The 57,671-nt window shown below is 57.8% G+C and carries 34 protein-coding genes (2 of these 34 running past the window's edge); 29 read left to right on the forward strand and 5 right to left on the reverse strand.

The genetic code is table 11. The features are described from left to right. The 10 genes from MWU51_RS15920 to MWU51_RS15965 form a co-directional block, all read left to right on the forward strand. Positions 1–534 carry the end of a MupA/Atu3671 family FMN-dependent luciferase-like monooxygenase gene (locus MWU51_RS15920; protein ID WP_247039175.1) on the forward strand. Its footprint begins 3,912 nt before the window's first position, so the window shows 534 of its 4,446 coding nt (coding positions 3,913–4,446); its start codon lies off the left edge, out of view; it ends in the stop codon at positions 532–534. Between the two features lie 45 nt (positions 535–579). Continuing rightward, positions 580–6,651, forward strand: a complete 6,072-nt coding sequence (locus MWU51_RS15925) for a type I polyketide synthase (RefSeq protein ID WP_247039196.1) — start codon at positions 580–582, stop codon at positions 6,649–6,651. Positions 6,652–6,771: 120 nt separating this feature from the next. Continuing rightward, positions 6,772–7,242, forward strand: coding sequence for a DUF2946 family protein (locus MWU51_RS15930; RefSeq protein ID WP_247039198.1), 471 nt, complete (start codon positions 6,772–6,774; stop codon positions 7,240–7,242). Positions 7,243–7,301: 59 nt separating this feature from the next. After that, complete coding sequence (locus tag MWU51_RS15935; RefSeq protein ID WP_247039305.1) at positions 7,302–9,419, forward strand: NosR/NirI family protein; 2,118 nt, start codon at positions 7,302–7,304, stop codon at positions 9,417–9,419. Between the two features lie 23 nt (positions 9,420–9,442). After that, positions 9,443–11,350: a TAT-dependent nitrous-oxide reductase gene (gene nosZ / locus MWU51_RS15940; protein ID WP_247039200.1), complete on the forward strand. Its 1,908-nt coding sequence runs from the start codon at positions 9,443–9,445 to the stop codon at positions 11,348–11,350. Between the two features lie 12 nt (positions 11,351–11,362). Continuing rightward, a complete protein-coding gene (locus MWU51_RS15945) occupies positions 11,363–12,625 on the forward strand; it encodes a nitrous oxide reductase family maturation protein NosD (protein ID WP_247039307.1) in 1,263 nt (420 codons plus the stop codon). After that, complete coding sequence (locus tag MWU51_RS15950) at positions 12,615–13,511, forward strand: ABC transporter ATP-binding protein (RefSeq protein ID WP_247039202.1); 897 nt, start codon at positions 12,615–12,617, stop codon at positions 13,509–13,511. The genes MWU51_RS15945 and MWU51_RS15950 overlap by 11 nt, the downstream gene beginning before the upstream one ends. Next, the gene (locus MWU51_RS15955; RefSeq protein WP_247039204.1) at positions 13,508–14,329 is read left to right on the forward strand and encodes an ABC transporter permease subunit; all 822 of its coding nucleotides are present in this window, start codon (positions 13,508–13,510) and stop codon (positions 14,327–14,329) included. Before MWU51_RS15950 ends, MWU51_RS15955 begins: the two co-directional genes overlap by 4 nt. Then, positions 14,326–14,844, forward strand: coding sequence for a nitrous oxide reductase accessory protein NosL (locus tag MWU51_RS15960; protein ID WP_247039207.1), 519 nt, complete (start codon positions 14,326–14,328; stop codon positions 14,842–14,844). Before MWU51_RS15955 ends, MWU51_RS15960 begins: the two co-directional genes overlap by 4 nt. After that, the gene (locus tag MWU51_RS15965; protein ID WP_247039222.1) at positions 14,841–15,743 is read left to right on the forward strand and encodes an FAD:protein FMN transferase; all 903 of its coding nucleotides are present in this window, start codon (positions 14,841–14,843) and stop codon (positions 15,741–15,743) included. Before MWU51_RS15960 ends, MWU51_RS15965 begins: the two co-directional genes overlap by 4 nt. Before the next feature lie 6 nt (positions 15,744–15,749). Here the strand turns inward: MWU51_RS15965 and MWU51_RS15970 are convergent, their stop codons facing one another. Together MWU51_RS15970 and MWU51_RS15975 are read right to left on the reverse strand one after the other, a co-directional pair. Then, entirely contained in the window at positions 15,750–19,547 is a 3,798-nt protein-coding gene (locus MWU51_RS15970; protein ID WP_247039224.1) for a translocation/assembly module TamB domain-containing protein, read from the reverse strand. Continuing rightward, on the reverse strand, positions 19,544–21,343 hold the full coding sequence (locus MWU51_RS15975) for an autotransporter assembly complex family protein (RefSeq protein WP_247039226.1): 1,800 nt from the start codon (positions 21,341–21,343) through the stop codon (positions 19,544–19,546). Before MWU51_RS15975 ends, MWU51_RS15970 begins: the two co-directional genes overlap by 4 nt. A 242-nt stretch (positions 21,344–21,585) precedes the next feature. Between MWU51_RS15975 and MWU51_RS15980 the strand changes: the two genes are divergently transcribed. Both MWU51_RS15980 and MWU51_RS15985 read left to right on the forward strand, forming a co-directional pair. Continuing rightward, positions 21,586–22,392: a hypothetical protein gene (locus tag MWU51_RS15980; protein WP_247039228.1), complete on the forward strand. Its 807-nt coding sequence runs from the start codon at positions 21,586–21,588 to the stop codon at positions 22,390–22,392. Between the two features lie 75 nt (positions 22,393–22,467). After that, the gene (locus MWU51_RS15985) at positions 22,468–24,210 is read left to right on the forward strand and encodes a glycosyltransferase family 2 protein (protein ID WP_247039230.1); all 1,743 of its coding nucleotides are present in this window, start codon (positions 22,468–22,470) and stop codon (positions 24,208–24,210) included. On the opposite strand, the gene MWU51_RS15990 is transcribed toward MWU51_RS15985, so the two are convergent. Continuing rightward, entirely contained in the window at positions 24,207–25,214 is a 1,008-nt protein-coding gene (locus tag MWU51_RS15990; RefSeq protein WP_247039232.1) for a glycosyltransferase family 2 protein, read from the reverse strand. The two genes, MWU51_RS15985 and MWU51_RS15990, sit on opposite strands and share 4 nt — an antisense overlap. 195 nt (positions 25,215–25,409) lie before the next feature. Here MWU51_RS15990 and MWU51_RS15995 point away from each other — a divergent pair, with 195 nt between their 5' ends. From MWU51_RS15995 to MWU51_RS16035, 9 genes are all read left to right on the forward strand, one after another. Beyond that, positions 25,410–26,507, forward strand: coding sequence for a glycosyl transferase family 90 (locus tag MWU51_RS15995; RefSeq protein ID WP_247039234.1), 1,098 nt, complete (start codon positions 25,410–25,412; stop codon positions 26,505–26,507). Between the two features lie 99 nt (positions 26,508–26,606). Beyond that, positions 26,607–27,335, forward strand: a complete 729-nt coding sequence (locus tag MWU51_RS16000) for a class I SAM-dependent methyltransferase (protein ID WP_247039236.1) — start codon at positions 26,607–26,609, stop codon at positions 27,333–27,335. 24 nt (positions 27,336–27,359) lie between these two features. Continuing rightward, the gene (locus MWU51_RS16005) at positions 27,360–28,247 is read left to right on the forward strand and encodes a hypothetical protein (protein ID WP_247039238.1); all 888 of its coding nucleotides are present in this window, start codon (positions 27,360–27,362) and stop codon (positions 28,245–28,247) included. Further along, positions 28,234–29,100, forward strand: a complete 867-nt coding sequence (locus tag MWU51_RS16010) for a hypothetical protein (protein WP_247039240.1) — start codon at positions 28,234–28,236, stop codon at positions 29,098–29,100. Before MWU51_RS16005 ends, MWU51_RS16010 begins: the two co-directional genes overlap by 14 nt. A 96-nt stretch (positions 29,101–29,196) precedes the next feature. Further along, positions 29,197–30,636 carry a hypothetical protein gene (locus MWU51_RS16015; RefSeq protein ID WP_247039242.1) on the forward strand — a complete coding sequence of 480 codons (1,440 nt, stop codon included), beginning with the start codon at positions 29,197–29,199 and terminating at the stop codon, positions 30,634–30,636. Further along, positions 30,564–31,409 (forward strand): hypothetical protein, encoded by an 846-nt coding sequence (locus MWU51_RS16020; RefSeq protein WP_247039244.1) that lies wholly within the window; start codon positions 30,564–30,566, stop codon positions 31,407–31,409. Before MWU51_RS16015 ends, MWU51_RS16020 begins: the two co-directional genes overlap by 73 nt. After that, positions 31,406–33,712, forward strand: a complete 2,307-nt coding sequence (locus tag MWU51_RS16025; RefSeq protein ID WP_247039246.1) for a sulfatase-like hydrolase/transferase — start codon at positions 31,406–31,408, stop codon at positions 33,710–33,712. Before MWU51_RS16020 ends, MWU51_RS16025 begins: the two co-directional genes overlap by 4 nt. An 11-nt stretch (positions 33,713–33,723) precedes the next feature. Then, entirely contained in the window at positions 33,724–33,930 is a 207-nt protein-coding gene (locus tag MWU51_RS16030; protein ID WP_247039248.1) for a hypothetical protein, read from the forward strand. 488 nt (positions 33,931–34,418) lie between these two features. After that, positions 34,419–35,234, forward strand: coding sequence for an alpha/beta hydrolase (locus tag MWU51_RS16035; protein WP_247039252.1), 816 nt, complete (start codon positions 34,419–34,421; stop codon positions 35,232–35,234). Here the strand turns inward: MWU51_RS16035 and MWU51_RS16040 are convergent. Further along, entirely contained in the window at positions 35,231–35,944 is a 714-nt protein-coding gene (locus MWU51_RS16040; RefSeq protein WP_247039262.1) for a 4'-phosphopantetheinyl transferase superfamily protein, read from the reverse strand. The genes MWU51_RS16035 and MWU51_RS16040 overlap by 4 nt on opposite strands. Continuing rightward, the gene (locus MWU51_RS16045) at positions 35,925–46,268 is read right to left on the reverse strand and encodes a non-ribosomal peptide synthetase/type I polyketide synthase (protein ID WP_247039270.1); all 10,344 of its coding nucleotides are present in this window, start codon (positions 46,266–46,268) and stop codon (positions 35,925–35,927) included. Before MWU51_RS16045 ends, MWU51_RS16040 begins: the two co-directional genes overlap by 20 nt. A 291-nt stretch (positions 46,269–46,559) precedes the next feature. Here MWU51_RS16045 and MWU51_RS16050 point away from each other — a divergent pair, with 291 nt between their 5' ends. The 8 genes from MWU51_RS16050 to MWU51_RS16085 all read left to right on the forward strand — a co-directional run. After that, positions 46,560–47,138, forward strand: a complete 579-nt coding sequence (locus tag MWU51_RS16050; RefSeq protein ID WP_247039273.1) for a hypothetical protein — start codon at positions 46,560–46,562, stop codon at positions 47,136–47,138. A gap of 98 nt (positions 47,139–47,236) precedes the next feature. Then, positions 47,237–48,850: a hypothetical protein gene (locus tag MWU51_RS16055; protein WP_247039275.1), complete on the forward strand. Its 1,614-nt coding sequence runs from the start codon at positions 47,237–47,239 to the stop codon at positions 48,848–48,850. Between the two features lie 218 nt (positions 48,851–49,068). Beyond that, positions 49,069–49,638: a VPLPA-CTERM sorting domain-containing protein gene (locus MWU51_RS16060; RefSeq protein WP_247039277.1), complete on the forward strand. Its 570-nt coding sequence runs from the start codon at positions 49,069–49,071 to the stop codon at positions 49,636–49,638. Positions 49,639–49,800: 162 nt separating this feature from the next. Next, positions 49,801–52,248, forward strand: coding sequence for a tetratricopeptide repeat protein (locus MWU51_RS16065; protein ID WP_247039280.1), 2,448 nt, complete (start codon positions 49,801–49,803; stop codon positions 52,246–52,248). 234 nt (positions 52,249–52,482) lie between these two features. After that, a complete protein-coding gene (gene xrtD / locus MWU51_RS16070; RefSeq protein ID WP_247039282.1) occupies positions 52,483–54,084 on the forward strand; it encodes a VPLPA-CTERM-specific exosortase XrtD in 1,602 nt (533 codons plus the stop codon). Between the two features lie 87 nt (positions 54,085–54,171). Then, a complete protein-coding gene (locus MWU51_RS16075; RefSeq protein ID WP_247039284.1) occupies positions 54,172–55,578 on the forward strand; it encodes an oligosaccharide flippase family protein in 1,407 nt (468 codons plus the stop codon). Between the two features lie 87 nt (positions 55,579–55,665). Continuing rightward, positions 55,666–56,109 carry an acyltransferase gene (locus MWU51_RS17115; protein ID WP_281502784.1) on the forward strand — a complete coding sequence of 148 codons (444 nt, stop codon included), beginning with the start codon at positions 55,666–55,668 and terminating at the stop codon, positions 56,107–56,109. A 397-nt stretch (positions 56,110–56,506) separates the two neighbouring features. Beyond that, positions 56,507–57,671: the beginning of a right-handed parallel beta-helix repeat-containing protein gene (locus tag MWU51_RS16085; protein WP_247039286.1), read on the forward strand. The gene runs 1,625 nt beyond the window's last position; the window shows 1,165 of its 2,790 coding nt (coding positions 1–1,165); it begins with the start codon at positions 56,507–56,509; the stop codon falls past the right edge of the window.

Genomic DNA, 57,671 nt, shown 5'->3' on the forward strand with positions numbered 1-57,671 from the left:
GCTATCAATTTTGGCCCATCAGACCAACGACTCGTGGGCTATGTTACTGCCGATGGGACAGGACTTGTGTCTGACGATCTGCGGACAGCATTGGCCGATGATCTGCCGGACTTCATGGTGCCCTCGATCATAGTGGCGATGGACCGGATGCCATTGACGCCAAATGGCAAGATCGACCGCAAGGCGCTGCCGGTGCCGTCGGTCGGCAATGTCTCTGGCAAGATCGAAAAGGCAGGGACCGAGGTTGAAGAAACCGTGGCTGACATCTGGAAAACAGCGCTTGATCTGCCCGAAGTGTCGGTGACCGAGAACTTCTTTGATCTGGGCGGGCATTCGTTGCTGGTCGTGCAGGTGCAGCGTCTGTTGAGAGAACGACTGCACCGGGATGTTGCGATCACCGACCTGTTTCGCTTCCCGACAATCCGTGGATTGGCCGCGCATTTGTCAGACGGCGGCGATGAAAAGAAAGAAACGGCGGCCAGTCGTGGCGCAGCGCGTGCAGCCGCACGGCTGGCGCGGCTGGGTCGGCGCTGATACGCTTTCAGGTAGAGGCGTGATCGGGGGGATGAGAATCAGCGCATGACGGCAGGCAATACCCACAACAGGATCGCCATTATCGGGCGGGCTGGGCGGTTTTCGTCAGCCCCGACAGTGCGCGACTACTGGCGGCTGTTGGCTGACGGCCGGTCGGGCGAAACGCGCCTGTCTGATGCCGACCTTCTGGCCGCTGGTGTGCCGCGCACGACACTTGCCGATCCCGGCTATGTGAAAGTGGCGCATGTTTTCCCGGACATGGAGTGTTTTGACGCAGGCTTTTTCGGGTTTTCGCCCAAGGAAGCATCGATCATGGACCCGCAACACCGCCACTTTTTGGAAACCTCATGGGAGGCGCTTGAAGACGCGGGCCACATGCCCGAAAATTTTGATGGGCGCATCGGTGTCTACGCCGGGTCGGGGATGCAGACCTATATGCCCTATAACCTGCTGTCCAACCCAGAGCTGTTGGACGAGATAGGGTATTTCCTGCTGCGACACACCGGCAATGACAAAGATTTCCTGACCACACGCCTGTCTTATCTGTTGAATCTGACCGGGCCGTCGGTGGCTGTGCAGACGGCTTGTTCGACATCGCTTGTCGCGGTCCACATGGCCGCGAACTCGCTTCTGAATATGGAATGCGACATGGCGCTTGCGGGTGGCGTGACGATCGAGCTGCCGCACCGGGTCGGGTACGGGTTCTCGCCAGGTGAAATCCTGTCGCCGGACGGATTGTGCCGCACGTTTGATGACGACAGTCAGGGCACTGTGTTCGGGTCGGGTGCTGCTATGGTTGTATTGCGCCGATATGACGACGCAGTTGAAGATGGCGACGACATCAAGGCGGTTATTCTGGCCAGCGCGATTAACAATGACGGGTCGGGCAAGGCCAGCTATCTTGCGCCCTCGGTCGATGGACAGGCGGAAGCCGCTGCCGAAGCGGTGGCGCTGGCCGGGGTCGACCCATCGTCGATCAGCTACATCGAAACGCACGGAACCGGCACGCCGATTGGTGACCCGATCGAGTTATCTGCGCTCGATCAGGTCTATGGTGACGCGCTCAAGGGTAGTATTGGCATCGGCTCGGTCAAAACCAATATCGGCCACACGGATACCGCGGCGGGCACGGCCAGTCTTATCAAGGTGGTCGAAGCACTGCGCCACAAATATCTGCCCGCCAGCCTGAACTTCACAACTCCGAACAAGCGCTTTGATTTTGACAGCAGCCCGTTTCAAGTGGTCGCTAAAGGGCGTGATTGGAATAGGGGCGAAGCCCCACTGCGCGCCGCTGTAAACTCGCTTGGCGTCGGTGGCACCAATGCGCATGTGGTGGTGGAAGAAGCACCGCCGCGTGCGGCTACCGCCGGTGATGGAAATTGGCAGCTGTTCCCGTTCTCGGCGCGCACTGATGCGTCGTTGGAGGCTGGGCGCACGGTGTGGGCTGACTTTTTATCAGATGCACCCTCAGCCAACGACATCGCTTATACTTTGCGAGAGGGGCGGCGGGCCTTCGGTGAACGTAGTGTCGTTGCAGCGCGTTCGGCCGACGAGCTAGCCGCGGTGCTTGATCAGGCAAACTCTGTCCTGGCGCGGCGCGCCAAAGCCACGGATGAACCGACACAGATTGTCTTTCTGTTCCCCGGCGGTGGGGCGCAATATCCCGGCGCTGGGGCAGGGATGTTAACGCAGTCAAAGGTATTTGCGGATGCGGTGAACGCCTGCTTCGCCGATTTGCCAGATACCGCGCCAAACGATCTTTATCGTGTGATGTTTGAATGCACGCTGGATGATACTGAAGCGCGCCGCAAACTGGGGCAATCCGGCTATGCGATCCCGGCGCTGTTCATTTTGGAATACGCGTATGCTGCGGTTTGGAAAGGCTGGGGGATCACGCCTGACGCGATCCTTGCGCACAGTGTGGGCGAATACGCAGGCGCAGTGGTTGCGGGTGCGATGACGCTGCGCGATGCGCTTGCCGTCGTGACCCTGAGGGGTCAGGTCATGGACGCCGCCCCAACCGGCGCCATGACGACCGTGCCGTTCCCCGAGGACGAAACCCGCGCGATACTGCCTGATAGTTTGGACATTGCGGCGATCAACACCGCAGAAACCACCGTCGTCTCTGGCACATTGTCCGAAATCGAGGCGTTTGAAAAGAAACTGGCTCGTGACGGGATCGAAGCGCGTCGCATTCATATCGACGTGGCGGCCCATTCGCGCCAGCTTGACGGACAGTTGGACCAATTCCGCTCAGGGTTTGAAGGCGTTCACTTTACCGCGTTGAACGTCCCGATGGTGTCGTCGATGCGCGGCGACTGGGCGCAGGGGGAAGATCTGATCAGTGCCGATTACTGGGTCCGTCATTTGCGCAACACAGTGCGCTTTACCGATGCGGTATCTGCCGCTCTTGATACCCCTAATCGAATTGTGATCGAGGTTGGGCCCGGCCAAACCCTTGGCCCGCTTGTTGAAGCGGCGGTCAGCGATCATCCGGCGGCTGCGATCCTGCCCAGTGCACCTGCGGTGACGGATACCACAGATGAATATGGTGCGGCGCTGGCGGCGTTTGGAGGACTATGGGCGGCGGGGCACGAGATTGATTGGTCGAAAGCCGTTGCGACGGCGGGTCAGCGGGTATCCCTGCCGACATACGCATTCGAAAAGCAAAGACATTGGATCGAACCCGGTAAAGGAGTCGGGGATCGTGCAGAGGACGATGTCCTGACAATTCCACGGATCGAAGACATTGATATGTGGTTCGAGAAGCTTGAATGGCAGACGGCGCCGCGAACGGGGCTTGCGCCGGATCTGTCGGGTCCATGGCTTGTCTTTGCCAATGATGATGTTCTGTCTGAAATGGTGCTGCGCGAATTGGGCACCGCCGGGGCGCAAGTGATCCGGGTGATGCAAGGGGATGCCTTTGCGACAATTGACGGTGGTTATACCCTACGCCCGGACTGCGCCGAGGATTATGACCAGTTGGGGCAGGCTATGGGAGAGGTACCGCCGCGCATCCTGTCGCTGTGGTCGCTGGCAGGCGGCAAATCATTTGAAAACGCCTATGACCTTGCGCGCATGTTGCAACAGACAGAAGTGCCGCCGGGCGCGCGGCTGGGCATTGCGACCTGCAATATAACCGCGCTTGCTGATCCTTCAGCGACTGCGCCCGAAAACGCCGCGTTACTGGGCGTGACCAGATCCGCCCCGCGCGAGGTGCCGGGGCTGGCTGCGGTGCTTGTTGATCTGCTACAGGACGGCGTGAATTGCGCCGCGCAACTGTTGGCCGAGGTGGCTGGAAGTGGCGCCGATGATCTGGTTGCGCTGCGCGATGGTGGCAAAAGGTTGGTGCGTCGTCGTGTACTTGCCCCGGCCCCCTCTCCGAACACGACAGAACTGCCAAAGCGCTTACGTCGAGGCGGCACGTATCTGATCACCGGTGGGACCGGGGGCATTGGTCGCCAGATGGCACTGTGGTTGGCGCAGACTGTCGGGGCAAATGTCGCGCTTTTGTCGCGTTCAGCCCAACCCGATCCAATGTTTGAGGCCAAGATCACTGCCGCCGGTGGCGCGCTTTTAATGGTGGCTGCCGATGTTACGGATGAAGCTGCTCTGAGCGATGCGATCAACAAAATTCGTGCCCGATTTGGCGATCTGAACGGGGTTATTCATGCGGCGGGTCTGCTGGATGACGCACCTTTGGCCGCGCGTTCTGCCGCGGATGCTGCATCTGTCATGGCCCCGAAATTGTTGGGCGGAGAGTTGTTGAACCGCCTGTTGCCTTCAGGCACGCTGGATGTGTTCGCAACGATTTCATCCACCTCGGTCGAGGTTGGGCCACCGGGACAGGTGGCCTATGTCGGGGGCAATGCTGCGGTGGATGCATTGGCCGCCTCACGTCCGGACGGACTATCAATCGCTTGGGGCACTTGGCGTGATAGCGGTATGGCCGCTCGGGCATATGGGCACGAGATGATCGGCGATGATAAAGGAATTCTGGGCCAACGCCACGAGGGTGAAGGGAAGTCTGTCGTTTTCCAGCGCGTGCTGGATCCTGAACAGAATTGGGAGCTGTCCGAACATGTCGTGGCCGGTCATCCCGTTCTGCCCGGCACTGCCTATATCGAACTGGCCCATGAGGCGGCGCGTCAGGTTCTGAACGGAAAGCCTTACGAAATCAACGCATTGTCGCTGGCCCAGCCGATGGTATTCAGTGAGGGATTGCCGCGTGTGATGCAAATCTCGCTGCGCCCCGTGCTGGATGGGTATGACCTGACGGTTGAAAGCCGTTTGGGCAGCGATGCGCAGATGACGGATCATGCGCAGATGCGGATCAGGATCGTGCGTGCGCAGGACCAATCTTTGCCGGAAGATTTGGTGCGCACCGCCGAGCTGTTGCCAATTGCGCGCGACACACGCAGCACCCAAGAGGATCTGATCGGGTTTGGACCGCGCTGGGACAGCGTGACCGATACCCGTCGCAATGCAGATGTGATCGAGGGGCATTTTCAGCTGCCCGATACGTTTGCCGATGATCTTGTGATTCACCCTTTGCATCCCGCCCTCTTGGATATGGCGGCGACATTCGGGCTTGGTCTGTTGGAGTTATCTGCGGACCACTCGATCTATGCCCCTATGTCAGCAGATCGTGTGCGCGTTTTCGCACCCCTGCCGGATCGGGTGATCAGTCGGGCGCGCAAAGTGGCCGAGACGCCGGGTTCATTTGTTGCTTTCGATGTGCTGATCACTTCTGAGGATGGCGCGCCATTGATGGTGATTGAACATTTGGCGTTGCGCGCGATTGATCGGGCGCAACTGTCCGTCGCCCCCAAGGCGGCGCGTCTGACCGATCAGCTTTTGGCGACCGGTATTCGGGATCACGAAGCACCAGCGGTCTTTGCCCGTGCCTTTACCCATCCGGCAAAGCATCTGGTTGTTTCGCCCACATCGCTGGACCTTGTGGCGCTGGCAATGGCTGAGGCGAACAAACCAGCCAAAGCGGGCGAAAAACGCAGTGGATCAGGTGGTAGGATTGCCGATCCGGTAGCGGCAAAGCTGGCAGGGATCTGGGCTGAGATTCTTGGGGTCGATGGGATCGGGTTGGATGATGATTTCTTTGACCTTGGCGGTCATTCGCTAAGCGCCGTGCGCATGTTCGGACGCATACGAAAGGAATACGAGGTTTCGTTGCCGCTGGCGACCTTGTTCGAAGCGCCGTCGGTTGCGACACTTGCAGCATTGGTGCGCGACAAGGCAGGGATCGAGGCGGTCGAGGGCACTGCTCCGGACACATCCGATGCGCAACGCAAGCCAAGTACCAAATCGTGGAGCCCGCTTGTCGTGATCACCAAAGGGTCCGAATACGTGCGGCCTTTCTATTGTATTCATGGGGCAGGGGGGAACATCCTGAATTTCCGGCCTCTGGCAGGCTTTTTGGACCCAAGCATCCCATTTGTGGGCTTGCGCGCGCTTGGATCCGACGGTGGATCCGAGGTCGACGAGACGATTGAGGCAATGGCCGAGCGCTATATTCGCGCGATGAGGGATTATCAACCGATCGGCCCCTACCGACTGTCTGGATATTCCGGAGGCGGCGTTGTGGCGTATGAGATGATGCGGCAATTGCGTGCAGCGGGCGACGAGGTTGAGACGCTGGTCTATTTCGACACTATCGCACCGCATATGTCGCACAAGCCCTTGTCGTTGGTGCAGAAACTGTGGGCAGCGCGCAAATGGGATATAGAGTTTGCTTTGGGTTGGCGCGAGCGCAGGCAGGGCCGCGACCAAGATCGCCGCAACGCCGAGCTGATCCGGCAACATTTAGCCGCTGGCGACCGTTTGCCCGACGAACTGATCGGACAGCGCATGACCGACGCCTTCGTGGACGCACAGACCCGATATGAAACACCAAGTCAGGATGCGACAGTCACATTGTTCAAGGCCCGAAAGGCGGGAACGTTGTTTATCGCCGCAGGACCAAATCTTGGCTGGGATCGCTATATTGATGGCCCAATCGACATACGCGAATTTGACTGCGACCATTTCACGATGATGACAGAGCCGGCAATTATTCAGATCGGTGATGTCTTAAATAAGTTATTGCTTCGGAAAGAGTAATTTCCTAAATCTGACCAAACGGTAAAAAGTTTCCTGTCACGACGATGTATGACTTAGATCAAGGAAGCGCGGCGTTCTATCCCGCACAACCTAGGCTGAAACGCGTAGAGGGATTCGGCAATGCGCCGTATGTGGCAGATGTTAAAGATTATTGTGGGGGCCGTTCGTCGGACCGTCAGCAATGCTGCTTTGACCGTGTCACTGCTGGCTTTGGTGTTGCAGCTTTTTACGTCGTCGATGGGTACTGCATCCAATGGGACATGGATCGAAATCTGTTCTGATTTTGGCACGGAATATGTGCAGGTGGATTTGTCGGATCCGACACTGCCTTCACCGGACGATTGCCACGATTGTTTTGATTGTGTGATGTGCGCCGCGTCGATGGCCGCATTGACGGGCACCAATCAGCCGCAGTTTGCGCCGATGCGCGATGTCGCAGGGATCGTATTTCTTAAACCGCAAATCATTGGTGTTGCGCTTAGACGCGCCTGGCCTGAAACCCGTGGCCCTCCAGCCGCGAACATAGATATAGCAGACTGCGCCACGTGCGCGATCATGGCGTCAATCCAAGAAAACGGAGGTGCGCTGTGACTGTAAAGCGCGCGATCTTTAACTGGCTCAGTGCCATTGTTGTGATCCTTTCCGGGGTCATGGCGGGCGAGGCAAACGCCGAAAGCCTTGCAAATTTCCTTCCCGACATTACGCCGTCTGAATTGGCCGAAGGCGCCGACGCGTTCGGCCCGATCCGCGAGGATGTGCCCGTTGCCCCGGTCCTTAAGGGTGGCGAGACGATCGCCTATGCCTTCCTGACCTCGGATTTCGTTGGCACGACAGGATATTCGGGCAAACCTATCCATGTGGTCGCCGCAATTGACGCGGATGCGATTTTGACCGGTGTGAAGCTCGTCAAGCACTCGGAACCGATCGTACTGATCGGCATCCCCAACTCGAAAATGATCAAGGTGACCGAAGGCTACAAGGGTCTTGACCTGAAAGCCGAGGTTGCCGCCGGCGGCACCGCGCATGATCTGGACATCATTTCAGGCGCGACCGTAACGATCATGGTGATTGACGATAGCCTTGTGCGCGCGGGCATCAAAGTCGCGCGCGGTCTGGGGCTTGGCGACTTGTCCCCGGCACAGGCCGAAGGGCCGAAACGCGAAGTGGACATGTCACAAGAGACCATATCTGACTGGACCACTTTGGCGGGCGACGGATCGGTGCGCCGCATGACGCTGGACGTGGGCCAAATCAACGCTGCGTTCGAAGAAACCGGCGATGCCCGCGCCATCAAGCGCCCGGCGAAAGGCGCGCCGGATGACACGTTCATCGACATGCATTTGGCATTGGTTTCGGTGCCGTCCATCGGCAAATCGTTGCTGGGCGAAGCGGAGTATGAGAACCTGACCGGTTGGTTGGAAGAAGGCGAACACGCAATCCTTGTGATGGGGCGCGGGACCTACAGCTTCAAAGGGTCGGGCTATGTCCGGGGCGGTATCTTTGACCGTATTCACATGATCCAGGGTGACAAGTCGGTTCGCTTCTTTGACAAGCAACACCTTCGGGTTGGTGCTCTGGCAACTTCCGACAGTCCCAGCTTTACCGAATTGGATCTGTTCAAAATCCCGGCCGAGGTTGACTTCAACCCAGCCGAACCCTTTCGTCTGCAATTGTTGGTGCAACGCGCAGTCGGGGCAATTGACAAGGCGTTCCTGACCTTCGATCTGGACTACAAGCTACCACAGGATTATTTGCTGCCAGTGGCCGCACCGGCACCCGTTCTGAACGATGCCGATGACGAAGCCGCCGCCAAGTCGCAACTGTGGAAGCGAATCTGGAAAGACAAATCGGTCGAGATCGGTATCCTTGGCGCGATGCTTCTGGTGCTGACAGGCACATTCTTCTTCCAGTTTCAGGCCACCGCGAACGCACGCGTCTTTTTCTGGTTCCGTATGAGTTTCCTGACCTTCACGCTGTTTTTCCTTGGCTGGTATGCCAATGCACAGCTGTCGGTGGTGAACCTGTTGGCGCTGGTGAATAGTCTGCGAAGTGGCTTCACATGGGACGCATTCCTGATGGACCCGCTGGTGTTTATCCAGTGGTTTGCGGTCGCCGCCGCACTGGTGTTCTGGGGTCGAGGAGCTTACTGCGGCTGGCTGTGCCCGTTCGGCGCATTGCAAGAGCTGACGAACCGCATCGCGCGGGCGTTCAAAGTGCCGCAATGGACCTTGCCTTGGGGTCTGCATGAGCGCCTGTGGCCGATCAAATACATGATCTTCTTCGGTTTGTTCGGGCTGAGCATGGTGTCGCTTTCCATGGCTGAACACTATGCCGAGGTTGAACCGTTCAAGACCGCGATCATCCTGAAATTCGTGCGCGACTGGCCGTTTGTGGTCTTCGCTGTCGCGATTATCGTCGCGAACCTGTTCGTTGAACGGTTCTATTGCCGCTATGTCTGCCCGCTGGGCGGTGCACTGGCAATCCCGGCGCGTATCCGCATGTTTGACTGGCTGAGACGCTACAAGGAATGCGGTAATCCTTGTCAAACCTGTGCAAATGAATGCCCCGTCCAGGCCATTCACCCGACAGGTGAGATTAATCCCAACGAGTGTGTCGACTGCCTGCATTGCCAGGTTCTGTATCAGTCGGCCGACAAATGTCCGGTCGTGATCCGCAAGCTGAAGCGACGCGAGAAGATCGGGGCGGCGGATCTGAATATTCCGCCCAGAAATCCACCGGCTAATCACCCTAATGCCAAGACGTCATAAGATCCTTGAAGGAGGTAAATACGATGACTGAAGAAACCAAAGACCTATCCATGACCCGTCGGGGCATGTTGGGGGCTGCCGCTACCACTGCGGTTGTCGCTGGCACCGGCGGTATCGGTGGCTCAATGATGACGGCGACCCCTGCACGTGCGGCGTCGGCCCTGAATCTTGAGCCCGGCGAGTTGGACGAATATTACGGCTTCTGGTCGTCGGGTCAGACCGGCGAGCTGCGTATCCTGGGCTTCCCGTCGATGCGCGAGCTGATGCGCGTTCCCGTGTTCAACCGTTGTTCGGCGACCGGCTGGGGCCAGACCAACGAAAGCATCAAGATCTTTGAAGACGGCATGTTGCCCGAAACCAAGGCGTTTCTGGCGGCCAACGGCAAACGCGTGCATGACAATGGTGACCTTCACCACCCGCACATGTCGTTCACCGACGGCACCTATGACGGTCGTTACCTGTTCATGAACGACAAGGCGAACACCCGCGTGGCGCGTGTTCGTTGCGACGTGATGAAAACCGACAAGATCGTGGAAATTCCGAACGCAAAAGCCATTCACGGCCTGCGTCCGCAGAAATTCCCGCGCACCGGTTACGTGTTTGCCAATGGCGAAGATGAAACGCCGATCGTGAACGATGGTTCGATCCTGGATGATCCCAGCCAATACGTGAACTTCTTCACCGCTCTTGACGGCGACACGATGGAGATTTCGTGGCAGGTGATGGTGTCGGGCAACCTTGATAACACCGACTGTGACTATCAGGGTAAATTTGCCTTCTCGACCTCTTACAACTCGGAAATGGGGATGAACCTTGCCGAGATGACAGAGAACGAATTGGATCACGTTGTTATCTTCAACCTTGCAGAAATCGAAGCCGGTATCGCTGCTGGTGATTTCACCGAAATGAACGGTGTGAAGGTGATCGACGGCCGGAAGGGTCAGAACAAGAAATACACACGCTACGTTCCGATCCCGAACAGCCCACACGGCATCAACACCGCACCAGATCAGCAGCACGTCGTTGTAAACGGCAAGCTGTCGCCGACATGCTCGGTTCTGGACGTGACCAAGATGCCCGCATTGTTTGACGAAGACGCTGACCCGCGCTCCTGCGTGGTGGCCGAGCCTGAACTGGGCCTTGGGCCGCTACACACAGCGTTTGACGGCAAAGGCATGGCCTATACCACGCTGTTCCTAGACAGCCAGATGGTTAAATGGGACATCGCGAAAGCCATCGAAGCCTATGCGGGTGCCGATGTTGATCCGATCATCTCCAAGGTTGATGTGCATTATCAACCGGGTCATAACCACACATCCATGGGTGAAACCAAGGAAGCCGATGGCAAGTGGCTGGTGTCGCTCAACAAGTTCTCGAAAGACCGGTTTATCAATGTCGGTCCTTTGAAGCCCGAGAACGAGCAGATCATCGACATCTCGACTGATGATATGAAAGTGGTTCATGACGGCCCGACCTTCGCCGAACCGCATGACGTGATCATCGTGCGTCGTGACATCGTGAATCCGGTTGATGTCTGGGATCGTAACGACCCGATGTGGGCCGAAACCCGTGCGCAGGCCGAAGCCGATGGCGTCGATATCGACGACTATATGGACACTGTTATTCGCGACGGCAACAAAGTGCGCGTTTATATGTCCAGCCAAGCTCCGACTTTCGCGCTTGAGACCTTCGAAGTGAACGAGGGTGACGAAGTCACAGTGATCATCACCAACTTGGATGACATTGACGACCTGACGCACGGCTTTACGCTGAACAACCACGGCGTCGCGATGGAGATCGGCCCGATGGCGACAGCCTCGGTCACGTTCACAGCCGCGAAACCCGGCGTTTACTGGTATTACTGCCAGTGGTTCTGCCACGCACTCCACATGGAGATGCGCGGTCGGATGTTCGTGAAACCGAAAGCCTAAACCATGCAAACTCTGCGCCTTCTTCTCACGGTTCTTTTCACGGTCTTGGCGGCACCTTTGGTGTCGGCAGCCGAACGGATTGTGCCAGCCGAAGATGGCGCACTTGCAAACGCCATCGCCGGGGCTGCCCCCGGCGATGTGCTGATCCTGGCACCGGGCCGCCATGCTGGCCCCGTGGTGCTCGACAAAACCATTACGCTGGACGGGCGCGGCAAGGCCGTGATCGACGCGGGTGGAACGGGGTCTGTCATCACGGTGACGGGTCCGGATATCGTCGTGCGCGGGCTTGAGCTGATTGGCTCGGGCAGCAGTCACGAAACCATCGACAGCGGTGTGCAGCTGACCAAGACAGCACGACGCGCGATTGTCGAAGACAATAGAATTCTGGGCAACCTTTACGGCGTGGACATTCACGGCGCGCGCGACAGCATCGTGCAGCGCAATGTCATTGAAGGCCGTCAAGATCGCCATATGAATGCACGCGGCAACGGCGTTTACGTTTGGAATGCCGCAGGTGCGCAGGTGTTGAACAATGACGTCCGGTATGGCCGTGACGGCATCTTCGTCAACACCTCGAAAAAGAACCTGTTCAAGGGCAACCTGTTTCGCGATCTTCGCTTTGCGGTACATTATATGTATGCCGACCGAAGCGAAGTGTCGGACAATGTCTCAATCGGTAACCACCTTGGTTATGCGATCATGTTCACGACCCATGTGAAGGTACTAAACAACGTCTCGATCAACGACCGCGACCACGGCGTCATGCTGAACTATGCCAATGACAGCGAATTTGTCGGCAACTATGTCAAGAACGCCTCTGACCGCTGCACGTTCCTCTACAACGCTAACAAGAATGTGTTTACCGACAACTGGTTCGAGGGGTGCGATATTGGTATCCACTTCACGGCAGGGTCCGAGCGCAACCGCATCGTCGGCAACAGCTTTATCGGCAACCGCACGCAGGTGAAATACGTGTCGACCAAGTGGGTCGAGTGGTCCGAGGACGGGCGCGGCAATTACTGGAGCGACTTTGCCGCCTTTGACGTGGATGGCGATGGCATCGCGGATGCGCCATATCGTCCCAACGACAGTATGGACCATGTGCTTTGGACCCAGCCTGCCGCAAAACTTCTTCTCGGGTCTCCGGCCGTGCAACTTGTGCGCTGGTCGCAATCCGCCTTTCCGGCACTTCTGCCCGGCGGCGTGATCGACTCGAACCCTCTTATGCAGGCCGTGAAACCGGCTGCGAGCGCAAAGGTGCCTTATGACGGATAATGCCCTGACCATTGAACATGTCCGCAAGGACCGCGGCAAGACGACCGTTCTGAATGATGTATCACTCAGCGTGTCCGCCGGCGAACGGGTGGCCTTGCTGGGTCACAACGGGGCGGGAAAATCGACCCTGATCAAAACCATTCTTGGCCTTACACCACTCACGGATGGCCAAATTCGCGTCGGTGACGCGAAGCCCGGAAGTGCGGTTGCCCGCCGCACGACCGCGTATTTGCCGGAAGCTGTCAGCTTTCATCCGGCACTGACGGGGCGCGAGCAGTTGCAACTGTTCGCCCGTCTCGATGGGCAGAAGGCCGATGTGGCCGGATTGCTGGATCGCGTTGGTCTGGGCGATGCGATGGACCGACGGATTGGCGCGTATTCCAAAGGGATGCGGCAGCGGCTGGGGCTGGCGCAGGTGCTGCTGGGCAATCCAAAAGTGGCGCTGCTTGATGAACCCACCAGTGGGCTGGATCCCATTTCGCGCCAAGATCTTTATGCAATCATTGACGAACTGGCCGCCAATGGCACCGCCGTTCTGATTGCCAGCCACGCTTTGACCGAGGTTGAGGCCCAAACCGACCGTATCGCCATTCTGCGCAAAGGTGTGAAGGTGGCAGATGACACGCTGCAGAGCCTTTCGGCGCAGGCTGGTTTGCCGACCAAGCTGCGCATTCGTGCTAGCGGTGATCATGCCGATCAGGTTGCCCAAGCCACGGGCGGAACGCGGATCAACGGCGTCGCCGTTGAAATCCTGTGCACCCCAGATCGTAAGATGGAGGCGCTGCGCCGTGTCGCCGCCATGGGCGAGGTGATCACCGATATCGAGATGACGCCGCCGCGTCTTGAAGACCTGTATCGCCATTTCGCCAAGGAGGGTGCGCAATGACCCGCTTCCTGTCCATCGCTTCGACCGAAATGCTGATCCTGCGCCGCAACCGATGGCTGTTGATGGCGACCGTGATCATGCTTCTATTCGCACTGGCGCTGACCTTTGCGGGCAGCGCGCCGACCGGGTCGGTCGGCGTTGATATGCTGACCGTGTCCGTGACCTCGATGACCACGCTGTCGGTCTATCTGGCCCCACTTCTGGCGCTGATGATTAGCTTTGACGCCATCGCGGGTGAAGCCGAGCGCGGCAGTCTGTCGTTGCTTCTATCTTATCCTGCGGGGCGTGGGGAAATCCTTCTGGGCAAGTTCGCCGCCCATCTGGCTGCACTGGCCTTTGCCATGACCATCGGGTTTGGTGCGGCGGGTGCAATTGCCGCGTGGTTCGGCGGGGCAGGGGCAGATAGCCTGATGGCTTTGGCACGTCTGATCGGCACCTCGATCCTGCTGGGTGCGGTTTTTCTGGCTCTTGGCTATCTGGTCTCGGCCCTGTCACGCAGCGCGACCGCAGCGGCGGGCCTGTCGGCGGGGCTGTGGCTTGTGTTTGTCGTCCTATACGACCTTGGCCTGTTGGGGGCGGTGGTGATGGATGGCAGCGGCACCTTCACGCGATCCATCTTTCCGTGGCTGATGGTCGCCAACCCGGCGGATGCGTTCCGGGTGTGGAACATCTCGGCCTCGGACGGCGTGGCGATGGCATCGGGCATGGTGGGGGCGGCACAGGCATTGCCTGCATGGGCGGCACCCTTGTCGCTGATCCTGTGGCCGCTTCTCGCCTTCGCTTTGGCGCGGGCTGCCTTTAAAAGGGTTGAGCCATGAAGCGCCTGATCTTTCTAAGCCTTCTGGCGTTGATTGCCTGCAACGAGGAAGAGGCAAAGGCCCCGCCGCCTCCCACAGACATATCCGAACAGGCGCTGAGCTATTTCTGCCAGATGAACGTTGCCGAGCATGGCGGCCCCAAAGGGCAGATCCATCTGGACGGCCACCCGGCGCCACTGTTTTTCGCGCAGGTGCGTGACCTTGTCGCCTATCTGAAAAGCCCCGAGCGTGAGGCGGACATCACCGCAATCTATGTCAGCGACATGGGCGTTGCGCAAAGTTGGGCCGATCCCGGCAAAGGCAACTGGATTGCCGCCGAAGATGCGATATATGTTGTTGGCGCGGATGTGGCTGGCGGTATGGGCGCACCCGAGATTGTGCCATTCGCCAACACCGACGACGCGGCTGTGTTCATTGCGCAATATGGCGGTGACACACATAGGCTGGACACCATTCCTGACGACGCAGCCCTTGGCGCCGTTGATTTGAACAAGACGTTGGAGACACCTTCATGAGCATCCTGAACCGCCGTCGTTTTCTGGCCATCTCGGCCGCCGCGTTGGCGGTTCCGACAGGTGCAGCCGCTTCCACACCCGTCGCCCGCTGGACGGGCTATGCGCTGGGTGGCCCAGTGTCGATGCAACTTGTCGGCGTGGCCCAACCAGATGCGGACGCGATTTTCACCAAGGTCGAAGCTGAACTGAACCGGCTTGAGGATATTTTCAGCCTGTATCGCAACAATTCCGAACTGTCACGCCTGAACCGTTTTGGCACGCTGGGCGATCCTTCCGCCGAGTTTTTGCATGTGCTTAGCGCCTGTGCCAGCTTGCACGCGACCAGCGAAGGACAGTTTGACCCAACCGTCCAACCGCTTTGGCTGGCAATCGCGAATGATGCAGGTGATGATGCAATCGCGGCGGCAAAATCGGTTGTGGGTTGGTCGAATGTAAGTTTTGACGCCAATCAGATCAGCTTGCCGAAAGGCGGAGCGCTGACCCTGAACGGGATTGCACAAGGGGCCGTGACTGACCGCATCGCCGCCCTTCTGCGTGGCCAGGGTTTGCATGATGTGTTGGTCGATATGGGCGAGATCGCCGCGTTGGGGCAGGGGCCGAACGGGCCGTGGTCCATTGGTGTTGCCAAGACGGACGGAACGTTGGTTCATCGTCTGACTGCAACGGATCGTGCGATAGCAACTTCGGTGCCGACAGCGATGGAAATTGGCGGCGCGCAGGGGCACATTCTGTCGCCGACCGGCAGCGCGGCAGTGCAGGCACTTGTGTCTGTTTCGGCCCCGACTGCGATGATTGCGGATGGGCTATCAACTGCGTTGTGTCTGGTTGATGAAGCCACGGGTGAAAACATTATTGCGGCTTTCCCCGATGCCAAGATCGAGGTCATCACCAGCGCCTGATTTTGGTCAGTAATCCCGTTCGTAGTAGATCCCGATGGTGCTTTCGCCATCGGATCCGACCGTGCCACGCGCCGTCACCGACGGACTGATGGTCAGGTTCAGGTTCACCTCGGTATCGCCATCAGCGCCGATGTTCACATCGGTATAGATGTTTTCCGAGATATATTTGCCAACACTCAACGATGCTTCACCATCTTCATTTGTGGTCAGATCAAGATCATCCAGTCCGAAGTTCTTGCGCAGGTTGCCAACGATTCCGTCACCACCCTTGCCGGCCAGTGTCCTGACCGCTGCGGCCAGCTGCAAGGCTTGCAAAGCAGAAATTTCCGAGATGCTGCGTCCGAACAGAAGCCGTGCCAGAACCTCGTCTTCGGGCAATGCAGGACTTGAAGTGAACGTGACTTCGGGGGCCGAGACCGGGCCGATCACATTGATCGTTACAGTGATGTCGTCGGATTGGGAAACGGCCGCAAATCTTAGATAGGGGTCGAACGCACCACGCAAACTGACGTGACCCTCGGTCAGGGTCAGGCGTTTGCCAAGGATATCCAACCGTCCGCGGATCAGATCAAACTCGCCAACTGGGCGCACATCTGCACTGGTGCCGGTCAGACGTAGCTCTCCGCCCAACTCGGCGTCTAACCCGCGACCACGCACAAAAATCTGACTGGGCGCGCGCAAAGTGATGTCGATGGGATAGGGGCGGGCAGTGCCGGTCGCGGCAGGGTCCGTTTCGACAATCAAGCCCGCAAAGGCACGCGTTTGGCGTGACGCGGCAGTTTCGTTGATATGATCCAGTTCCGCTATGATCGGCACCGTGCTTGCGGGCACATCCGAGATGCGGATTTCCGTGCGTCCCAGTTCCATGTCTGCCCGCAATGTGGCCCCGCCGATTAGTGGCCCACGCAGGGTGGCCGATCCATTTACGGTGGTGTCAAACAGATTTCCATCGGTCAGCGTCACTTGATTGACGTCGACTTCTAGATCGGCCTGATAGGGCGTTTCCAGCCCAACGGTGCCACGCGCCGTGACCTGCCCCCCGTTAACAACCGATGTGGTGATGTTCAGATCGGCACGGCCATTAGACAGAACAGCGGTCGCGCTGGTGATGTCCAGCGCTTGGCGGAACGTGGGCAGCGTCAAACGCGCACCGGTGGACTGCACCCGACCGGACACCGAGGACAACGCAAGCGGGCCGTTTAGCGTCAAATCATATGCAGCTTGTCCGGTCAGCAAGCGAGGCTGAATAAATCGGTTGGCCAATTCAAGCGGGGCAGTGCCGTTGATAGCCAGATTGGCGCTGCTGACGTCCGAACGCACAGAGCCGTTTAAGTTGCCAGTCGCGCCGCCCGGCCCGGTTGCAGAGGCTGAAAGCTGCCAGGTATCGTCCACAAGTGTCGCAGTGCCGTTGGCCGAACCGGGCCCGGATATCCCGTTTGCCACAACTCCGACATCACGCAAATTAACCTGAAATGTTAAAGTGTTGCGCCCATCAATGTCTTGCCCCGTCGCTTGTGCGGTCAGCTCTGGGGTGTTGATCGACAGGGTATCCACGAACACAACCTTGCCGGGGTTACCATGAGCGCGGGCCATGAAAGTGCTGGCCCCACGGGTCAGGCCATCCAGCACCTCAACGCCCAGCCCAAGATTGGCGGTGGACCCTTCCACTTCGCCCTCAAAATAGCCTGTCGCCAGGTTGTAACTGCCCGAGGTCGTCGCCGAGATCGCGCCTGAGATCGGGTGGCCTGCCAGTTGTGCATAAGGGGCGAGTGACGCGGCTTTGGCGATCAGTGAGCCCTTGACCAGCCCTGGCCCGTCCTTGGTCACATTAATTGTTCCATCGACCGAAGCAGCAACGCCACCCGGCGCTGTTACATCAGCCTGCACCGCCCAGACATCCTTGGTCTGAATGGCAGAGCCTTTTGCAGTCGCAGGGCCGGACAGACCGGGGTCGATAGCGGCTGCGTCCTTGATCCTCAGATCAAACTGAACGGCCGAGGCATCGGTTTTCAAGTCAGCCGTCACCGCAGCGACAGTTTGGTCGGTGGTGATGTTCAGCCGCTCCAGGCGCGTACCGGTTTCGTCACGTACGGCTTTCACGTCCAACCGGCTGGCCCCGGCAATCAGCGGATCAAACCGGGGCTGACCGATGCCAAGATCCGTGCCGTTGCCGGAAATTGTCAGGTCGAACGAACCGCCCAGCAGGTTGGCCTTGCCCTTGACCGTGACGGTTGCCGCACCCGTCAGCGGAGTGCCAGCCATCCCGGTAAATTGCGACAGGTCGCGTGCAGCCAGAACAAAATCCTTGTTGGTTGTGACCGTGATTCCGTTTTCCAGATCGTCGGCAGACAGGCTACCGGTGAGTTGATAATCCGTTCCTTCAAGGTCGATGTCTGTAACTTGAAAAGGTGCATCTTCACGCCAGTCAAACGACAGTTTCCCGGCTAACGCTGGACCGATGGCACGGGCAAGATCGACAGAGGAGGGCGCGATACCCAACACATCCAACGTTACATCTCCGTCCATCCGACCCACCGTCGTGCCTTCACCGCGCACCAGCGCGCCGTTGGCGGTGATCTTTGCGTTCTCAAGCGCCAGATCGTCGCGGATCATGTTGTTCAGCGCGAAGACCGCCTGCCAAGCTTCACCATTTTCGGCGTCATAGCCGATGGCAATGTCAGCCGTCTGAACTTGCGTCTTGGTCCCTCCGACCGGCAACACGACCGGCGCGCCGTCTTCATGGGCCACCTTGCCTTGCAGCTTGAACCGCTCGGGCCAGCCACCTGCGGAAAGAGCAAGATCACCCTGAAGGGTCAGGGCTTCAGTCGTCAACTCAAGGGTTTCCAAATCCAGCGCACCGTCGGCAAATCGCCGTCCAGAGGCGGTTAGCGAAACATTTTCACCGAAGAAATCGCGATAGTCGGGCAGGAATACCGGCGCGATGTCGCCTGACAACTGCGCGGCGAACCGTGTCAGCGTGACCGGATTGTCCGGGGTTGAGGCAGCGGCGTCGAGCTCGTCCTGCACAGTGATCTGTCCGGTCAAACGTTGCGCTCCGTCGGTGGACAGATCTATTTCGGCGATGAAATCGGACAGCGGGCCAGTGCCCGCGACAGTCAGGCCGATGGAGGGACGTCCCGGCAGGTCAAGTATGTTTGCCGCGATGCCATCGTCGCCTTCTTCAACAGCAAGGACCAGATCAAGCACTTCCGTGGCGTTGCTGAAGCTTCCGTCGAATTGCAACGCACCGCTTGGTCCGTCGGTGCGGGTGATGCTCAGCTGGGCTGTGCCTTCGCCACCTGACAAGCTGGCCGAGCCTTCCAAACGCACCACGGCAGCTTCGCCAATCACGGGTTGTGCAATCTCGACCCGGTCAGCCTTGATCACGCCGATCTCGACCGATACAGGAAGTTCTGGCAATGAAAACCCTGAAGCCTCGGGCGTGGCTGTGCCGCCAACCGGAACAGGTCTGCGAGCAATGATGATTTCTTTTGCCTGTATCTGGTCGATATTGATCGCGCCGCGCAACAGGCTGGACCGGGTCCAGGACAGAACAAGGTCATTCAGCGTCAACCAGATCCCGTCGTCATCCGCGATGGTGATTTGTTCCACTGTGGCTTTTGAACTGAATGCGCCCTGAAATCCGATGATGCGAATATCGCGACCCACATCCGACAGATTGTCTTCCAGAAGGGCCTGCAAATAGCCGCGGTCGTCTTTTTCATCCAATTCGGTCTGCGCCAGCGCTGGACCAATCCAGCACAAAGCCGCCAAGGAAACGAGTATTCGAAAAAGATGACTCAAAACGCTTGCCCGATACCAATGTAAATCTGCACGCCGTTGCCAGTACCACCCGAAATGGGGCCAGCCACGTCCAGCCGCAAGGGACCGATGGGGGTTTTGTATCGGACACCGATGCCGCCGCCTGTGTGCCAGTTGCCTTCACCGTCAAACAGGCTACCACCAGCGACATGGCCTGCATCAACAAAGCCGACAACGCCGATCTTGTCGGTGATCTGGGCGCGCAATTCGGCGGACAAAACGGCGAAAGACTGCCCGCCTGTGATCTCACCCCCGCCTGCATCAAGACCGAGCGACTGATAGGGTTGGCCGCGCACCGTGCCGCCACCGCCCGAGTAAAACAGATAGTCAGGGGGAATGTCGCCGCTGTCACCCGCGAGTACTGATCCAACCTGAACCCGTCCGGCAACGACGAACCGATCTTCAGCCCCAAAGCCGCGATAGGCGCGCCCGTCGCCATAAAGCCATGCACCCGTGCCGCCCGTGTCGACCGAGATGAACGGGATCGCCTCGGCCTTCAGATAGGTGCCGCGGGTGGCATCAAGTTTGTCGTTGCGCCGGTCCCATGTCAGCGACGACGGCAGCGCGAACAGGAAGAAGCGGCGGTCGCCCAGCACATCCGTTGTTTCGGAATACATCAATGCCGCGCCCAGCTCTCCCTCAAGCGTGTCCGAGAAGATGCGCTTGATCCCGCCGCCAAGGCTGGCACTGCGCGAGATATAGCCCGGCTCGTCTTCATAGGCGAGGCTGCCAAACACAAAAGCGTTCGTGTCGGGCCCAAATGTGGCGGGCTGATCCAGCCGCGCATCCAGATAATAATCGACGCCGCCATGCTGGCTGCCGATGCCCGAAACTTCGCCGTCAACGCGCAACCGCTCGGCCCCGCCGAACATGTTGCGGTGCATCCAGAAAGCGGTCAGCTGCAACCCTTCAAGCGACCCAAGTTCGGCCCCGAAGCCAAAGCGGCGAGGCTCTTCATCGACCAATGCCAGCCCGATATCCATCGTGTTGTCCGGCCCCAGCGTTTCCGCTTCGGTCAGGGTGACGGATGAAAACGCACCCGTTCGACGCAAACGTTTCGCGACCGTTTCAAGATCGTCGGGGGAGAACACGCGACCCTCGGGGAAGCCCGCGATGCGCGCGATCCGATCAGAGCGCACAGCACTTTCGGTGGTTTGGCGCAGGGTGCCGAAGCGCACTTTCGGACCCGGTGCAAACCTCAGCGATGCGGACAATTGTGCGCTGGCATGATTGGCGGTGATTGACTGGCCTGCCAGATCGACCTTCGCATGCCCGGCCTCGCGCCAACCCAACACGGCAGCATCCACCGCCTGTTGCACAGTGACACTTTTTGCAACCTCGCCCGCGCGAAATTTGGCGGGCATATCGGTGTTTGGGGCCAGCGGCGCGGCTTTCGCGGTGCCAAACCGGAACTGGCGACCGGGATCGACCGAAACGTCAATCCGACGGATAGATTGTGGCACGTCGAAGGGTGGGATCTGGGCTGCCTCGCGTCCATCCACGCGCACACGCACAACGCCGCCATAGTATCCGTTGGCGTAAAGGGTCTGTACCAACTGGCCATATTCGGCCAGCGCGGCGGCAAAGACATCACGCGTGTCCTTGTCGGCATCATTTTCAGCAGACAGCACCAGCGAGGCAGATTTCAGCTCATCTTCCAGCGTATTATCGCTACCGGTGACCGAGAAATTGACAACGTCCAGCGCCAATGCGGGCTGTAACGACCCACAAAACGTAAAAGCTAGGAATAACAGAGCCTTATCAAAGGTGAACCGCAATTCCCAACTCCCATCTTGTGCAAATCACGTTGTCGTTCTGTTCCAGCCTAACGTGAAGCGATGGAAGCCTCCACCGGTTTTGCGACATCGGCGGGAAATTGCTGGATAGAAGCGGCTTGAGGTTTACACATCGACGACGGATCCAACGATGACGGCGTCTTTTGTTTACAAGGCCTTCGCGTCTAAGCTAACTAGCGGGGAAACGCGCCATGAATGGCGGAGCAGTTGGAAAGGGCACGAGTATGAGTGAACGACGAGCGGTTGCGTCCCTCTGGATTGGCGAAAAACTTCATTATCTGAACCAGCTGTGCCTGCTATCCCATGTCCGCGCCGGGCACCGGACAATCCTGTATTGTGCCGACAAGGTCGACAACGTGCCCGACGGGATCGAGGTGCGCCCTGCCTCCGAAATCATGGAACTGGATCGCGCGCTGATCGAGGCGACGAGTGCGTCGTTCCTGTCCAACGTGTTTCGCTACAAAATGATCCAGAAGATCGGCGCGATCTGGATTGACTGCGACGCTTTCTGCCACCGCCCCTTTCCCGAAGATCAGGACTATATCTTTGGCCGCCACGGCATGTCGGGCGCGCTGAACTGTGGCGTGGTCGGCTTGCCGCAGCAATGCGAGTTGATGGATCAACTGCTGGATTACTATGACAACTTGCCCGATTATCCGGCGTGGTGGAACAAGAACCAGCGCAAGAAATATGACCGGCAAGACCCGAAACTGTCCCACGCCGCGCGGATATACAACGCCGAGCGGACCGCGTTCGGCCCGCAAGCCTTCACCTATTTCGCCAAGCAAACCGGGCAGTATGATCAGGCCAGCGACCGCGATGTTCTTTATCCGGTGCCGTTCCAGCTGAACGACATTTTCTATGATCCCTATGGCCGGGTCGAAGGGCATTTCACAGAAAACACTATGTCAGTGCATCTATACACCAACGGCACGAAACCGTGGTGGCAAAAGCACGCGCCATTGCCGGGGTCTTATGCCGCGCGGATGTGCGAACAGGTGGGCATTGATCCGAACAAGGCACTGCGCTGAGCCACGCGCGACCAAGGGTGACACATCAGACTGAAGCCACATAAAAGCCCCCACGGCGAGTTGCTGGCCGTGTCGATGATGAAGGACGAAGCGCCGTTCCTGCTGGAATGGTACGCGCATCATCTGGCGGTCGGTTTCACCAAGATCTTGGTCTATACCAACGACTGCACCGACGGCACCGACGACATGCTGATCCGGCTGGAGGAGCTGGGGCTGGGCTATCACCGCCGCAACGACATTCCCGACGGGGTGAAGCCACAGCCATCCGCCATCAACTATGCGCAGGCCGAGCCGATCGTGCGCGCGGCCGATTGGGTATTGCTGTTCGATGCAGACGAGTTTCTGTGTATCAACTATGGCGATGGCACGCTGGATGCGATGCTGGACGCGGCGGGCGATGCCAACGGGATTGTCATCACATGGCGCATTTTCGGGTCAGGCAACATCGTGGACTGGAGCCGCGCTCCAGTGACCGAGCAATACCTCTATGCCGCGCCGCCCACCTGGAACAAGGGGTGGGGGGTCAAGACCCTGTTCAAGTTCGACCATGACAAGTGGAAACTTGGCATCCACCGCCCCTCGATCAAGAACAAGCATCTGGAAACCGATTTCCCCGACAGCATCAAATGGCTGAACGGCTCCGGTCTGCCGATGGAGGATTACTTCAAGTTTCGCGGCTGGCGGTCGATCCGGCGCACTGTTGGGTATCAGTGGGCGCAGATGAACCATTACGCGGTGAAGTCCGTCGACAGCTATGCGGTGCGCAAGTTCCGCGGCAACGTGAACAACAAGAAAGACAAATACAACGCCGACTACTGGGCGCTTCAGGATCGCAACGAAGTGCGGGACGACAAAATCCTGCGCTATTCGGAAAAGCGGCAGGCGATCATGGACGAGCTGCTGACCGACCCCGTGCTGAACAAGCTGCATTATCAGGCGTTGGAGCGGATCGAGGCGCGGCTGGACGATTATCGCAAGACGGATGCCTATGAAGCGTTGAAGCAATCGCTGATCGAGGCGTCGAAGGTGCCGATCACGCAGGTGTCCGCCAAGCCGCCCAAGGCGCGCGACCCTGCCGAAATTGCCGCCTTAATGTCGAAGGTCGAAAAACAAAACGCCGAGCGCCCGGTGGAAGAGCGACGCACCAAACCCTCGGCCGAGTTCATCGACACCCACGAAGGTGGTGACGGTTTCGTGGTGGGTGACATTGACGTGTCCGCCGACGCGGCGGTGGACTGGATCGCCAATCACGGGATCGAGATGCCGGCGGATGTGCGCATCTTCTCGCCCAGCCAGCTTGATATGGTGCTGCGCGGCAAATACCAGCGCAAGCTGGCGCGGCTGTCCGGGCGGATGGTCGAAAACGGAAACAGGGTGCTGGACCTTGGCGCGGGGGTCGGCTTTCTGTCGATCTATACCTGCACGATCTTTGACCGCGCGACGGTAATCGCGCAGGAAGACAACGCCTCGCGCCTTGTGATCGCGCGTAATATTTTGGACCGAAATGGGCTGGATTTCGGTGCACGGCTGTCCTTTGACAACACGCAGGTAAACTGGCCCGACGATCCGGGCCGGACGGCGGATGCCGTCAACACGCTGATTTCAAGATATAAACCCGACGTCCTGCGCATCAGCTACGCCGATATTGGTGCCGGTGTGCTGGGCAAGCTGGATCTGGGCAGCATCGAACAGGTGGTACTGATCGGCGGAGCGGCACAGGGGTTTCACCACGCAGCGCACAAGGCCAAGGTCGCGGGCTTGACCCCGAACGAGGACGCCTCGGTGCCCGAGATTGTGCTGTTGGAGCAGAAAGCCTAGTCGTAAAAGCCGATTGCGCGGGCCAGGTTTTCACCGGATTCCGTTTTCAGGATCGCATCCAGTTGCGCCTCGCGCAGGGCAAAGGATTCCTCGTGCAGTTCGCGCAACTCGTTGTCAGACATCAGAAATTCGTACATTTCCTGCGCGCAAGGGGACAGTTTGGCGCCTGACAGGTCCGTGTCACCGGGCCGGTTGGCGTGGTTCCAATACTGTTCCGACGCCCCAAGGCGCACAGAATCGACAGCAGCGCCGCGATCCACTTTCAACAGAAACTCGGCCGCGCTTTTGATCGAGTAATGGTTCAATTGCCCGTACTGGCGGCTGCCAATCGCGTCGATGGCTTTGTTCTGACCGTCGGTAAACTCGGGCGGCATTTGTGTGCCCGAACCGTCGATCCATTTGAATCCTTGCATCGAGAAGTTCTTTGTCACCGGCCGATGCGGGCGACGCGGACCTTCGACCGCATTGCGGAACAGGGTTTTGACGGCGGTGATCACGGGCGTACCAGCGTCCTCGGCGGCCTGAAACTGCGACGCGGTCTGGGTGAAGCGTTCCACGACGTTCTCCCGCCCCGCCGTCTTGTGCCCGTTGCTGTTGAACCCGACCGACGTGAATGACACCGCATCCGCCGGACCGGTCGCCTGAAAGAACTGATCCAGCGTGTCCACGTCGCCCTTCAGGTTCAGAAACTCATCCGCGTCGGTCACATACAGCCAGTCTGCTGCCTTGTAGCGCCCAAAATACCCGGCGTAGCGCAGCGCCATGATGTGCCACTTGCCGCGGTCGGGAAACATCACCTTCGGGTTCGGCTGGTGCTTGACGCGGTGGGGCATCATGACCTCAAGCCGATCCAGGATCTTGTCGGTATTGTCGTTGCATCCGTTGGTGAAAATCAGCAGATCATCCACGCCCAGCGTGAAGTGATGCGCCAGCCATTCAAGGATGTACGGCCCTTCATTGCGCATGACGCTCAGTAGAAGCACTTTTTCCTTGCCGATGGTCATCGCGGGGTCCTGGTTCTCTTGCAACTTAGCGCTGATCGTGCGGCGGAATGTTCCATGATCGCTCTGTAAGATCAATGGCATATCTGGCGCACCTTGGCTGTTGTTGCGACAGCGACCTCATTGTATCGTTTCGCCACGAATGGCCACAAGCAACGATCACAAGAGCTACCAATTCAAGTAGAGGGTCCGCGGTAAATGGTGACAAAGGATGATTTCGTTGCTGCGTCGGTTCACCATCAGGTGGGCGATTTGCGCGATGTGCAGCTTGCCATGAACCATGACACGGTTGCGCACGCGCGCGCGGTGTCGTCGGGGATGCTGTTGCAATGGGATCATAAGGCAGCAGCACCCGACCCCTTCAATGGCTGGCAGGATCAAGGCGGATCGCTGCGGAAATCTGGCACCAAGGTCAACCGGTCAAAGGTGTCCGGGGCTTTATACTCGATCCTTGAAAAGCAGCCGGGTTACTCATTTTTTATCGACATGGCGGATCACCGGGCGCGCTCATTGGTAACACCTGGCGGGCAAGCCGCGCCCGTCTTTTGCTTCAACCGCAAAAAGACGAACGGGCAGGGCCGTATCCTGTGGCCTTTGGCGGGGTATCAGGATCACGGGTCAGACGAGTTTCTGGGCGGCCCCAACCTGCGTGGCGTCCCGTGGTCAGAAAAGCAACCCGTGGTGGCCTGGCGCGGGTCTGCCGGGGGCTGGGCTCGGCTTGGCAAGCACGGGCAGGGACGGATGATCCGCATGCATGCGCTTCTGAAAAGATATCAACGCCAAGAACTGTCAAAGGTTGAAGCTGAACGCGCACTGTTGACAGTGGACCGCCACAAACTTCTGGTGGCGTGTCAGGACGATAACAGGTTTGATCTGGGCTACACGCATTTTGGGCCGTTCGACATGGATCAGATGCCCCTTATTGGTGATTTCAAGCGGGATCGAATTGCCCGTCACGATTTCGGCCGGTTCAAGTATCTGGCTGTGCTGCCCGGCGCTGATGTCGGCTCGAACTTCTACTGGGTCATGAACAGCAATTCGCTGGGGCTGGTCATGACACCCGAATTTGACAGCTTTGCGTCGGTCCATTTCAAGCCTTGGGAACATTATGTGCCCTTCCGTCGTGATCTGCGCGATCTGGAGCAAAATTTAGCCTGGTGCGAGGACCATCCCGACGAGTGTCAAGCTATGGTCCAACGCGCAAACGAGATGTGCGCGTTCCTAGCTGACGGCGACTTGCGTGAAGAGATTCTCGGACGGGTCGTTCATGGGGTGGGTGCGCAACTTGCAATGTAACGGCATCATCAAGTTAGGACCGTCCCGTCATTCGTTGTGTATCGCAACCGATGCGGCATATGGTGCGCCAAACGGCCACAAGGATCACAGGAGCGGTGCGTGATTGAATCTTATGATGCGTTGATCGCCAGCAAAGACTGGCAAGACAAGCTGGACGGCTTGAATCATACTTTGCGCGATTGCCTTGTTGCGGCAGGTGAACAGCCAGTTTTGCAAGGCAATGTGTTCTATCACAGCTTTCAGGAAGAATTCTGGAAAGCCGATCCTGATCCCGAGATGGAGGTCAAGCGCCGCAACCTGTTTATCGTCGCCCAGAACAGCTCGCACGTTTTCGAAATTGGCGTGAACGGTGGGCACAGCCTGCTATTGATGCTGATGGCGAACCCCGATTTGAAAGTCGTCGGCGTGGATCTGTGCGAACGCGTGCAGAAACAATGGGCACCGGTCGAAGTATATGTCGACGTGGCCGGCAAGTGGCTTGAGGTCAACTTTCCCGGCCGCGTCAAGTTCATCAAGGGCCATTCCTTGATCGAAACCCCACGCTATGCGATCGAAAACCCCAAACGCCATATTGATGCGGTGCATCTGGACGGCGCGAAAGTCACCCATTTCCGCGAACTGTGCGGTATCCGACCTGTGCTGACGCCAGATGCCTTCGTGATCCATGACGACACGGGCATCACCTCGGTAAAGAAGGCGATCCGCCATGAAACGCAGCTGCGGATGATCCGCCCGGTCGAGCCGGAACTGGGTCTGGTCGAGAATGAATTTCACCAGATCTATCGCAACTGGGACAAGAAGCGCGGGATCAGCGACCCGGCAAACTGACGGAATGAAAAGGAATACCCTTGTATGAGTGACGCCAAGCTGACGATCTTTTTTGTGGTCGAGCCGCCGAAATATCAGGATATGGCGTGTTTTCTGGCGGCCTCGATCCGGTGTCAGTTTGACGAGCCCATTGATCTGGTGGGCTATTGCCCGGCCGACACCATCGGCGATATGGACCCAAAATCGGTCGGCATCTTAAAGGAATTGGGGGTCGATATACGTCCCATCGACACCGCTGGACGATTTGATCCGCCTTATCCGCATGGCAACAAGATGCTGTCGGCGTTAGAGCCGCGCGACACGCCCTATTCCGCCTTCATGGACTCCGACATGCTGTTCATCGGAAAGAACACGGTCGATGCGATGCTGCAGCCCGGTCATGTCTCGGTCGCGGCGGCAACGTCGATGTATTGGTCGGGGCAGAAGATCTGGAAGGACATTTACGCCGCCTGTGACATGCCGATGCCCGAGGACCGAATTTGGTTGCAACGTCAGCGTCGGCGCAAGTTGATGCCCTATTTCAACGCAGGGCTGATCGTGTTCCCCGAAGGGCCGCTGACCAATGACGGAGAGAGCTTTGCGCAAGTCTGGATGCGGCTCGCGCAGCAGATCGACCAGATCGACATCGTGAAAAAGCGCCCCTATCTGGATCAGATGAGCCTACCACTGGCGATCCGTGCCGCGGGCCTTGATTGGAACCTTCTGCCGCCAGAACAGCACTATATTCTGGGTGGCAAACTGCGGGGCGAGCCGCTGCCGACAGATATGGACATCAAGATGATCCACTATCGCAATTTCGACATCCTGCGCGAAGTAAAGTGCCGCGGGATGGCAAAGGATATGCTTGAAAAAACGACCGGCGTGCGTCGCCTGTCCAGCTTCGACGTGGATGCTGCCGATGGCGGAAGCTGAAGGGCCGGACTGGCCAGACCCCATTGTAATCCATGCTTGCCCAGCACTGCGGCTGGAATATGTCGGCCCGGACCTGAACGACCCGGCCTGTCGCCCAGCCAATGTGGTCGTGGCCTTCGCACCGGTGGACTTTCCGTTTAACCCGGAGAATGGCGGTTGGGGGTCACGATCTTTCCGCAAACGCGGGATCGCGCATGTCTGCGTTTATCACAGCGCGCCTGACTGGTATCAGAACGACGCTTTTTTCAAGGGCATGTCACGCCTCCGCGACGTCTTAGGTGACGATATCGCGATGACCACCTATGGTTTCAGCATGGGCGGCTACGGTGCCATTCTGGCGGCCGACCACCTGAACGCACGGCGCGCGGTGGCCGTGTCGCCCCAGTTCTCTGTTGATCCGGCAGTTGTGCCATTTGAACGACGATACAAGGCGGAATGGGCTGATATGGGGCCTTGGCTTCACAATCTTTCGGCACATCGCAAGGATAATGGTCGCGAGGTGATCGTGCTGCTCGACCCGCTACACCGACAGGACCGACGGCAAGAGGCGTTGTTCCCAAAACCCGTTGGTCATACGCGGTGTTTGATGCATGGTGCGGGCCATGCGGGCATTCAGACCTTGGTCGAAATGGGGGTCATCGAGGCGCTGTTCGATATGCTGCGTGGTGACGCCTCGGCCAACCAACTGCGCAACGCGTATCGGCAAAACCGGCGAAATGGCTTTCGCTATTTGCGTAAAGTCGGCACACGTCTACATCAGCGTGAGCATCCAATCGCACCGCAATTTCTTGCCTGGGCCGAAGCGCGCAGGTTTCGGCGTCTGATCAAGAAATGGCAACCCTACTATGAATGATCCCCAACCACCTGCGTCAATCTGCTGTGCGAAAGGCGCTTGCGGTGTGGCGACGACCCCGACACAATCACTGCCGAAACGGGGATGCTTATTTGCATGAGTGACACGGAAAAACCAACGCGCGGGGTATTGTTGAAAGCCCGCAACGGCGACGTGATCGGCTTTGATGAAACGGGCCTGAGGATGCGCCTGTCTGATGAGGTGATGGCTGATATCAGCCGCCGTGTGTCCGTGGCCGATAGCGCAGCACCCGTGGATCCTTCCGTCTTGGGCGACATCCACGCTTGGGACGTGCGTCGGGCAGGCGACTGGTATCTGTTCTCAGCCCATCTGCCGGGCGAGCAGGGTATTTGCCAGTTCCGCAAACGGGTCGAGCCTTTGGGCGACACAGCCCCGGATATTCTAGCCAACCCATCGGGCAGTTTGTTCGCGATCCTGTCCATTGGCGGCACGCGGCGGGCAACCACTTCGGACGAGGTGTTGCGTTATCCCTATCACATCGTCACGACGGGCGACGATCTGGGACCGGCAGGGGCATCGGGCACCGAAATCGTTGTCGCCACGCCCGATCTGCAATGCCTGTCGGAGCAATCCCGCGACAGTCTAATCGCGGATGAGGTCATCGCGCGCCGTCACAGTGATTTTCGCGCCTTACCAGTGATCTATGCCCGCAGCGAGACGGACAATTCCGCCTCGATCAGTGATTTCGGGGTAGGGCGCGCGCTTGAGAATTTCACCCTGACCGTTGCCAACCTGTGCGCGGCGGCCAACAGTCTTGGAGTGTCGCCCAAAGTGCTGGGTGTCGGGCTGGATTTCACGCTGGAGGCTTTGGATCAAGACGGTGCCGTATGGCGTAGCGGGATCTATGACATCATGGCGCGCGTTACAGATATCTTTGCCGATAACGGCCTGCGCAAGCCGCTGTTCGTCTCGACCTTCGATGCAGGGACGCGCGGAGTCTCGGACAATCCAATCTTGCGGGCCCAATGGGAAATGGCGTGGAACAAGGCGGGGCATGATCACGTGTTCTCGGCCCCCGGATACATGTTTGCCCAGGATGAGTTTGGCCGTCCCACCGCCGAAGCCCGCCAGCAGATTGCCGAGATGGATGCTTTCGCAATCGAAGCCCTGAACGCCGATCAGGACTGGTCCTGCCCCGTCCTGCTGCTGGCCGAACGCGAAGATGATCCGAAACTGATCCGGTGTCGTGGGCAGGCGCTTGGCGCTTTCGTGCTGGACCCGGATGATTTGCTGAATGCCGGACCAGAATGCGGGTTCAGGATTGAGGGTTGCGAAAACGGTGCGAAAATTACTGGCGTGATGGTCGACCGGGGCGATCCAAACGACCTGTTGATCAGCTTCGACATCGCACCCGAGGGCGACGGCCTGACGTTGTGCTATGCGTTGGGGCATCCGGCGTCCCCGGACCACATGCCCGCCAATCGAGGCGCAATGCGCGATGAATGGCACGCGACCAGCCGCACCGGGCGCATCCTGCATCGCTGGGCCTTACCCGCAGCGCTTCCGGTGCATTGATGGGGCAGGGCGACGCATATTTCGTGGACATCGCGGTGCCAGACGCGGTGCTGCTTGACACAAAGCTTGCTGTGCAGCCGCGGCGATCTCCACTTGAATACGGGGCCGTATGGTATCGGGCACATCACGCGAGTTCCGTGATCCAGGACTGGACCCCTGAACAAGGGCTTGGCGCTGTGGCTTATCCGGTCAAGCCTAGTGAAACGGGCGCGTGTCGACATCCCGATGGAGGGATTGCGTTCACCACCGCGAAAAACACAGGGCTGGTCGCTGAAGGCGCGCTGTCGCAAACTCAAGCGTTCACCTGCGCCGTCCGGTTTGACAGCCGGGACGGCGAGGCGCGCACGCTGGTGACCATCAATCCGACCGACGCCGACAATTATTTGTTCCTGAACGAGAAGGAAGGCGAGTTGACGTGGCAAGATCAAAAGGGATCGGTCGCAGTTGCCATTCCATCGCCGCCCACGCCTGCATGGGTGGTCGTAGGATATGATGCGGGGCGGTTAAGCATCGCGGCATGCCAAGAGGGGCAACGTCTTGCCCCACTGGTCACAAGTGCCGCACAGAACCCAAAGCTGAGTGCCGACCTCTCAGGCTCAAGCGATCTTTTCATCGGGTGCCGGTCACATCGCAAGGGCATCCTGAAAACACTGGGCACTTCACGGATCATGGACGTTCTATTGTGGTCCGACAGCTTTGTTCTGGCACCGGGGGCGGCGACTGAGTTGAATGCCGTTTGCCGCTATGCCGAAACCGAAGGAGCGCCGGAATGAACTTCACCCGCGCCGATACCAGAGGCGACAATATCTGCGTCATCTGGATTGATGACATGATCGACATCTTCACATGGCGCACGGCCTTCGGGCTGACGATTTCGACGCCGAATATCGACCGTTTCATGGGCGAAGGGGTGCGGTTTGCCAACGCCTATGCCACCGTGCCGCTCTGTGCACCTTGTCGCGCCGAACTGGCCACCGGCCTTTCGCCCTTCCGCACCGGGCTTGTGGACCTAAACCGTTTCTGGCGCGATGTGCTGCCCCCCACAGCGGGCTGGCAGTTTGATCTGCGCCGTGCCGGCTTTCGCACATTCACGACGGGCAAGGTGGACAGCAATTACAAGCCGATGCCCGAGGAATACAAGCGCATCCTGTTCCACGAGGAACCCGAAGCGCGGGACTCGGGCAGGCGCTCGAAGGTCAAGGATTATCTGAACAAGGGGCCAGGCATTTCGGGCGTGAACCACCCCGACGATGACGGGTCGCAGGACAGCAAGTTTTACGACTACACCGTTGCGCAGAACGCGATCGAGTATCTGGACCGCGCCGACCCCGCGCGTCGTCACCTGATTCAGCTTGGCTTCAAGCACCCGCATTACAAACTGCAATGCCCGGATCGGTTTTATCAAACCTACGATCCCGCCGACATCATCTGGCCCTCAACTGCTGCGCCTGAAGATTACTTCGGTCCGCAAGACGGGATGGCTGTCTATGAAGCCGCCTATATCACCAACGGGCCATGGACGCCGGAAAAGGCGGGCGATCATGCGTGGCGCGAGGTGGTGCGCGCTTATTTCGCCGCAATCTCTCATGTGGATCACGAGATCGGGCGCTTTATGGATGCGTTGCGGTCGTCTGGTCTGGCTGACAATACGACCGTAATTCTGCTATCGGATAACGGGTTCAATCTTGGCACCCATGACAGCTTCCACAAGATGAGCCAATGGGACAGCGCCGCCCATGTGCCCTTGGGCATCTGGAGCGCGCGGCTGGACCCGAAGGTCGTGGACATGCCTGTGTCGCTGCACAACATACCGAAAACGATCCTTGATCTGGCCGGGCTGCCCTATCGCCCCGACTGGGTGTCAGGGCAAAGCCTGTTGCCGCTGATCGACGCGAGTTTTGGCGCGTATGACCGCAGCAAATCGCCCGTCACCAGCGTTTTCGGCACCTTGTCAATCCGCCCCGCGACCAAGGATCTGAGTCGCTTCCGCTATTTCCGCTATCCGAACGGGGAAGAGCATATCTATGACCTGGTGGATGACCCCGGCGAAACCACGAACATCGCTGACACCGGCCCCCTGAAAGAGCTACGCCAAGCCCTGGTCGACAACGCGTTGGAACTTGGCCTTGACCTGCGCGGGTTTGAAAACCCCGAACGCGGTATCAACGCGATGATGTCGCTGGATGGCAGTGTGGTGATGGCTGGCGGCAATGCCGATAACAGCTATTGGGCTTATGGGGCGGATGCCGAAAACATACGCGAAGATCAGGACGGTGGCGAGGATACGCTGTGGTATATGGGTGGACCGGACGATTACGTGCTGCACGCGCCCGCCTATGTAGAAAACATCCGCATCGCCACCGTCGTGTCACGCAGTGAAGACAACCCGTCAGAATCCAAGCGTCTGGACATCGTTGCCCACCCCGACACCCCGATCAATTTCGAGACCTCGGAACGGGTGACGGTGAACGTGCGTGGCAGCCGAGGGGACGACGTGATGATCGGCCCTAAATACGGCGGCGCAGAATTTCATGGTGGTGGTGGGAATGACACGCTGATCGCAACCTCTGGGCGGCGCAAGGATGTGCACAAGTTCTATGGCGGCGCTGGCAATGACACGCTGATCGGCGGCAACGGGCGTGATATCTTGGACGGCGGGTCCGGCCATGATGTGATCAAAGGCGGCGACGGGCACAGCACCATCTATGGCGGACCGGGCAATGACGACATCTCGGACGGCGAGGGTGGGTCGGAAATCCACACCGGGCCAGGGCGTAACACCGTGCGCTCGGCCGGAGGGGACGACAGGATGTTCATCGGCGCGGGGCACAACCGGATCGAACCCGGACCAGGTAAATCCGTGTTCCAAATCGCCTATGGCGGCGTGACCGAGTTTTCAGAGTGGCGCGACGACTATAGCCTTGATCTCAGCACGTGGCCGCAGCGACCCAAAATCCTGATCAACCCGAATGGCACCGCGATCATCAATCTGGGCGTAGGGTTCATCAGGATATCGACCCAAGCATCCAAAGCCAGTCTGGAAGCCCAGATCGTGCAATCCTCACCAACCACCTAACTGGGCCTTCCATGCGACTAGATTTCGACCCTGAACAGGCTCTGGTGAACGGTATCCGCGTTGTATTTCTTGACTGGGTTGATCTTGTGACCTCAGTGACCGACGATATCGTGGTGTCAGAGCAAGAAAGCGTCGGACAACATGATTTCTTTGTTCGGTCCAGTTTCCTTGGGTGTCTGCGGCCATCTGAAACACCAAGGCCGATGCGCACTAAGTAAACAATTCAACAAAGCATTATGACGAGATCACAAGCGAGCTTCCTCACAACGATCTGATCATGAATATCGAAGACGGTGGTTTGTTGATGCTTGGTTGCATTCGTAGTTCAACAACTTGGGACAACCTGACCGAAACAGAGCTAGAGTAGAACCGACAACTGTTGGCAAATGATGCAGACACATATATTCGACGTGTCAGTTCAGCCCATGATACATTATCCCACTTCCCAAGCCGCAGCGACGACAAAACCCCCAGAGTGTTTATGTCGACCTGAAAAATTGCTTCTTGCGTGTGTAGAGGACAGAGTTGTTTATGGATTCGTGAATCTCATAATCATGATTATGTTAAGTAATAAATTTGGTATTCTGTACTTCTTCACAACATGACAGCCCCTTAAAAGGCTGCTCTTCCGTTGGCTTCGTAGAAAAAACCCCTAGGCTGTATCTGCGGGTGTAATCGAGTCTTTTCCTGCAGAAGGAACTATTGAATGAGCATTTTCCAGGTCGGTATTATAGTCGCTATTGCTTTGGTGGGTGCTTTGATTGGCGGTGTGGCGCTGTTTCAAAACACGGCAATCTATCGGTTTTCTGCCGAGCCGGGCACACCGGGCGATTATGGCCTGACCGAAATGGAGGAGGTCACTTTCACCAATTCCGATGGTGCGCCGTTGCGGGCGTGGATTGCCCTGCCGAAAGGCGATGCGCCGATTGTGATCAGTTTTTATGGCAATTTCACGCAGTTCGGTCCCTCGGTTCAGCATTTGACGCCGTTGATCCAGCTTGGTTATGGGGTGGCGGTGATGGAGTATCGTGGTGCCGATGGCACCGGGCCTGCAGGTGAAGTTGGCTTCGCTCAGGATGCCCGCGCATTCTATGACCAACTAGACGGGCTCGCGGGTGTGCTCATTCCTGCAGATCGTCGGATCATTCACGGCTTCAGCCTTGGCAGCAGTATCGCGACCCATTTGGCGGCGACGCGGGATGCTTCGGCGCTGGTTCTGGAAAGCAGCTTCGACAGCCTGTGCCGGTTTCAAACGCGGCGATTACGCGGGGTTCCCATGTGCTGGTTGATGTGGCGCGAACGCCATGATGTGCGAGATCTGATTGGCGATGTCGATATGCCAATCCTGATTGCCCATGGTGCGAAGGACACGTCCATCCCCTTGGATTGGGCACAGGCTTTGTATAACGCTGCACCCGACCCCAAAACATTCAAGGTTTATGAACACGGCACGCACACCACGTTGTTCGATCTTGGTCTGGTGGACGAAATTGCCCGATTTTACGCGAATCATACCGGCTAACCATCATCGGCCAGATAGCAGACACAACAGATCGACATTTGTGATGCCAACGGCGCGAACGCCAAACGGCAATCCGGTGCAGTTGGAAGGTCATAGCGAACCGGCCAACCCTGACTCAGCCCCAGTGAAATGCTTTTAGGCGGCAAGGTCATACCAGCGCCTGTTAGTTTCATCCGCGCCTCTTTCGCGGTCCAGAACGCAAAAAATCGTTTCGCTCGGTCGCGATCATCAGCGGCGGCCAGAGCGTGCTGCTCTGCCTCGGTCATACAGCTCTCGGCCAGCCCGGAGAAGTTCAACTTCCGATCAATGTGTTCGACATCCACCCCGACCGGGCCATCTTGAGAAACCGCAATCACCGCAAGATCGCCACTGTGCGACAAGTTGAATTCAGGTCCATCGCCAAGTAAGTGCGGCTTTCCCTGAGCGCCATAGTCGAAAACCAACGCTGCCGGGTCTTGCTTCGTGGCATTGCCCAGAACGCGGCGCAGCTGCCCCCGCGCGCGCGAATAACGCATACGGTCGCGGTCGAAATGAAACCGGTCAGCGCGCGCAACCTCGTCGCTGGACAGCAATGACACCGCATCGTGCAATGCAATGTCTCGATCATCTCCGATTGAAAACGTATACACGGTGATGACGTCTGGCAGTGCGGACCCAATGGCGGAATACATTGGCTGCATCCCTGACGTCTTATCCCCCGTCCGGTCCATGCAGCCGAATTTCCTGTTCCATCATGTCGGCAAGGTCACGCGCAGCGTCACCCCGCAAGATCTCCAAGTGGTTTGACGGATGGGTTGCAAGGCGCAAATTGCCGTTCACCAAACGTGACCAACCAAAGCCCGGATCTGCCTGCCGCGCAAGAGTTGCGGCAAAACCATCTGCTTCGGTGATCACCAGCCAGACATCATCGTCGTAGGGCTTTGGATTATACCGGGCACTGGCTTCCACCCAGCGCTGGCTCAGCACCTCAAGCCGGAACGCATCGGGTTTCACTTTGTTGGCCAAACGAACGATTTTATCGGACATCAGCTTGCTGCGCACCCGCGCCAAAAGGCGGGTGCCGAACCCGCGCGCGCCCTGTTTGCGCAGCAGATCCTGTTCCATCTTCAAGCGTTCGGCGAACGGGACGCGCAGATCGACATGAAAGCCCGGTGCTTCAACGTCAATAATGCCAAGAAACCCAACTTCGTCCCCACCGGCGCGCAGTTGCTTTGCGATCTCGAACGCGGCAAAGCCGCCGCCGGAATACCCGGCCAGAAGATATGGGCCTTCAGGCTGATGCCGCTTGATGTTCTGAATGTGATCGGCGGCCATATCCTCGATGCTGTCATGCATCCTGTGACCCATAACACCACGGGTTTGCAGACCGATCAGGGGACGGATTTCTCCGACAATCTGACCCAGTTCGAACAGGTTGTTTACATTGCCGCCAACACCGCCTGCGATGAAGATCGGGCGGCGCCCGTCACCGGGGCCTGCGTGAATCACAGCGGTAGTGTCCCAAGGATCATCCTCGAACTCGCCAGCTTTCAGGACAGGCGCGTCCGAGGATGTCACCTGTGTCGCCAGCTTGCGAATGGTCGGATAAGACAAAAGCGCCGCGATCGGCAGGTCGACACCGAACTCGCGTTTGACCCGCGCAAACAATTTGACCGCCATCAGGGAATGGCCGCCAAGCGCGAAATAATCATCGTCAATGCCGATGTCATTCGTGCCAAGTAGCTGCGTCCAGATCTTGTGCAACTTCACCTCTTCCGGGGTGTGCGGTGTGCTGTCGCGCGGCTGTTCAGATACAAGGCTGGTCTGTGACATCTCGCCCAGCGCGGTTCGGTCGGTTTTGCCATTGGGGTTCAACGGCATCGCATCCAACACCTGAATGCGCGCGGGCACCATGTAATCCGGCAAAGACTGAGCAAGTGTCGTGCGCAAGGATTGGGCATCCAGCTCCTGCCCGTCAACGGCCGTGACGAAGGCCAGCAGCAATGTATCGCCGCCGCCGTCCATCGTGGTTGTTGCCACCGCCTCGGACACGCCGGGCTGTGCAGCCAGTGCGACCTCAACTTCGCCAAGTTCAACCCGCGAACCTCGGATTTTGACCTGATGGTCAGACCGGCCATGATACATCAGCCGGCCGTCTGGCAAGCTGCTGACCAGATCACCCGTCGCGAAATAGCGTGCATCGGGGTCGTCCATGAACGGGTCTCTCAGGAACCGCTCAGCCGTCAGGTCGGGGCGGTGCAGATAGCCCGCGGCCAGCACATCACCACCGACATAGAGTTCACCCACCGTGCCAGTCGGCACCGGTTGCCCTGCCCCGTCAAGAATATACAGACGCGCATTGTCAATCGGTCTTCCGATAGGGATCTCGTCAGTATCGGGGTCGCGCACGATCTCGCAGGTGACATCGGCGGCAACCTCGGACGAACCGTAAAGGTTTACCAGCGTCACATCCGGCGCAAGCGCCTGCAGCTGTCGCGCGAGGCTTGCGGGCAGGCGTTCGCCCGAGCAGAACAACAGCTTCAGAGACGGTATCGTGTCTTGAAGGTTGGTTTGTGTTTCCGCCAACGCTTTCAGAAGCGATGGCACGACCAACAGACGCGAAACCCTGTGGTCGGCAAGCGTATTCAGGAACGCAGCAGGGTTGCGGACGGTATCGGCAGAGATGATGACCTGCGGAACACCAGCCAGAAGCGGGCCAAAAATTTCCCACACGCTGTCCACGAATGATATCGCGGTTTTCTGGCACATCACTTCGCCGCCTTCGAAGGGGAAGGTGTTCCACATCCAGACAAAGCGGTTGATCGTTGCCCGATGGGTGCCCATCACTCCCTTCGGATTGCCCGTAGATCCGGAAGTATAGCAGATGTAGGCTGGCGAAAGCGGGTCAATCTCGACCTCGGAAAAATCTATCGCACCGCCGTCCGCGTCCAGCGGCACATTCTCAACAAGGAACGCCCCCGCAAGTGCAAGCCGCTTGGCCAAATCTTGATTGGTGACGACAAGCCGGGCTTGAGAGTCTTCGACAATATACTGAATACGCGCTGCAGGGTTCGCGGGGTCCAACGGCAGGTAAGCCGCCCCAAGACGCATGATCGCCAACATGGATGCAACCATGTCGACAGACCGTTCCAGACACACACCCACAACATCGCCGACGACGACGCCTGATTGCATCAACGCGCGTGCGATTTGATCCGATCTTTGATCGAGTTCCTGATAGCTGATCGTCTCGCCATGGTCGATCAGCGCGGGGGCATCTGGCGTCGCACTCGTCTGCTCGGCAAAAAGACGCCCGAGATCGACGGTAACTGGGTATTCCGTCACTTCTCCGCGCCATTGGGCAAGTAACATCTGCTTCTGTTCCTCTGAAATAAGCGGCAAATCCTTGACGTGTGTGGCTGGCTTTGCTGCCAGGGCCGCTAAAAACTCATTAAATTGCGTATTGTGTCTTTCAATTGTTTCGACGTTAAACAAATCGGTATTGAAGGTCCATTCCGCTGTGATGGATTGGCGGTTATCCGTCACATTCAGGAAGATTTCGAATTGTTCAAACACCCTTGGGTTGGAAATAAACTCGGTCTGCGCACCCCCGAATTGCATATCACTCAGGTCGATGCCGTTGTCGATATTGAAGATCACGGGAGTCAGCGGCACACGGCTGGGATCTTGCGGCATCTTCAAGGCACGCACCAGCGCGCCGAAGCCGAAATGCTGGTGTTCGCTTGCATCAAGCAACGCGGTTTGAGTGGCTTTCAGCACATCGCTAAACGGTACGTCGGGATCAACATGGGTATACACCGGCATCAGATTGACACAATGCCCCACAAGGCTGTCCATTCCCCGCGACGCCTGACCCGAAGACGGCACCGCGACCGCGATGTGGTTGCTGCCGCTGATCCGCGCCAGATAGGCATTAAAGGCGGCCAGCAGCAGGTTGACCAGCGTTGACCCCTGCCCCGCCGAGGTCTTGCGAAGTTTTGCCACCAGATCAGAGTCGAAATTAGCATCAAAACGATCCGCCGCCACACTGCGGACTGCAGGACGTGGTCGGTCGGTCGGCAGATCAAGAACCGGCGGTGTTGCGGTGTTCCGGTAGGCTTTGAAAGCCTCTAGGAAGTGATCCCGGTCCGCTTTTGCCGCATCCGAATGCGCCCAATCGGCTTCGGCCCTGGAATAGTCGATAATGCTGTGCGGTGCAGGTAGGTCCACGCGGGCATCGTCCAGAAGTGCGGTATAAATTTTGCCGATGTCGCGGACAATCACGTCAATCGACCACCCATCGCAAACGATGTGGTGGGCGGTGATGATCAGATGGTGCAGGTCATCTCTCAGCTTCACCAACACGGCGCGGATCAGTGGCCCCTTGGCCAGATCGAAATGGGTTGTCACGTGGTCGCGCAACAATGCCTTCATCGCCGCGTCGCGATCCGCGTCAGTCTGACTCGAAAGATCCTTCTCTTCGACCGTGGCATTGCCCTTTGGCGTAATCCGCATCTCGGTCCCATCATCCGAGAAGGTCGAGCGCAGCGCATCATGGCGTTCGAATGCCTGCTTCGTTGCTTGCACAAGTTCTGCACGATCGATCCGGCCTTGCAGCTTCAGTGTGACGCTTTCGTTATAGGCGGGCGAAACTTCCGGGTGCATCACAACAGCGCCCCAAACTTCGCGCTGCGCGTCCGTCGTGGGAACGACAAGCGGCTCCAGCGGCTTAGCCATTTCAGCCGCGATTTTTTCAGCACCCCCCGGCAAGCTCAGACGCGGTGGCACATGCGACAGGCGCGGCCCGTCATAGGCCACAGCCTCGCGCCCGGTGATCAGACCCGAAGACCGCATTTCAAGCGCGGAATCCTTGAACGCCTCGACCACATAGTCGATATCTTCGTCGTTATGCGCGGCGGTCATGTAAGACGGGAATCCTTCCAACAGGAACACGCCACGATCACGCATATGCGCGCCCAGAAGCGCCCCGAACTTCTGATCTTCTCCAATGCGCAGATACATCAGAGAGCCGCAGTTGGGCATCTGGAACGGCATGTCGTTTTCGGCAAACCACCGATCCACGCGCCCCGCCAATCGGTCGCCCTTGGCGTTGACCGTTTTCCAGAAGAAATCAGGTTGCGACTTGAAGAAGCGCAGCATCTCGCGCAGTGACGCCATGGCCAGCGGATGACGCACAAACGTGCCGGCAAAGAAGGTGACGGGCGCTTCGGGGAAGCTGTCGTCACCGTATTGCCATTGGCCACCGTCGAACGTGTCCATGTATCGCGCCTTGCCAGACACAACGCCCACAGGCATCCCGCCGCCGACCACCTTGCCATAGGTGACAAGGTCGGCATCCACACCGTAATAAGCCTGCGCCCCACGCGGGCCGAAACGGAATCCGGTGACAACCTCGTCAAAAATGAACAACGCGCCTGACCGTTCTGTAACCTTGCGCACTTCTCGGATGAAATCACGCGGACGGAATTCGGGACGGCGGCTTTGCACCGGCTCGACGATCACAGCGGCAAGGCTGTCGGCATTCTTGCGAATGTAATCCAGCGCCTGCGGCGTGCCGTAAGGCAGCACGATCACATTCTTCACCGCGTCGCGCGGAATGCCGGGGGCCAGCGGCAGCGTGCGCGGGCCGTCTTTGCCATCCACCGCACGCACCAGAACCTCGTCGAAATTGCCGTGGTAATCACGCGCAAACATCACGATCTTGTCGCGGTTTGTTACCGTGCGCGCCAGACGCATCGCGGCATAGACAGCCTCGGACCCGGTACAAACAAAGCTGGCACGGTCATTACCAGTGACATCACAGAACAGTTGTGCGGCCTCCATCGCCACAAGGCTTTGTGGCCCGACCTCGAACCCGTCATCCAGTTGGTGATGCAACGCCTCGACCACCTTGTCGGGTGAATGGCCAAGGAAGCCGGGACCGAACCCGTTCAGGATGTCGATATATTCGTTGCCGTCCACATCCAACAGACGTGAGCCTTTGGATTTCACCGTCACGATCTGATAGACGATTTCCTTCCACAACCGGTTGAACCCCGATGCGGTGCGCGGGTCGGCATGGGTGGCGCGGTGTTCAGCGGTCAGCGCCTTTGACTTCGCAGTCTTCGCGGTGAAGCGATCCACCAACGCGTCGATATGGGCCTGTTGCTGCGGCGTAAGCTCGTCAGCCTCACGTTCAATTTTGGTGACAGGCGCCGAGGATGGCGAGGCTTGCGCTTCGTCCGTTTCGATCTTGGTCAACTCAGCCGGAGCCGCCTTTTCAGCAGGTGCTGAGCCGGGCAACGTGCCGTGCGCCTCAATATGTTCTGCCAAGGCATCCACATTGGGGAAGCCGTCGATCAACTGGCGCAGGGCCACGGTGACCCCAAACTGTTCGCTCAACTCGCGTATGGCTTGGGTCAGCAGAAGACTGTCGAAACCGAGTTCAAGGAACGACGCATCACCGTCGATCTCATCCGGCTCAAGCCCAGATAACTCCGCCAGCATGTCGCGCAATGCCTCGCCCGCGGTCAGCTGCGGCGCGTTGACATCCTCGGACACTTCGACGGTCGCTGAGGTGGCTTCCAACGCTGCATAGTCGACAGAGACATCCACAGGTTCGACCCAGAAGCGTTTGCGCTGGAACGGATAGGTGGGCAGCCCGGTCAGACGCGTTGCAGGCGGGCGATCATTGTCGATGCGCGACCAATCGACGGGATAGCCATTGGCCCACAACTCACCAAATGCCGATAGAAGACTGTCATGCGAGTTGGCGTTTTCAGCCTGCGCGGCGGGCAAGGACGCAATTGCGGGCTGCGCTTTCTTCCGGTCAGGGTTCTGGCCCGATAGGGTCGCCATTGTACGGCCCGGTCCAGCCTCAAGAAAAATGTGCCGGTTTTCGGCCCACAAAAGCTGGATCGCGTCATAAAACCGGACGGGGCGGCGCATGTGCATGGCCCAGTAATCTGGGTCGGTCGCCTCGTCATCTGTCATCCAATCACCGGTTACGGTGGACAGGATCGGAATGCGTGGGGCGTTCAGGGTCAGTCCAGCCACAGCTTCACGGAACGGCTCAACCGCCGGGTCCATCATCTGTGAATGGAAGGCGTGGCTGGTGTGCAGGCGCGAGGCGACGATCTCGTCCTTTTCAAGCCGCTTCAGAAGGTCTTGCGCAGCGTCTTCCGGCCCGGCCACAACGCAGGCCTTGGCCCCGTTTACTGCGGCCAGATCAATGCCGTCGCCCAGATATGGCTTAACCTCGTCCTCGCTTGCACGGACCGAAATCATGACACCTTGCGGCAGGTCCGCCATCAGACGCCCGCGCAGGGCAATCAGCTTCAACGCATCGGGCAATTCAATGACGCCTGCAATGGTCGCGGCGGCAAATTCGCCGATGGAATGGCCAACCATCACATCAGGCGTGATGCCCCAATGACGCCACTGCTGGGCCAGCGCATAACCAATCGAAAAGATCGCGGGCTGGGCCAGTGCAGTGTTTCTTAGCTTCTCGGTCGCGCATTCGCGTTTGCGGTCTGGCGCGTGGATCACATCCAGTAAGTTCAGGCCCAGTTCATCTTCCAGTAGCTGGCCGCACAGTCCCAATGCTTCGCGAAACACAGGCTCCTGTTGATAAAGGTCACGCGCCATTCCAGCGTGCTGCGCCCCCTGCCCCGGGAACAGGAAAGCCAACGCGTCACGTTGACCGGCGGCGATCCCCTTACCGGTGAAGCCTTCCGCAACTGTTGCCAATTCAGACAGGTTGCGCGCAACCAATGCAGTGCGTTGACCAAATTCCGTGCGGCCCGTGCGCAGGGTTGCAATCACCCGATCAGCGTCTGCATCAGGGTTCGCCGTGGCCCATGCCCCCAAATTGGCGACCGCGGCTTTCAAAGCTTCGGGAGTCGAGGCCGAGATCGGGAAGACGCGCGGCGCGTCATCCGTCGCGGGGGATACAAGTGTATCAACCTGTGGCGCTTCCTCCAACACCATATGGATGTTTGTGCCACCCACGCCAAATGCCGAGACGCCCGCCCGACGCGGTGCTTCTGTGCCGGTCCAGTCCAGCCGTTCAGCTACCGGGAAGAATGCGGAATTGTCGAAATCAATGCGCGGGTTGGGTTTCTTGTAATGCAGAAGCGGCGGGATAACCCCGTGCTTCAATGTCAGTGTGGTCTTGATCAGACCGGTTACACCAGCCGCGATATCCAAATGGCCCAGATTGGTTTTCACGCTGCCAAGTGCGCAGAAGCCCTTGTCTTCCGTGCTGGCCGAAAAGGCTGTTTGGAGGGCTGTGAATTCAATCGGGTCACCAAGTGGGGTAGCAGTGCCATGCGCCTCGATATACCCGATCGAGCGTGCATCGACGCCCGCCGCCGCATGGGCGGCGCGGATCACATCGGTCTGCGCCTTGATCGAAGGTGCGGCATAACCCGCCTTGTCATGCCCGTCATTGTTGATCGCATATCCTTTAATCACCGCAAGGATGTTGTCGCCATCGGCCTCGGCATCCTCAAGCCGGCGCAACACGACCAACCCTGCCCCGTCACCAAAAACGGTGCCGGTTGCATCGGCATCAAAGGTCCGGCAATGCCCATCTGCCGAGGCCATGCCATCCGGCAGATACATATACGGCCGTTTGGTTGGGAAGGTGATCGAGACTCCGCCTGCCAATGCCATATCCGCATCGCCGCGCAAAAGCGCCTGACAGGCCTGCGCCACCGCAACCAGAGAGGTCGAGCAGGCACATTGCACGGTGACGGCAGGCCCGCGCAGGCCGAGTTTGTAAGCGATGCGTGTCGCGATGAAATCCTTGTCATTGCCAAACAGCGTGGCGAAATCTTGGACCGGATAGCCTATAGCCAGTTCGCGAGATGCACCCGGTGCGGACAGCAAGTTGTTAAGAAGGTACGAGTTCTGGCTTGATCCGGCAAAAACGCCGATGCGCCCGTCAAATCGCGCCGGATCGTGGCCAGCGTTTTCCAACGCGGTCTGTGCGACCTCAAGCAAGATACGGTGTTGGGGATCAAGACGCTCGGCTTCTTTCGGGGGGATGCCGAAATGGCGCGCGTCAAACATGTCCGGTTCAACCATCGCGCCACGGGCCCGCACATAAGGCGCGTCCGGGTCGTCTTTTGATGGGTCAACGTCCAGTTCTTCCTCAGTAAACTGCGAAATCAGCTCGCGCCCATCCATCAGAGCCTGCCACATGTCTTCGGCGCTGTTTGCACCGGGATAACGACCGGCAAGGCCAACAATGGCAATCGGCCCGCTGTTGGACATGTCGCGCAGCTTCGCCTTTTGCGGGGCGGGCTGGGCTTTAGTCACGGGATCGGACAGATGCGCCGACAAGGACGACGCTGTGGAATGCAGAAAGAAGTCCGAAATCGGGAAATCGCGCTTCAGCTTGTCTTGCAGACGTTCATGCACCCGCGCGATATGCAACGACGACGCCCCAAGATCGAAGAAATTGGTGTTGGGGTCGACCTCCGCCACCTCAAGCACATCGGACAGCGTGTTAAGAACCAGCGTTTTGGTCGACGCATCCCCGTCACGTTTGGCGGCTTTTTTGCGTGTTTTCGGCAGCGCGCGTTGCTCCAACGCTTTGCGGTCGACCTTGCCGTTGTTATTGATCGGCAGCGCGTCCAATGCCACCAGATGCGCGGGCACAGCGTAATCTGGCAGTTGCGTTTTCAGATGCGTCCGCAGCGCGTCCACGTCACAATCGGTATCGGCCACATAGTAGCCGACCAACGTTTTGTCAGCCCCGTCAGCCCCTGCGCGCGCGATGGCCGCTGCCTGTCTGATACCGTCAAATTGCTCCAACGCCGCTTCGATGCCACCCAGTTCAACCCTGAAGCCACGCACTTTGACCTGCTTGTCGATCCGCCCCAGATAGCGAATGACACCTTTTTTATCGCGTTCGACCAGATCGCCGGTGCGATAGAGGCGCACGGACTTATCCCACGGCGCGGGAACGAAAACTTCGTTGGTCAGATCGTCCTGACCCAGATACCCCAGCGCCAGACCCAGCCCTGCGGCACACAGCTCGCCCGGGGTGCCGTCTTCGACTCGCTGCAAATCTCCATCCACAACAAACACGTCCGTGCCGTTGATCGGCTTGCCGATGGGCAAGGGCTTGCCCGCTTTTGCCTGCGTCTTGGTGATCTTGTGACAGCACGTGAAGGTCGTGTTTTCAGTCGGCCCATAACCGTTGATCACGACCAGTTTCGGACAGGCCGCCTGCACTTTGGCGACCTTGTCGGGCGATACAACATCGCCCCCGGTCAGAAGCTGGCGCAATGGTTCGAAATCCTCGGGGCGTTCGTCCGCCATTGCGTGGAACAGGCCTGCGGTCAGCCACATGCTGGTGATCTTCTGGTCGCGAATGATCTTGCCCAACCCGCGCAAGGATGTGTCGTCGCTGTCTGGCAAAACCAGCGTGCCTCCATTCAGAAGCGCTCCCCAGATTTCAAGCGTCGAAGCATCAAACGCGATGGGCGAGTTCTGCAAGATCCGTTCGTTGGGACCGAGTTTCATGAAACTCTGGTTACGCACCAATCTGATAATCCCGCGATGCGGCACTACCACGCCCTTGGGCACTCCTGTGGTGCCAGAGGTATACATGACATAGGCCACAGCCTCGGGGTCGTGCTTAATATTCAGTGGCTTAACAGGCTTCAAGCCGGTATCAGCCACAGACAATTTTGGAAGCGACATGTCCTTCAGAGCTGGGATATCCCCCACAACAGCCGCCAACCCACTGTCCTTGGCAATCATGCGGATGCGATCGTCCGAGTAATATTCCGGCAAAGGCACATAGCCCGCCCCTGCCTTCAATATCCCCAGCGCCGCAATGATCGTGTCAACCGAGCGGTGCCCGGACATACCAACAAGACTGCCGGCTGTGACACCGGCTTCCGCAAGCCGCGCGGCCACCGCGTCAGAACGCTCCTCAAGGTCATGATAACTAAGCACATTTGCGCCCTGGCTTAGGGCTGCACGATCCCCGTGTTTGTCAGCCACGGAGCGGAATATGGAAACGACGGAATATGGCATCTGTTAACTTTGACGATAAAGGTTAAAAACTGAAATATTGGCAACGAGAAGTATAAAACACAGAAATGATACCAGCTAGCCGCGAAAATACACGTGAATAATCCGTTGCGTGAACAATCAAGGATGATCGACGACACTGTCCAGCGGTAGCGCCCCAATAGGCAAAGAATTGGTCAATCAGGGTCTATAACACCATGGCAAATCTGACATAGTTCGTCAAAGTGCTGCGATGATGAGTCGTCGGGCAGACAGATGCAGTAGCGGAATAAAACAGAGACTCAGGCGATTGACATGAATGTTTTTTGGACCTGCTTAACCGAAACCTGGACCCCTACGATTGGCGATCCTGATCTTCTTGGTTGGGCAACAACACTGCTGTATCTCGCTGCGGCTTACCTGTCGTTCCGCTGTGTAAGGACCGCTCGGCTCAGTTCCTCCGAGCGTCGGTTCGAGCGGTATTTCTGGGCCTCCACTGCGGTTTTGCTGGCATTGCTGGCCGTCAACAAACAGCTGGATCTGCAAACTTTTGTCACCTCTGCTGGACGCTGTGTTGCCCAAGGTCAGGGTTGGTATGGGTTGCGACGCAGTGTGCAGATGGCATTTGCGTTGATTGTCGCGGGTGTGTTGGGATTCTGGGTGATCTGGATCTTGGTAGGTCTACGCCACGCCATGGCGCGAATGTGGCTGGAACTGCTTGGGATCGTTGCCGTGTTTACCTTTGTCCTGCTGCGTGTGTTGCGATTTTTTCATGTCTATCACACCCATCTTCTGGGGAATAATACCTGGGTCGAACGGATATTCGAAATCACGGGGCCACTCATTCTGATTGTCGCTGCCCTGCGGTTTCTTGGGCGATACCGCAAGACCTGATCGCCGCGCCTTTAAGCAATTTGCGCACAACGAGGCGGATTGTGATATTGTCGTAAACGGTGCGGCGATATTACGCTGCGAAGCCGGGGGTATTAGACATGCATTCGATTAAGTTTTTCGGTGGGCTGCGACGCGTTTTGAGCATCGCTTTGATAACAGCTGCGCCCGCGGCGATGGCACAGTCTCAGGACAGCCCCCAACCGGTCGAAGTCAACGGCGGCAGTGCCTATGTCGCGCCCATCCATCTGCCACCCCCGCCTTTATCTGAACGCCCCGTCGTTCAGATAAATTTTCCGGATGCCGCACCCACCGCTGTACTTGGGCCCGAGACTCCATTGCCCGGTCACCAACTGCTGCGCGAGCTTTACGCGCGCGGTGAGGCGGCCGGCAACTGGGGCGATTTGTATGAGAACCGGGATCGCAAGCATTCACCACTTAATATGGCGCGTCACCCTCAGCTGACGACCTTGCTGTATCACCCCATCCTGCGGGATCAGAACATTGACTATGGCCCGGCGCTTGGATTGCTGTTCAACGCACCGGTGATCGGCAACTCATCGACTGCACTAACGGCCGGTCCGTTTGCGCGATCGCTTCCACGGATGGTTCTGACAGGGATGCAGGCCGGTGGTGCTCAGGCACTATATCAGAACTATGTGAACGGGCAGATCCATGTCTATCCGTCCTATCAGGACCATGAGCCAGGCGGCAAAGACATGTTTCCGGCCAACACGCCATACTATATCATTTCGCAGGGTGCTTCAGGGTCGGACCAACCGCATCTTGAGGCGCTGGCGATGATCCTTGCCGCGTTCCGCCCCGACACGAAGGCCAAACTGATCGAAACTGGCTTACTGGCCTCGACAGTGCAAATGGTGTTTCGCCGCAGCCGGGATCAGGTGGGCGAACGGGGGGCCTATCTTGCCGCTGTCGCCCATCCCACGGTGTTTCCGCCGGAAGGCATCAATCTGGAACGCATGGTTGCGCTGGCCAATTCGATCAAACCCGAGAACATTCCGCCAATGGTACACCTGACGGTTCTGGAAGAACCCGAGGCGACGCCCGGTATTGACATGTTCGGTGATGGGTTGACCGAACGGTTATTCGATACACCCTCGGCCATCGCGCGGGTCTGGCGCAGCCCTCGGTTCAGCCGCGAGATGGTCGTTTCTGCGCGCGATACCGTTGACCCTAACGGCCTGCCGCTGACCTTCAACTGGGTGTTTCTGCGGGGTGATGACGATCAGGTCGATATCGAATTGCTGGACGAGGCCGGATCATCAGCGCGCATATCTATGGGTTGGCAAGAAGCGAACGTCATTGCTGGCTCTCCTGATGTTGTTTCTACACGCGTTGATATTGCGGTGATCGCGAACAATGGTGTGTATGACAGCGCGCCGGCGTTTATCTCAATGCAGTTCGCCGATCACGAGATCCGGTACTATGAGCCGGGACCGGACGGCGCTATGCAGATCACTCGACTGACCCGCGCGCCCCACCCGGATGTTCCGTTTGACCCTGTGTTGTTTCCTCGCACCGACTGGATCGACGAATACACCTATGAGGGCACCGAGCTGACCGGATGGGAGCGGCTGACTGACTACGGCAATCAGACCTTCAATGCACAGGGTGAAACCGCGGGGGCGATGCCCAAATACCCGGTGGTCGAAGGGGTCGATGGTCTGCCCACCGTCGCCCAGCAAACGCAGTGACAATTGACCCATTGTTTCGGGTCTTTACACAATGCGTGCAAATCGTGAAGAAAGGCCAACTCTAACGATTTGAAAAGTCATAAAGTTGCCCTTTTTCGTGCAAATTTGCCTTAATTCGTCGTGACACATACTGGACCGCATGATAAGTTTTCCGTGGTGGTGTATGTATAATGAGTGAGCTTGGTAATATTTAAGCTATTAATAAGAAGGGTAAGGATATGAAAAAATTCCTAGCAACCACAGCAGTCGTGGGTATGATGGCAACAGCCGCAAATGCCGCGACAGTTGTTGATCTGACAACCGGGGGCGACGTGACTTCGCTGGGCCAGATGGGGTCGTTTGACACCGTTGGCGCTCAGGGTTCCATCGACCCATGGCGCGCAGGTTCGGGCGCTGACTATCTGACACAGACCGCTGGTGGTCTTGGTGTCTGGGGTCGTGGCGATTCCAGCTCGCAGCTGGACGGTTTCGTTGACGAAGCCATTACGTTCAACTTCGACTATGCTGTCCGCCTTGTGTCGGTCACGTTCTCGTATTTCGGTCGTGGTGACGACGCCGACATCTATGTGAACGGCACCAAAGTCGCCAACGAATCCAGCAGCAACCCGTACTATTTCGGCAACGTGATCGCATCGTCGTTCACAATCGGTGCCGATGGGATCAGCGACAGTTTCCGCATCAAGGAATTCAAGGTTGCACCGGTTCCGCTGCCTGCCGCAGGCTTCCTGCTGCTTGGTGGTCTGGCCGGCCTTGGCGCTCTGTCGCGCAAGCGTAAGAAAACCGCCTGATCCACAGGATCAAGTGACGAAAAAGGGCCGGTTACGCGGCCCTTTTTTATTGCCGCGCCGCTTGCTTGTGGTCGCAGACAGAAATCGGGTAAATATGTGCTATGACATATTTGACGCATTTCACCGCCAAACGGCCCCAATTATCGTGAGCTGATGACACCTATGACCAACCGCATCTTTTCCGGCATCCTTCTGGCCTGTGCCCTGACCGTTTTGACAAATTGCAAGTCATCGGAAGAACGCGCAGAAGAGCATTTCACCGCGGCACTGGAACATGTGGAAAACGGCGATGTGGCCCGCGCCACGGTTGAGTTTCAGAACGTCTTTAGCCGCAATGGGAAGCATCGCGATGCCCGTGCGACTTATGCCAAGATGCGGCGCGACCATGGTGACACGGCCGAGGCTTACAGCCAATATCTGCGCCTTGTCGAACAGTATCCAGATGATCTGGAAGGCCGAAAGTCACTTGCGGAAATGGCGATTGAAAATGGCAACTGGGATGAATTGCGCCGTCATGGTGAATATGCGGCAAAGCTGGCCCCGGATGATCTGACATCGCGCATATCAATCGTAGCGCTCGCCTATCGAGATGCGGTCATTGGCAACAACGAAACCGGACGAAGCGAAGCACAGAAAGCCGCGCTTGAACTGCTTGACGAAGACCCTTCACATCTGGGCCTGCGCCGGTTGGTGATTGACGATTACATCCGTCTGAAAGACTGGAAACGCGCACTACAGGCCGTGGACGGCGCGTTGGAGTACGCGCCGGAATCGCCAGAGTTTCTTCAAAAGCGGCTGGGTGTTCTTTATGCAATCAACGATACAGACGCCATCGAGCAACAACTGACAACAATGGTCGCGACATTTCCTGACAATCAGCAGATGCTGGCCGCCTTGGTGCAATGGTACATCTCTCACGGCAACATCGACCACGCCGAAACCCTTCTGCGTGACCGCGTCGATCCCCAGGACGAAAACCCGGAAGCGGGCGCAACTCTAGTCCGCTTTTTGTCTGAATTTCGCGGCAACGGCGCTGCAAAAGAAGAGTTGGACAAGCTGATCGCCAGCGGCTCGCCACATCAGGCGCTTTATCGGTCGCTGCGTGCGTCGATCAATTTCGATACCGGCAGTCCACAAGAAGCGATTGCCGAAATGCAGGCCATACTGGAAGGTGCCGAGCCCTCGGCCCAGACGGACAACGTGAAAGTTGGCTTGGCCCGGATGCTGGACACGACCGGCAACCCGGTTGGCGCGCGCGCCCTGATCGAAGAAGTGCTGGAGCGCGACAGCACCCATACCGAAGCCCTGAAGCGGCGGGCGGATTGGCTGATCGCTGATGATCAAACCGGGGACGCGATTATGACCTTGCGCGCAGCCTTGGCCGACACACCCAACGATCCCGAAATCATGACCCTGATGGCCCGCGCCCATGAACGAGACGGCAACAAGGAATTGATGTCCGAGATGCTGGCGCTAGCCGTCGAAAATTCGAACAATGGGGCGGCTGAAAGCCTGCGCTATGCCAGCCACCTGATGAGTCAGGGAAAACACCTGCCTGCCGAAGACGCCTTGTTGGGTGCGCTGCGAATCCAACCTCGGAATGCGCAGATCCTTGCAGCATTGGGCAGTTTGTACATCGACATGCAGGACTGGGGTCGCACCGAACATGTGGCGCAGACCCTTCGTGGGCTGGACTCAGACCAGACCACCGAACTTGCAAACACGCTGACCGCGCGCCGACTGGCCGCCCAAAATCGCGAGACCGAGCTAAATTCGTTTCTGGAATCTGTCTCGGCGGGCACCGAAGGTGTAGATACCGCAGATATCGTCATCATTCGCCGCTTTCTGGATCAGGACGACACTGAACAGGCGCTGGATCATGTCGACAAGCTGCTATCGGTTTCGCCCGATACGCCGATGCTACATTTCGTGCGTGCGTCCATACTGGCGCAAAGCGGGCGGGTGTCAGAGGCTGAAACCATCTTCAACGACCTGTTGGAAGAGGACGATCAGCGGGCCGAGGTTTGGACCGCGCTTTACCGACTGCAACGCAGCAGCGGCAACGAAGAAGCTGCTTTGGCAACTCTGGCCACCGCACGGACAACCGTACCAGACAGCGCACAACTGGCTTGGGTCGAGGCAGGAGAGCTTGAGCTGGCGGGCGATATTGACGGTGCCATTGCCGTCTATGAAAGCCTCTATGCCAAGGATAGCAGCAACCAGATCGTCGCCAACAACCTTGCCAGCCTGCTGGCGGATCACCGCGAAGACACCGAAAGCCTTGAACGCGCCTATAAAGTTGCCCGTCGGCTGCGTGGGTCAGATGTGGCACCGTTTCAGGACACGTATGGCTGGATCGCCTATCGCTTGCAAAACTATGACGAGGCTGTCGCCCATCTGGAACCAGCTGCTGACGTCATGGAAAACAACGTGACGGTGCAGTATCATCTGGCGATGGCCTATGCCGCCGCTTTTCGCACCGACGCCGCTCTGGCGCAGTTCGAGAAGGTCAAAGCGATGATTGATCCTGCGAACCCGCCCGCCTTCGTCGCCACGATGGACGCTGAAATCGCCCGATTGAAAGAACCACAAACCGAAGAAGCCAACTAGTCGGTGTTTGATCGTCGGAACGGAACTGGTAGGCGGCGAACCAGTTTCCACCGATTGGCCTGATCGTTTCGCAAACGCGAACATAGTGCTCACATTCTGGTGAAAACCGGTAGTTTTTGCCAAAAGACGAGGTTTTTCTATGGGCCAAGCCCCAAAAATGCCCGATAAACACATCATTAATGTGCAGACTCTGCTAACCAAATTGCTCGCCAGTTTATTCAAGGGACAGATTTGATGTCCGTCACCAATGACAAACCGCAGCAGCCGACACACGCACTGCCAGATTTGAATCTGGCGGGCGTCTTCTGGTTTGTTGTCCTGATTGCCAGCGCCCTGCCGATCTTCTGGATCGGGTTTCAGTCGTTGGCCGCAGCGTGGTCGACGCCGGAATACAGCCATGGCCCGCTGATCCCCATCATCTCTCTTTACCTGTTTCTGCGTGAATTGCGCAAAGCCCCCCTGCCCGATTTGACAGTGCATGATCGCTGGCCGGGCATTGTCGTCATTGTGGTGGCACTGGCGATTGCTATTCTAGGCAACCTGACACGCATCCCAGATATCGTCACCTATGCGATGATCATTTGGTTGGGTGGCGTGGTGCTGGTGGTCTTTGGCTGGAAACGCGGGCGAACGCATCAATTGCCGGTGGTGCATCTGGTCTTCATGCTGCCCCTTCCGCAGTTCCTGTACTGGAAGCTGACGATCCTGCTGCAATACATGTCATCCGAGCTGGGCGTCTGGTTCGTTAGCCTTGCCGGTGTGTCGGTCTTCCTTGAAGGCAACATCATCGACCTTGGCGTCTATAAACTACAAGTGGCCGAGGCTTGTTCCGGCCTGCGTTACCTGTTTCCGATCCTTAGTTTCTCTTATCTGTTCGCCATTCTCTATCGTGGACCGATCTGGCACAAAGTGGTGCTTCTGGTGTCAGCCGCGCCATTGACGGTTCTGATGAACTCTGTGCGGATCGGCATCATCGGCATTCTGGTAGACCGTCAAGGGATCGAAGCGGCCGAGGGGTTTCTGCATTTCTTCGAAGGCTGGGTGATCTTTGTCATCTGCATCCTGATCCTGTTTCTGATGGCCATCATCCTGCAGCGCATGACCCGCGACCCCAAACCGCTGAGCGAAGCGATAGATCTGGACACCGAAGGGTTTGGTCCAGTGGCCGGGCGTTTTCTGGGCATTCAACCGTCCAAGGCGATGGCTGTGGCGACGTTTATGACCATGGCCGTTTCGGTTGGCTGGGTCAGCCTGCAAGGTGGCGACGCGGTCAAGGTCGAGCGTGAACCGTTCACCCTGTTTCCCCGCCAGTTCGGCGACTGGTCTGGCACATCCTCGCGGCTGGACCCTGAGATCGAGCAGGTTCTGGGCGCGACCGACTACCTCAGCACGACCTATTCCGCACCCGGATCGCCCGACTATATCAACATGTTCGTGGCCTTTTATGACAAGCAAACCGAAGGCAGTGGCATCCATTCCCCCGAGGTCTGCCTGCCCGTTGGCGGGTGGGAGGTGTTCAGCCTTGAACCGGTCGAGGTCAATCCCAACGTCCCCGCCTATGGCAGCTTCCACGTCAATCGCTCGGTCATCCAGAAGGGGCTGAGTAAGCAACTTGTCTATTACTGGTTCGAACAGCGCGGCAAACGCCAGACAAATGACTTCACCGCCAAGATCGGCGTGGTGGTCGACAGCCTGACCATGGGGCGCACCGATGGGGCGCTGGTGCGTTATGTTACGCCGATCCGCCCGGACGAAAGCGAAGCAGACGCCGATGCCCGGTTGATTGACTTTATGACCCAAAGCCTGCCAAGACTGCCAAGGTTCGTGCCGATGTGAGGCCCCGAAAACCTCAGCCCGGTTGTTTAAATGTTTTCGCTAACGTATTGGCTATGCCAGTGACTGGCCCCGCATAAGAGTCCCAAAATGTTAAAATCCGCGATTGTACTGTTATCCGGGAACTCGTTCTTCTATCTGATGCTGTTTGCTCGGAACCTGATCGTTGCGCGCCTGATCAGTATCGAGGATTACGGCATTGCGTCGACCTTCGCGATCAGCATGGCCATTGTCGAAATGATGTCGACGCTGGGCTTGCCACAGATGATTATCCAGGACGAAGACGGTGATAACCCCCATATGCAGACCAATCTGCAAGGGTTTAACTTTCTGCGCAGTTTCATTTCTGCCGGGGCTCTTTTCATTATTGCACACCCGCTGGCGAAATTTCTGGGCATTCCTGAACTTGCGTGGACCTATCAACTGTTGGCTGTTGTGCCGATCATCTCGGGCCTGACGCATTTCGACATCTATCGTTTGCAACGGCAGATGAAGTATTCGCCAAATATTCTGTCCCACCTTTTGCCCACCGTGATCTCGGTGATTTCGCTGTGGCCGCTACATTATATATATGGCGACTATCGCGTCATGCTCTATGCGCTCTTGATCCAGTGGGTTCTGACCACAGTATTCTCGCATCTGCTGGCCGAACGACCGTTCCGAATGACCTTTGATCGTCAAACGATGGTACGCGCCTTCCGCTTTGGCTGGCCGATCCTGCTGGGCGGTGCGGTTCTATTTGTCATTTTCAACGGCGAAAAGCTGGTCGTCGGTCGCGAACTTGGGCTGGAGGCGCTGGCGCTGTTTTCGATGGGTTTCACGCTGACCCTGACACCGACGCTTGTGTTGGAGACCAGCGTGCAGTCTTTCTTTCTGCCCCAACTGTCGCGAAACCAGAAAGAGCCGCTTCAGTTCCAGAAACTGTCGATGACCATCATCCAATCCTATTTGCTGCTGGGGCTGATGTTTGTTCTTGGCGTCTTGTTGCTGGGCGACCCAGTGGTACATCTGCTGCTTGGACCGAAATACGAAGCGATCATTCCAATTCTGCCTTGGCTGGCCTTGTTGCAGGCGCTTCGAATGTTCAAAGCAGGTGGGAACGCCATTTCACTGGCGCGCGCCCAGACCGAAAATCCGATGATCGCCAGTCTTGCCCGCGTCGTCGCGCTGCCCGCCGCTTGGTATGCCGCTGCCACGACCGGAGAGCTTTTGCCGGTGATCTGGATCGCTGCAATCGCCGAGTTTGTCGGCTTTGGTCTGTCCTTGGGTCTGATCCATTGGCGCCTGAAAATCTCGCCCCGCCCGATCACGATATCAATTGGTTTGACCTTCTTGTGTATGTTCCTTGTCGGGCTATACACATCGCTGAAATATGCATCCATCCCGTCGCCGACATCGCAGAGCGCGATAATGGTCTGTGTCTTCGCCACATTTCTGCTGGCCCCTCTCACGATGGGGTTCCTTAGAAGATATGTCGCCGAAAAGGGACAGGTCTGACGACGTGGGCAGTTCTGGTTGCGGGATTGTCGGACGACCTGCCCCGCCCTAGACTGCCGCAAAGGATTTTCGGGATACACAGATCACATGCAATACCCCATTCATCAGGTTCGCAATAATATCTACCATTACCGCACGATATTGCGGCGGGCGATCCTGACTCGGTATTTTGGCATGACGATTGGGGAAAACACCCGGATTTCGTCCAAGGCGCGACTAGATTATACCAATCCGCGCGGCATCCACATCGGAGCACATACAAGTGTGACCTTCGATGTCGCGATCCTGACCCATGATTTCGTCAACAACAAACATGTCGACACCCATATCGGCGCCTACTGCTTTATCGGTGCGGGGTCGATCATCATGCCCGGCGTGACCATCGGCGATCATTGTATTGTTGGGGCGGGCAGCGTGGTCACCAAGGATGTGCCGGATTGTTCGATCGTCGCAGGAAACCCGGCACGGATCATGCGTTCGGACATCATGACGACTGAATATGGCATCCTGACACCCGAGCTCCAAAGCTAGGACAAATGGTCAGTGCAACTGGAAACAATCTGCCTTGTGCCGTCCGCAGGTGATTCTTTCTTTACACTCAAGCACAACAATATAGTCCAACACTCTACTTTTCCGCGATCACCGTGTCGGTTTTGCAAACAATCGGTATGCAACGAATCGACTTTTCGCCCGTTAATGCCCGCCAATTGAGGCAGTCCATACTGAAATGTGGCGCGAAAATCGTCAATTTTTCGCTTATTCGGGGCGTTTCAGGGTTTTTTTCATTGTTTCTTTGAGCGAAAAAACACGCATCGAACACAATCTCGGCGCGTTTACGCCTCATCAACACGGATTATCCATCAACGGGGTGCACGAAGTTAGATCTCTGCCTATGGGAGGGCGGAGTATGAAATATGGCAGGTGATAAATGACCATCTACAACGTAAGCAATGCGTCTGAGCTTTCTGCAGCGATCAGCAGTGCGCAAGGCGGCGATACCATCAAATTGGCTTCCGGGAATTACGGTGCGCTGAACCTCAGCAAACAGTTCTCGGACACCGTGACGATTACGTCGGCTAACCCATCAAACCCTGCGACCTTCTCGTCGGTTCAGGTGAACAACGCCGAAAACGTGACCTTCGACAATCTGAAGTTTGACTACACCTATAAGAACGGTGATCCGGACTATCTGCAGGCTTTCGCGATCAACGGAAGCTCGCTGATCACGGTGCAGAACACCCAGGTCCTGGGCGATGACGACAACACTGGCTACGGCACTGCTTGGGGTTTGACGGTTATCAATTCTGACAATGTGAACCTTCTGAACAACGAAGTGTCGAACTGGCACCGTGGTGTGAAGGTTCTTGTCAGCACCGACGTTAAGGTCATAGGCAACGACGTCCACTCGATCAGCGGTGACGGTATGAACTTCGCTGATGTGCAGCGTGTTCTGATCGAAGACAACTACATCCATGACTTTGACTCGGATCCGGCCTCGCCGTTCCACAAAGACATGCTGCAATTTTGGACAACGGGCACCGACAGCCCCAGCACCGACATCGTGATCCGTGGCAATACGCTGGACATTGGATCGGGCGCTTGGACCCAATCGATCTTCATGCGCAACGAGCTGGTTGACCAAGGCCAAGCTGGCTCGGAAATGTACTACAAGAACGTGCTGATTGAAGATAACACGATCTATAACGCTCACGTTCACGGCATCACGGTAGGCGAAACCAACAATCTGGCCATTCGCAACAACACGATCCTGCAAGCCGATGGCGACATGAGCAACGGCAACAACGCTGGCCGCTCGGGCAGCATCATGACACCGCGGATCATCGTTTCCGAGAATTCGAACACCGTTACGATCGAAGACAACATCACATATGAAGTCGGCGGCTATAACGGCCAAAGCGGCTGGAACGTGAATGACAACGTGATCGTTCAATACACCAGCCCCAGCTCTGCCAACTATGTTGGTTCGTTGCTTGAAAGCCTTTCTGGCTTGCAAGGTGGCGGCGCCCACAGTGCAACGGGTGTGACAGGCGGCATCATTGATACACTGAATGCCGGCGCTTCAAAGGTTCAAC

Source organism: Aliiroseovarius sp. F47248L (genome assembly GCF_023016085.1).
Lineage (GTDB): Bacteria > Pseudomonadota > Alphaproteobacteria > Rhodobacterales > Rhodobacteraceae > Aliiroseovarius.

Bases quoted from the DNA above. Each gene is read 5' to 3' on its own strand.
- MWU51_RS15930 (WP_247039198.1), top strand. From the start codon at position 6,772: ATGCGCCGTATGTGGCAGATGTTAAAGATTATTGTGGGGGCCGTTCGT.
- MWU51_RS16020 (WP_247039244.1), top strand. From the start codon at position 30,564: ATGGCACGCGACCAGCCGCACCGGGCGCATCCTGCATCGCTGGGCCTT.
- MWU51_RS16040 (WP_247039262.1), bottom strand. From the start codon at position 35,944: ATGGACCGGACGGGGGATAAGACGTCAGGGATGCAGCCAATGTATTCC.
- MWU51_RS15960 (WP_247039207.1), top strand. From the start codon at position 14,326: ATGAAGCGCCTGATCTTTCTAAGCCTTCTGGCGTTGATTGCCTGCAAC.
- MWU51_RS16005 (WP_247039238.1), top strand. From the start codon at position 27,360: ATGAGTGACGCCAAGCTGACGATCTTTTTTGTGGTCGAGCCGCCGAAA.
- MWU51_RS15950 (WP_247039202.1), top strand. From the start codon at position 12,615: ATGACGGATAATGCCCTGACCATTGAACATGTCCGCAAGGACCGCGGC.
- MWU51_RS16075 (WP_247039284.1), top strand. From the start codon at position 54,172: ATGTTAAAATCCGCGATTGTACTGTTATCCGGGAACTCGTTCTTCTAT.
- xrtD (WP_247039282.1), top strand. From the start codon at position 52,483: ATGTCCGTCACCAATGACAAACCGCAGCAGCCGACACACGCACTGCCA.
- MWU51_RS15955 (WP_247039204.1), top strand. From the start codon at position 13,508: ATGACCCGCTTCCTGTCCATCGCTTCGACCGAAATGCTGATCCTGCGC.
- MWU51_RS15990 (WP_247039232.1), bottom strand. From the start codon at position 25,214: ATGACCATCGGCAAGGAAAAAGTGCTTCTACTGAGCGTCATGCGCAAT.
- MWU51_RS16060 (WP_247039277.1), top strand. From the start codon at position 49,069: ATGAAAAAATTCCTAGCAACCACAGCAGTCGTGGGTATGATGGCAACA.
- MWU51_RS15965 (WP_247039222.1), top strand. From the start codon at position 14,841: ATGAGCATCCTGAACCGCCGTCGTTTTCTGGCCATCTCGGCCGCCGCG.
- MWU51_RS16015 (WP_247039242.1), top strand. From the start codon at position 29,197: ATGAGTGACACGGAAAAACCAACGCGCGGGGTATTGTTGAAAGCCCGC.
- MWU51_RS15995 (WP_247039234.1), top strand. From the start codon at position 25,410: ATGGTGACAAAGGATGATTTCGTTGCTGCGTCGGTTCACCATCAGGTG.
- MWU51_RS16045 (WP_247039270.1), bottom strand. From the start codon at position 46,268: ATGCCATATTCCGTCGTTTCCATATTCCGCTCCGTGGCTGACAAACAC.
- MWU51_RS16025 (WP_247039246.1), top strand. From the start codon at position 31,406: ATGAACTTCACCCGCGCCGATACCAGAGGCGACAATATCTGCGTCATC.
- MWU51_RS16050 (WP_247039273.1), top strand. From the start codon at position 46,560: ATGAATGTTTTTTGGACCTGCTTAACCGAAACCTGGACCCCTACGATT.
- MWU51_RS15935 (WP_247039305.1), top strand. From the start codon at position 7,302: ATGGCGGGCGAGGCAAACGCCGAAAGCCTTGCAAATTTCCTTCCCGAC.
- MWU51_RS16055 (WP_247039275.1), top strand. From the start codon at position 47,237: ATGCATTCGATTAAGTTTTTCGGTGGGCTGCGACGCGTTTTGAGCATC.
- MWU51_RS15985 (WP_247039230.1), top strand. From the start codon at position 22,468: ATGATGAAGGACGAAGCGCCGTTCCTGCTGGAATGGTACGCGCATCAT.
- MWU51_RS16010 (WP_247039240.1), top strand. From the start codon at position 28,234: ATGGCGGAAGCTGAAGGGCCGGACTGGCCAGACCCCATTGTAATCCAT.
- MWU51_RS15925 (WP_247039196.1), top strand. From the start codon at position 580: ATGACGGCAGGCAATACCCACAACAGGATCGCCATTATCGGGCGGGCT.
- MWU51_RS16065 (WP_247039280.1), top strand. From the start codon at position 49,801: ATGACCAACCGCATCTTTTCCGGCATCCTTCTGGCCTGTGCCCTGACC.
- MWU51_RS17115 (WP_281502784.1), top strand. From the start codon at position 55,666: ATGCAATACCCCATTCATCAGGTTCGCAATAATATCTACCATTACCGC.
- nosZ (WP_247039200.1), top strand. From the start codon at position 9,443: ATGACTGAAGAAACCAAAGACCTATCCATGACCCGTCGGGGCATGTTG.
- MWU51_RS16035 (WP_247039252.1), top strand. From the start codon at position 34,419: ATGAGCATTTTCCAGGTCGGTATTATAGTCGCTATTGCTTTGGTGGGT.
- MWU51_RS16030 (WP_247039248.1), top strand. From the start codon at position 33,724: ATGCGACTAGATTTCGACCCTGAACAGGCTCTGGTGAACGGTATCCGC.
- MWU51_RS15980 (WP_247039228.1), top strand. From the start codon at position 21,586: ATGAGTGAACGACGAGCGGTTGCGTCCCTCTGGATTGGCGAAAAACTT.